This is a genomic window from Cryobacterium sp. TMT2-42-4 (assembly GCF_004402645.1).
Classification (GTDB): domain Bacteria; phylum Actinomycetota; class Actinomycetes; order Actinomycetales; family Microbacteriaceae; genus Cryobacterium; species Cryobacterium sandaracinum.
Window position 1 is genome coordinate 114565 of sequence record NZ_SOFT01000022.1, and the last position, 57671, is coordinate 172235.

Below are 57671 nucleotides of genomic sequence, written 5' to 3' on the forward strand. Positions count from 1 at the left end.
TCGCGCGGCGAAGGGCGACCGGCACGGCAACCTCGTGTTCGAGAAGTCGGCCCGCAATTTCAACCCGGTCGCCGGCATGGCCGGCCGCATCACCATCGCCGAGGTCGACGAGTTGGTCGAGCCGGGGGAGCTCGATCCGGATGCCATCCACCTCGCCGGTATCTACGTGCACCGCATCGTGGCGCTCTCCGGCGCCGAGGCCGCCGACCTGCCGATCGAGAAGACCACCACCCGGCCGCGGCCCGTCGCATCCGTCGCATCCGTCGCATCCGTCGCATCCGTCGCAAAGGACAGCTGATCATGCCGTTGACTCGCAATGAAATGGCCGCGCGCGCCGCGCAGGAGCTCACCCCCGGCAGCTACGTCAACCTTGGGATCGGGCTGCCCACGCTGATCCCCAACTTCCTGCCGGAGGGGGTGAACGTCATCCTTCACTCCGAGAACGGGGTGCTCGGGGTGGGACCGTACCCGTGGGAGGGCGAGGAGGACCCGAAGCTGATCAACGCCGGCAAGGAGACCATCACGGTCAACCCCGGTGCCAGCTACTTCGACTCCGCGCAGAGCTTCGGCATGATCCGCGGCGGAATGATCGATGTGGCCGTGCTTGGCGCGATGCAGGTCTCCGCCACCGGCGACATCGCCAACTGGGCCGTGCCCGGCAAGATGATCAAGGGTATGGGCGGTGCGATGGACCTCGTGCACGGCGCCGACACCGTGATCGTCGTGATGGAGCACACCGCGAAGAACGGCGACTTCAAGATTGTGAACGAGTGCGGCCTGCCGCTGACCGGCAAGCGCGTCGTGACCCGCATCATCACCGACCTGGCCGTGATCGACGTGACGCCGGAGGGTCTTCTGCTGCGCGAGATCGCGCCGGGACTCACCGTGGCCGAGGTACAGGCCGCCACCGAGGTGCCGCTGCTCGTACCGGGGACGCCGACCGTCATCCACACGCTCCTCTCCGCCCCGAACCCGGTGGCCGCGTCGTGAGGGACGTCGTCATCTGCGAACCGTTACGCACCCCGATCGGCCGGTTCGGCGGCGTCTTCAGGGCGGTCGCGCCGGCCGAGCTGGCCGCGGCCGTGATCACGGCGCTGATCGAACGCACCGGAATCGACGGGACCGTGGTCGACGACGTGATCCTCGGCCAGGGCTATCCCACCGCGGAGGCCGCCTCCGTGGCGCGCGTCGCCGCACTGAACGCCGGCCTGCCCGTGACGGTCGGCGGCGTGCAGGTGGACCGGCGATGCGGCTCAGGGCTACAGGCCATCCTCGACGCGGCTATGCAGGTGCAGACCGGTGTCAGCGACGTCGTCGTCGCCGGCGGGGTCGAATCGATGAGCCAGGCACCGTTCTACACCGTCGACTCCCGCTTCGGTGTGGGCGGCGGCGCCGGAATCCTGCTCCGGGACGCGCTCAGCCGCGGCCGCGAAACCGCCGGTGGGCGCCGCTACCCGGTACCCGGCGGCATGCTCGAAACCGCCGAGAACCTGCGCCGCGAGTACGGCATCGGCCGCACCGAACAGGACGACCTGGCTCTCCGGTCGCAGGCGCGGGCATCCGTCGCCGTGGCCGAGGGCCGGTTCGACGACGAGATCGTGACGGTCACGGTCACGGTGCCGGGCCGCACGGGCCCCGTCGTGGTCTCCGCCGACGAGACCCCGCGGGCCGACAGCAGCCTGACGGCTCTGGCCGGCCTCCGCCCGATCCTGTTAGAGACGGACGCCGACGCCACCGTCACCGCCGGAAACGCCAGCGGCCAGAACGACGCCGCGGCCGCGTGCATCGTGACTACCCCGGAACGGGCGGCCGAGCTCGGGCTGACCCCACTGGTGCGGCTGGTCACATGGGCGCGTGCGGGAGTCGAGCCGTCGCGGATGGGAATCGGGCCGGTGCCGGCCACCGCCCGGGCGTTGCGGCGCGCGGGGCTGAGCCTCGCCGACATGCACCTGATCGAGCTCAACGAGGTCTTCGCCGCGCAGGTGCTCGCGGTCAGCCGGGAATGGGAATTCACCGAGGCAGACTGGGCGCGCACCAACGTCAACGGGTCGGGTATCTCGCTCGGGCATCCGGTCGGGGCGACCGGGGCGCGCATCCTCGCCACCGGCGCCCGTCACCTGCACCGCACCGAGGGGCGCTATCTGCTCGAGACCATGTGCATCGGCGGCGGCCAGGGGCTCGCCGCCATCTTCGAGCGGGTGTAGGACGCGTGTCTCGCGCACGGGTTAGGCGCCCGAGCCCCGATGGGGCAAGCTGGTGGAGAGCATTGGGGGATGCCATCATCAAGCCCACCATTCGACGTCGTGCGCTGCTCGCACTCGGCGTCGCCGCAGCCGTCGTGCTGAGCGGCTGCACCGCGGGCCGGAACAGCGTCGACCAGAGCAGCACGCCGTTCGCGGTGGACATCGCCGGGCAGCTGGACGCGGCCGTGGGCGAGGCGATGGCGCTATCGGGTTCCTCCGGCGCTCTGGTCGGGGTCTGGTCCGCCGCCGGCGAATGGACCGTCGCGCACGGCACGACGGAAATCGGCGGGTCCGTCCCGATGAGCAGCGGGATGCACTTCCGCATCGGCACCAACACCACGGCCATGACCTGCACGGTGCTGCTCCGGTTGGTCGACGAGGGAACCGTGACGCTCGACGACCCGGTCTCCACCTACCTGCCCCGCCTCGTCGGCGTGGCGGGCGTGACGCTCGGCCAGCTCTGCCAGGGCACTTCGGGGCTGGGGTCCTACAGTCCCGTTCTGGCCGGGGAGTTCGTGCACAACCCCCTGCGCACCTGGCCGGCGATGGAACTCGTCTCCCAAGGGCTGGCCACGCCCCGAACGGGTGCTCCGGGCAGCGTGTGGGGTCCCTCGAACACCGGAATCGTGCTGCTCGGGATGGCGCTCGAGCGGGCCACGGGCCGGCAGTGGGCGGCGCTCTACGATGAGTACATCTTCCATCCGCTCGGTCTGCACGACACCTCATATCCTCACGCCGGCGATATGGACCTCCCCGCACCACACTCGCACGGCTACGCGGCCGCGGTGGGCGCCGACGGTCCGGTGTGCACGGCCATCACCGACAGAACCCTGCTCTCCAATTCGATGAGCGGCGTGGCGGGCGGTATCGTTTCGACGCTGGCCGACATGAGGACCTGGGCAGGCGCTCTCGCTGCGGGTGGTCTCTTGTCCGAGTCGTCGGCGAGCGCCCAGTGGGACACCGTGAACGAAGATGTGACGACCCCGTCGTGGCAGAGTTACGGCCTCGGCGCGGAGCAGGTCGGGCCCCTCCGCGGGCGCACCGGATCGATCCCCGGATTCATCTCGGCGACCCTGGCGGATCCGGACCAGACCATGACCGTGGTGGTCATGCTGAACAACTCGAGCGCGGGTGACCCGTTCGCCCTGACACTGGCCCGTCAGCTGGCCGCCATCATCGCCGATGCCCCGGCTGGGCGCGGGAACGAACCGTCGGTCGCGCTGCCCTGGACGGTTGCGCAGACCCGAGTCGAACTGGCTGCCGAGGCGGCCTGCCCGACTGTGGCAGAGATCGTCGGTTAGCTGAGTGGGCCGTGACCGTTCGGTGGTGTCGCTCGCCGCGCGCCGCGAAACGGGGATCGACCCTCGGCCTCAGGTTTTTTGGCCCTCGATGCTCCGGGAACAGTGGAGTACGTTTCTCGTTCCGCTTCCGCGCGTACTCTGAATGTGTGAATTCAGCAGGAACGACTGACCGAAGCGGCGTGAATGAGAACGACGCGAACCCTGGCGAGGGTGCCGTCAACCAGGTGGCCACGGCGCCGCTCGACCTGGCCGCGCACGTTGCGGCCGTGTCGACCGGATCCTGCGGGGCCGTCGTGACCTTCATCGGCCAGGTGCGGGACCACGACCCCGACGCCGCCGGGCAGGTGACCGGCCTCGATTACAGCGCGCATCCGGATGCCGGCCGCATCCTGTCCGAGATCGTCGCCCGGTACTCCCGTGAGTACCCGCAGGTGAACCTGTCGGTCAGCCACCGCATCGGCCACCTCGACGTGGGCGACCTGGCCCTGGTCGCGGCCGCGGCCAGCGCCCACCGCGCCGTCGCATTCGAAGCCTGCGAACGCCTGGTGGAGACCGTCAAACTCGAGGTGCCGATCTGGAAGAAGCAGTACGAGGTCGACGGGTCCACCGCCTGGGTGGGCCTGACCTGACCTGGTCCGACGCGATCCGACCTGGTCCGACCTGGTCCGATTCCGGAATAATTAACCGGACGTGTATCCTGTTTATTAGCGGCCGGCTCGGTCGTTCCACCGAGGAGGACTCATCCTATGACCGCCGAACCCATCACCCTGAGCAGCGCGCACACCTGCAACTGCAACCATGACGACGCCGAGACCATCGTGCTCGACGGACGCACCATCCCGCACGCGGTTCGCCACGCGGCCATTTTCGGTGCCCTGGAGGCCATCCAACTCGGCTTCTCGCTCGACCTGATCGCCCCGCACGACCCCCTGCCCCTGCTGGCGCAGCTCGAGAAGGCACGCCCGGGAGCGTTCACCGTGTCGTACGTGGAGCGTGGCCCGGACGCCTGGCGCATCCGCTTCACCCGCGCCGCCTAGTCTCCCGAGATTCGACACCACCGTGCACGGCAACGGGCGATTAGCGTTTCTGCTGCTCGGCGGTCTCTCACTGCTGGCCGGGCTCGACGGTGCGCTGCTCCTGCTGGGTTTCCCGGCGCCGGTGGTGACCGCGCGCCTGGCGGATGTGCACGGACCCCTGATGGTCTTCGGGTTCGTGGGAACCGTCGTCGTGCTCGAGCGTGCCGTCGCCGTGCGCCGGAACTGGGCCTACCTGTCGCCGGGGCTGCTGGGCCTCGGCGGCCTGTCACTCGTGTCGCCGCTTCCCCTGGTGGTCGGCCAGCTTGCCTTCGTGGCCGGGTCGGCCGTGTTGCTGGCCATCTACCGGGCGATCTGGCTCCGGCAGCCGTCGACGTCCGCCGCGGTGCAGGCGCTCGGTGCCCTGCTCGGTCTCACGGCCACCGTGCTGTGGCTCGGCGGCGTGCCCGTGCCTGTCCTGGTGCCCGCGATGACGCTCTACCTGGTGCTCACAATCGCCGGTGAGCGGCTCGAACTCGCGCGCATCTCGCCCTCCGTCGACTACCGCGCCGAAATGCGGATGCTGGCCGCCGGCCTGTTCCTGACCCTCGGCGCGGTCGTCGCTCTCGTCTGGCCCCGGGTGGGCTACCCCGTTCTCGGACTCGGGATGCTCGGTCTCGTCGCCTGGTTGTTCCGGCACGACGTGGCGACCCGACTCATCCGCAGCACCGGTCTGCCACGGTACATGGCCGCGTGCCTGCTGGCCGGCTACGGCTGGCTGCTCTCGGTCGCCGCCAGCTGGATCATCGTCGGCCCGAGCTTCTCCGGCCCCGGCTATGACGCCGTGCTGCACGCCGTCTTCCTCGGGTTCGTGATGTCGATGATCATGGCGCACGCCCCGACCATCCTGCCGGCCGTGCTGCGCCGACCGCTGCCGTACCGGCCGGTGCTCTACCTGCCGGTGCTGCTGCTGCACGTCTCCCTGCTGGTGCGCATCCTGCTCGGTGACGCGCGCGACCTGCCGGCACTGGTGCAGTGGGGTGGCGTGGCCAACATTGTGGCCGTGCTCCTGTTCGTGCTGCTGGCCGTGATCTCGGTGGTGCGCGGCGTGCCGCTGCGCCAGCCAAACACCAAACTGAAAGTCACACCATGAACCGTCGACTGTGGCACCTCATCACCGGGCTCCTGACTCCGACGTGGCTCCTCCTCACTCTCATCGCCGTGCTCATCCACCGGTTCATCCCGGTCGCGCCGTGGCTCATGGTGCACCTCCTGTTCCTGGGCGCCGTGAGCACCGCGATCCTGGTCTGGAGCCAGCACTTCGCCGACACCCTGCTCCGGCATCCGGCCCCCGGCGGCCGCGTCTCGCTCGGGGCTCGGCTCGGCGCGCACACCCTCGGAGCGGTACTCGTGATCACCGGCATCGTCGGCGGCTGGTGGCCGGTCGTGCTGGTTGGCGGCATCCTGGTCGGCACGAATGCCCTCGCCCACGCCCTGCTGCTGTTCCGGCAGTCGCGGGGAGCGCTGCCGGGACGGTTCGCACCGCTCGTGCGCTACTACATCGCGGCCGGAATCGCGCTGGCCATCGGTGTGGTCCTGGGCGTGCTGATGGCCCGGACCGATATCGATGGTGAGTCCGCGGAGCGGATGTACATCGCCCATGTCGGGTTCAATCTGCTCGGCTGGGTCGGCCTGACCGTGATCGGCACGGTGGCCCTGCTCTGGCCGACGGTGCTGCACGCCCGGGTGCAGACGACGCGCGCCTCGGCCCGCGGAACCCTGCCTCTGTTCCTGGCCGGCCTCGCTCTGCTCGGGATCGGCCTGCTGATCGACCAGCGCCTGGTCGCCGCCGCGGGTGTCCTGCTCTACCTGGTCGGCCTCGGCCTGGTGCTGGTGGAGGCCGTGCGCCTGGCCAGGCAGTCCCCGGCCGTCACCTTCGCCGGTTGGAGTCTCGGCGCCGCCCTCACCTGGTTCTTCGCCTGCGTGCTCGGGTTCGGCCTGATCGTGACGTTCGCACCGAGCTGGGTAGCCGCGACCGACCTGCTCGGGCAGCTCGTGCCCGTGTTCGCGGTCGGTTTCGCCGCGCAGATCCTGCTCGGAGCCCTCAGCTACCTGGTGCCGGTCGTGCTCGGCGGCGGACCCTCGGTCTCGAAGGCCACGGCCGCCCTGCTCGATCGTGGCGCCCTGTTCCGGGTCATCGTCGTCAACGTCGGCCTGATCCTCTATCTGCTGCCGGTGCCCAGCCTGGTGAAGGTCACGGTCTCGCTGCTCGTCGTCGGCACGCTCGCCTCCTTCCTGGTCCTGATGCCGCGGGCGCTGCGGCAGAACCGCCGGCTGCGCCGGGCGACGGATGCGACGGCTCCGCCGGCCCGGCCGTCTCCACCGGCCGCCGCGGCGCAGGCCAGCCGCACCGGCGCGACCGTCACGGCCGTCGGCGTTCTGCTCCTGGCCGTGACCCTGGGGATCGCCATGGACCCGGCCGCCGCCGGAATTGCCAGCGGCGGGGCATCCGTCGACAGGGTGTCGACCGGCCACACGACCACGGTCGACGTCGTCATGAAGAACACGCGCTTCAGCCCGGACACCATCGAGGTGCCCGTCGGCGACACCCTGGTGATCAACCTGACCAACGACGACGAGATGGTGCACAACCTCGTGCTCGCCACCGGCGTGGTCTCCGGTTCCATCGCTCCCGGCACCAGCCGACAGGTCGACGCCGGTATCGTGGGCGCCGACGTCGAGGGCTGGTGCTCCATCGCCGGCCACAAGGTCCTGGGCATGGTGCTCACGGTCGTGGCCGTCGGAGCCGAGCCTCAGTCCGGCGACGACTCCCCAGCGATGGACCACGGCTCCGCGTCCGCCGGCGGGGCGTCCAGCGCGGCAGACGATCTCGATTTGATGCGTCAGCCCGACGCCGATTTCGTTGCCCGCGACCCGGCGCTGCGAGCGGCGGAGGCGGAGACCGTGCACACGCTGACCATGCGGGTGGAAGACGTGGAGACCGAGGTGTCTCCCGGCGTCACCCAGACCCTGTGGACGTTCAACGGCACAGCCCCCGGCCCGACCCTGCACGGCAAAGTCGGGGACGTCTTCGACATCACCTTCGTCAACGACGGGTCGATCGAGCATTCCATCGACTTCCACGCGGGTGCCCTCGCACCCGACCGGCCCATGCGCAGCATCAATCCGGGGGAGAGCCTGACCTATCGTTTCACCGCGACCCGCTCGGGGATCTGGCTCTATCACTGCGGCACGATGCCCATGTCGGTGCACATGGCGAACGGCATGTTCGGCGCCGTGATCATTGATCCACCCGGGCTTTCAGCGGTCGACCGGGAATACGTCCTGGTGCAGTCCGAGCTCTACCTCGGTGCGCAGGGCGGGGAGGCCGACGCCGACAAGGTGGCGGCGCAGTTCCCCGACCTGGTGGTCTTCAACGGCATCGCCAACCAGTACGGCGCCCGCCCGCTGACGGCGAAGGTCGGCGAGAAGGTGCGTATCTGGGTGCTGGACGCCGGCCCCAACGTGGGCAGCTCCTTCCACGTCGTGGGCGGCCAGTTCGACACCGTTTTCACGGAGGGCGAGTACCAGTTGCGTGATGGCGGCAGCACCGGCACGGGCGGCTCCCAGGTGCTCGACCTGGCCGTGGCCCAGGGCGGCTTCGTCGAGTTGACCTTCCCCGAGGCCGGCAGTTACCCCTTCGTCAGCCACATCATGTCCGACGCCGAAAAAGGCGCTCGTGGCGTCGTCCTGGTCAGTCCGTGATCTTCGTCTGAGTTTCCCGAAGAATAGTTGTGTGCGGCGTGTCGCCGGTCAGGTGAAAGAAATGGGCGGCCCGTCGTCTCTGCCTGCTGTGTGCGGGTATTACCGCGGTGGACAGGGTTTTTATCGGGGAATATCGTGACAGCGAATCCGGTGAAGTGAATAGAAATGTCACTCATACTTTTAATCCTGTGGTAGCTTTCAACCACCCCGCGTGACCTATCCGGGGGAGGAACCGTGACAGGTGGCAGCACCTGCTTCCGCGCCCTTGAATCACGCAACATGGAAAGGGGCCCACCGTGGTCCGATTGAGAGCCGGTGCAGGAAAACTGCGATCGGAGTTGATGGTTTCCAAAGGATGGTTGCAGGGCGTAGCCCTGGTGATGGTCTTCGGGTTCGCCGTGATGGGCTTCCTGGCCCTCCGAACCTATACGGACTCGATGCCCCAGCCCAAGCAGGTCGTCGACTCGCAGGGTGAGGTTGTCTTCACGACGGCCGACATCACCGCGGGCCAGCAGACCTTCGTGCGGCGCGGCCTTCAGCAGTATGGCTCGATCCTGGGTCACGGCGGCTACCTCGGACCGGACTACACGGCCGACTACCTGCGGCGCTCCTCGACCGAGGTGCTCGAGGCCCTGACCGCGTCCGGTGTGCAGGACCCGCAGGGTGCCCTCGTCGAGATGATGCGGACCAACCGCTACGACAAGGCCACCGGCGACCTCGAATTCACGGATCTGCAGATTGAGGCCTTCGACACGCTCAAGCAGCACTACGCCGATTTCTTCGGTTCCCCGACCACCCAATACGGCCTGATCCCGAATGCCATCACGGACTCGGCGGACATCCACGACCTGACCGCCTTCTTCGCCTGGACGTCCTGGGCAGCCTCTGCTGAGCGGCCCGGTCACAACTACTCGTACACGAACAACTGGCCGGCCGAGCCGCTCGTGGACAACGTTCCGACCGCCGACATCATCGTGTGGAGCGGTCTCTCGCTCGTGGCGCTGATGGTCGCCCTCGGCGCCCTCTTCGGCCTCTACGGCCGGTGGAGCAAGAGGATGGGCTGGCAGCACGGGGAAGAAACCCCCGCACTGTCCTTCCGACAGCCGGGGGAGGTGGCGGTGACACCCGCCCAATCCGCCACGGCCTGGTTCTTCTTCGTGGTGGCTTTGATGTTCCTGGCCCAGGCCTTCCTGGGTGCCGCCATCGAGCACTACCGGGTCGACCTGTCGAGCTTCTTCGGGGTCGACCTGGCTCAGCTGCTGCCGTTCAACCTCGCCCGAACCTGGCATGTGCAGCTCTCGTTGTTGTGGACGGCCACCTCGTTCCTGGCCGCAGGCATCTTCCTCGCCCCGTATATCTCCGGGCGTGAACCCAAGCGTCAGCACTGGTTGGCCTACGGTTTGCTCGGCGCCCTCGCCCTGGTCATCGTCGGATCGTTCGTGGGAGAAGCCTTGAGCATCTTCGGCGTCGAGGCCGCGAAGGGCTCGCCGTTCTGGGACATGCAGTGGGAGTACATCGACCTGCCCAGGGTGTGGCAGGGCATGCTCGTCGTCGGACTCTTCCTGTGGATCGCGATCATCTACCGCGGCATCCGGGCACGTCTGAAGTCTGAGCACCGCTTCAACCTGCCGTGGCTCTTCTTCTACGCCGGTCTCGCGATCCCCGCGTTCTACGCCGTCGGAATGCTCGCCGGCACCGAGGTTCACCTGAGCGTCGCCGAGTTCTGGCGCTTCTGGGTGGTGCACCTCTGGGTTGAGGACTTCCTGGAACTGTTCACGACCGTGATGGTGGCCTACATCTTCGTCATGCTCGGGGTCGTGAACCGCAAGATCGCGATGCAGATCATCCTGCTCGACGTCATCCTGTATTCCGCCGGTGGCATCCTCGGCACCATGCACCACCTGTACTTCTCGGGAACCCCCGTCGAGCACATGGCGCTGGGAGCCTTCTTCTCCGCCCTGGAAGTCATCCCGTTGACCTTCCTGACGATCGAGGCCTGGAGCTTCCTCCAGCTCGGTGCCCGGCAGGAGTCGCGCAGTTCGGCTCCGTTCCCGCACCGCTGGGCCGTGATGTTCCTTGTCGCGGTCGGCTTCTGGAACTTCCTGGGTGCCGGCGTCTTCGGATTCCTGATCAACCTGCCGATCGTCTCGTACTACGAGATCGGTACCGCGCTGACGGCCAACCACGCCCACGCGGCGATGATGGGCGTGTACGGAATGATGGGCGTCGGTCTGTCGCTCTTCGCCCTGCGCTACCTGATCCCGGCCGAGCGCTGGCCGGACAAGCTCGCGAAGATCTCGTTCTGGTGCCTCAACATCGGCCTGGCCTGGATGACGTTCGCCACGCTGCTGCCGCTCGGTGTCATTCAGCTCTGGCACTCCATCAACGACGGCTACTTCGAAGCCCGCAGCCTCAACTTCATCAACGAGCCCGGCAACGCCGTTCTCGAATGGCTGCGGATGCCGGGTGACCTCGTCTTCATCGTCGGCGGCGTGATGCCGTTCGTCTGGATCACCTGGCTCGGGGTGCGCTACCGCATCAAGGCCACCACCCATGACGTGCCGATGGAGGCCTTGTTCGTTGAGGCGGTCCCCGCCGCCGCGACACTCACCGGCGGCGCGGAGCCGACATCCGGATATTCCTCGGACTACCGCTCCACCGGCACAGGCATCGGAGAGGACGGTGGGGACCGCCCGGGCGGCGGCGCGTGATGGCAGCCATCAACCCGGAGGTCTGGTTCGCGCTTGTCTACGGCGGCTTCCTGCTGGCCGTGGCCCACGTGCTGGACCTCCTGGCGCGGCGCACCGGGGCGAAATCCACCGCCATGAGTTCGAGCGGGTTCGAGTACCACGAAAACCACGACGCCTGGAAGTGCCAGGAGGACCAGTGGCTCTGGCCGATCTCCTTCGATCCGGATAACCGGGTGACGCGATACCAGGCCAGCCCCACGGTCTGCAACCCCTGCCCGGTCAAGGACACCTGCACCACCTCGGATGCGGGCCGGCAGCTCGCGCGCAACATCGACCCGTGGCCCAGTTCGGAGGCGGAGCGGTTCCATCGCGGGATCGCCTGCTCCGTCGTCGTGCTCGGGCTCATCTGGCCGCTGGCGTCCATGTTCCAGAACCGCACGGGCGTGGAATTGCTGATCCTGGGGTCAGCCTCGGCCGTCATCGCCGCCGGCAGTTGGCCGTTGTGGTCGCACCTGCGTCGCACACCCGCCCGCTTTCCCGAGCATCTCAAGGTCGTGGGGCTCGACGAAAGCGTCGCGGCCCGCGCCGCCACGGCGGCGATTGAGGCGCAGCGGCGCAGCGGCTACGGCAGCATCAGAAAAACGGGCCCGCGGCCGGTTCGGATCGAACCGTACGCGAGCGCCCGGGCGTCGGAGCACACCGACGCCGATCCGGAAACGATGAAAGGAAACACCGTGAGCGCCTCATTCTCAGCGCGTTGGGCTGAACTGGAGACGGAGGCCGACCCGGGCCGTTCCGGCCCCGCCGTGGGCTGGAGCCGGAGGGGCAACTCGTGATGGCCTGGCAGATCGCGGCCCTGATCGTGGTGCTGCTGCTGCTCATTTGGCTGGCAGCTTCCTTCAAGGTGCTGCAGGAGTACGAGCGGGGCGTGACGTTCCGATTCGGCCGGCTGCGCCCGGTGCGGGAACCGGGTGTGCAGATGGTGTTCCCCGGACTGGACAAGATGGTGCGGGTCGACCTCCGGATCGTGACCCTCACGATCCCGCCGCAGGACGTCATCACCAAGGACAACGTCCCGGCCCGGGTCAACGCCGTCGTCCTGTTCCAGGTCACCGACCCGGTCCGTTCGGTGATGGCGGTCGAGAACCACGCCGTCGCCACCTCCCAGATGTCGCAAACGACACTGCGTTCAGTCGTGGGCCGCGCCGACCTCGACACCCTGCTTGCCCACCGGGCCGACCTGAACGAAGACCTCGCCCGCAACATCAACGCGCAAACCGAACCCTGGGGTGTGCAGGTGAAGGTCGTCGAAATCAAGGACGTCGAGATTCCGCAGGCGATGCAGCGTGCCATGGCCCGTGAAGCCGAAGCCGAGCGGGACCGCCGGGCGAAGATCATCAACGCCCACGGTGAACTGCAGGCGTCGGAGGAACTGGGCCAGGCGGCGGAAATCCTGAGCCGCAATCCCGCGTCGCTTCAGCTGCGCTACCTGCAGACCCTGCTCGAGCTGGGTGCCGATCAGAAATCGACCGTGGTCTTCCCGCTTCCGATGGACATTCTCGGTCCGTTCCTCAACAACAAGGCACTGCCGGACCCGGCGGAGACCGCCGCGGCATTCGCCACCGCCGTCGCAACCGCGGTTGCGGCTGCGACGACACAGACAACGGAGGTTCCTGCCTGATGGCCTACACCGATTCGACCGACCGCACCCTCAGCATCCGTCTGATGCTGATCGGGGCCTTCGTCGGCATTTTCGCACCCATCTTCGGCTTCCTCGGCGGCACGATCGTCGGAGTCGACCAGACGGTCGGCGGCCTCGAGCCGCTCTTCGTCTGGCTCTTCGTGGGCATGGTCGTCGGGATGCTCGGAGTGGCCATCGGGATCCTCGGCGCGCTGCGCTGGGTCAAGGGCAAGCATCACCTGGACTGAGTGCGACCCACGTCCCTCCCGCACGCAGAAGCGCCCGGCCGAATTCTCGGCCGGGCGCTTCTGCGTCTGATGAATTACTGGACTGCGATCACTCAGTCGGTGCTGGGCTGGTAGCCGCAGCTGGGGTCCTCGGCGAGCGGGTCCCCGGTCACCGCGTAGGCGTGCGAGCGGGAGCCGCCGCAGACCGTGCGGAATTCGCAGTGACCACACCGGCCGCCGAAGAGATCCGGGGTGCGCAGCTCCTGGAGCAGCTGCGCCTCCCGGTAGATTTCGGAGAAGGACTGCTTGTGCACCGACCCCACGGACACGGGCAGGAACCCGCTGGGGTAAACGAGACCGACATGGTCGACGAAGGCGAACCCGCGCCCGGAATTGACGTCGAGGGGGGCCCTCGGACGCCGCCGCCTCGGCTCGTCGCCGGTGAGCAACCGCTCCGTGGCCTCCCGCAGCAAGGCTCTCAGCGGGCCGACCGGGAACACGGTGTCAAGGTCCACGCCGTCGCCCACTCCGGCCCGCTGAATCGCGATCCGCCGGTAGTGGGGTGCCTCGGTGGTCTTGACGGCGACCAGATCGGAGACGTCGTGCAGCCAGTGCAGCACCTCCTCCTCCTCGGCCGCGGTCAGGGCGTTCAGGAGCTTGCCGCGGCCGGTGGGCACGAGGAAGAAGACACTCCACAGGGTGGTGCCGAGATCGAGGACGGTTTTCAGGATGCCGGGCAGCTCGTGCACGGTGTCGCGGGTGACGGTCGTGTTGATCTGCAGTCGGTAGCCGACCTCGCGCACCATTCGGGCGGCGATCATGGTGTCGTCGTAGACGCCGTCGACACCGCGGAAGGCGTCGTGGGTGGCCGCTGAGGCGCCGTCCAGCGAGAGCGAGACCGCTTTGGCCCCAGCGTCGTGGAGCTCGACCAGGACCTCACGGGTGAGGCGCGGGGTGACCGAGGGGGAGAGGGCCATGCTCAGGCCGAGGCTGGTGCCGTGGGCGACGAGCTCCGGCAGGTCGGGGCGCTCGAACGGGTCCCCGCCGGTGAGCACGACCAGCGGGCGCGGTGTGCCGAAGGCGGCGAGGTCGTCCAGCAGTTTGCGACCCTGGTCCGTGCTCAGCTCGAACGGATTGCGCGTGCGGATGGCGTCGGCCCGGCAGTGGGTGCAGACCAGTTGACAGGCGCGCGTCACCTCCCAGATGACGATGAAGGGCCGTTCGGCGGTGTCGTGGTGCAGCACCCGGATGGGGCGCACGTGGGTGTCGGTCATGGGGTATGTCCTAGCTCAGCGCCGAATTTCGGCCCTCAGTTGTTTTTACCATAGATATAGGGAAAACTAATCGGGTGCCTATCGAACCTCTTGACGCCCGCACCCACCGCGTGCTTTCCGGAATCAGTCGGGTCGCCATTCTCGAACTCCTGCGCGATGCCGACGCGGAGCTGGATGTGCCGGCCATCGCCCAAGCGGTCGGGCTGCACGCGAACACGGTTCGGTCCCACCTCGACCGGCTGGTCGAGGTGGGCCTGGTCGCCGAGACCGTCGAGGCGCGCGTGCGTCCTGGGCGGCCCCGGCTTTTCTTTCGCGCCACGTCACCCGCCGCCGAGGTCCCCGCCGAGTCCTACCGGCTTCTCGCCGGTCTCCTGGCCGGCGGCCTGGGCAGGGACGTTTCCCCGGGTGCAGGCGCAGGCGCGGCCGCGGAGGCCGGGCGGCGTTGGGGCAGGGAGATGGCCGAGACGGATGCCGGACTCTCCGACGCGCAGTCGGGGGCGGCCCACGGAGCATCGGTCGGGCGTATCGTTCAGATCCTCGACGAGGTCGGCTTCGAGCCGCGCCTCGGAGGCGCCGCCGGCAGCACCCCTGCCCCGGTCGACGTCGTGATCGAGCTGCACCGCTGCCCGTTCCTCGATGTGGCGAAGGACCACAGCGACGTCGTGTGCGCGGTGCACCGCGGCCTGATGGAGGGCGCCCTCGAGCGTCTGCACACACCCGGAGTCGGCGTCACCCTCGAGCCGTTCGCCCGCCCGGGCGTCTGCCTCGCCCACCTCGAGGTCCCGGCGACGAAGCCGTGAGCGTGGCCCGGCGCACACCGCTGCGCAGCACCTGCGCGCGGCCGCATCCGTGCTCCTCCGCCATGCGAAACACCATTCTGGGGCAGATCCCGATCTTCCAGGACCTGTCGGCCGGCGAGCTCTCCGACCTGGCCGAACGGATGCTGTCGCTCGCCTGGGGTCCCGGAGACACGCTGTTCACCGCCGGCGAGCCGTCCGAGCACGTGTTCGTGCTCGCGGCCGGCCAGGCGAAGGTGTTCCGATCGACCCCGACCGGGCAGTCCACGAGCCTCGACTTCCTCGGCCCGGGAGCAGTGCTGGGCAGCCTGACCGCGCTGGACGCGGGCCGGTACCCAGAGACGGCCGTCGCCCTGGTGACCACTTGCGCCCTGCGCCTCGAATCCGGCGCCTTCCGGCAGATGTTGCTCACGCATCCGCTGGTGGCGCTGCGCGTGCTGGACGTCGTCGTCGACCGTCTTCATCGGGCCCGGTCGAGGGAGGCCGAGCAGGCCTCCGTCACCGTCACAACGCGGGTGGCAGCGACCCTGCTGCGCCTCGCCGACACCTTCGGCGTGGCGGGCGACAACGCCGGTACCACCCTGATCCAGCTGCCTCTGACCCGCGCCGACCTGGCCGCCATGACCGGCACGAGCGCCGAGTCGGTGTCCCGCGCCATGAGCGGCCTGCGCCGGGACGGGCTGATCGATTCCGGACGGCGCTGGACCGCTGTGCTCGACCGTTCCGGCCTGATTGCGGCAAAGTGACGGCCGTCATGGTCGCCGCCGCCTCGAGTTCGTAACGTCGCAGTCATGACGATAATCATCCCCACCGAAACACCCACCCCGGCCACCGTCCACACCATCCTGAGGGCCAACGGCTTTTCCTGCCCGTCCTGCGTCGCCAAGATCGAGAAGCAGATCGGCCGCCTCGCCGGAGTCACCGCGGTGACGGTGTTCTTCGCCACCGCCCGGATCGAGATCGACCACGACCCGGCCGTCGTCAGCACGGATGTCCTCATCGCCGCCGTCGGCAAGGCCGGCTACACCGCCCGCCTGGCCGCGTTCTGACCGGCGGACCGGGGGAGTGACATGACCATCGTGCGCCGCCACCTGATTCCCCTCATTTCCGGCGCGTTGATCGGCGCCGCCTGGCTGCTCGGCCTCCTGCCGGTGCCGCCGCTTGTCTCCGACGCGGCGATGGTGGCGGCCGCGGTCGTGGCCGGGTTCCCGATCATGCGGACCGCCGGGCGCGCGCTGCTCGCCCGGGTCGTGGGCATCGACCTGCTCGTCACGGTCGCCTCCGTCGGCGCCATCGTGCTCGGCGAATACTGGGAGGCCGCCGCCGTGACCTTTCTGTTCGCGATCGGGCATGCCCTCGAAACGGCCACCCTCAACCGCACCCGCTCCGCCCTGACCGCGCTCGTGGCCCTGGCCCCGGACGTCGCCCTCGTGCTGCGGAACGGCGAGCAGCTCGAGGTCCTGGCCGGGTTCGTTCGGACCGGGGAGACCGTCCTGGTCAAGAACGGCGCGCGGGTGCCCGTCGACGGCACCGTGCAGCGGGGCACGGGCACGATCGACGAGGCCTCCATCACGGGCGAGTCCCTCCCTGCCGAGAAGCGCGCCGGCGACCGCGTCTTCGCCGGCACGGTCTCGACCGGCGGCTTCCTGCAGGTGCTGGCCACCGAGGTCGGCGCGGCTACCACCCTGGCCCACATCGTGCACCGGGTCGAGGAGGCCCAGGAGGCCACGGCCCCGACCCAGGTCTTTATGGACCGGTTCTCGGCCTGGTACACCCCCGGCATCCTGGTACTCGCGACCATCGTCGGCGTGGTGACCGGCGACGTGTTCCTGGCGCTGACCCTGCTCGTGATCGGGTGTCCCGGCGCCCTGGTCATCTCCATCCCGGTCGCGATCGTTGCCGGGATCGGCCGCGCCGCGCAGCTCGGAATCCTGATCAAGGGCGGCGAGTTCCTCGAGACCGCCGCGAAGATCACGGTCGTCGCGGTCGACAAGACGGGCACCCTCACCCGGGGCCGCCCGGTCCTGACGGATGTCGTGGTGCTGAACCCCGCCCTGACCCGTGCCCAGGTGCTCGACTGGGCTTCACGGGCGGAGGCCGGCTCCGAGCATCCGTTGGCCGGAGCGATCATGCAGGCCGCTGCGCGGGAGGCCGCACGCGAAGCCGCGCAGGGCGCCCAGGTGATCGGCCTGCCGGAACACATCACGTCGGTGCCCGGGCAGGGCATCGTCGCCGCGGTGGCCGGCCACACCGTGCTGATCGGCAATCCGGCACTGCTCCGCACCCACCGGATCGCGGGTACGGATGCCGCCACGACGCTGGCCGAGAGACTCGCCGCCCACGGGAGCACGCCGCTGATCGTCGTGCTCGACGGCGTCGTCGCCGGCGTCCTGGCCGTGGCCGACGAGGTGCGTCCCGACGCCGCCGACATGGTGGACGCGCTGCACGCCGCGGGCATCGTTCGGGTCGTCATGCTCACCGGCGACGGGCCGCTCGTGGCACAGGCCGTGGGTGCCCACGTCGGAATCGACGAGATCCGGTCGTCGCTGCTGCCGGAGGACAAGCTCGACGTCGTCACCGGGCTCCGGCGGGACGGCCACGTCGTGGCGATGGTGGGAGACGGCGTCAACGACGCCCCGGCCCTGGCCATGGCGGACATCGGCATCGCGATGGCGGCGGCCGGTTCGGCCGTCGCGGTCGAGACCGCCGACATCGCGCTGATGGGTGACAACCTGCTGATGCTTCCCGCCGCCATCGACCTGGCCCGCCGCACGGTGCGCGTCATGCACCAGAATGTGGCCCTCGCGCTGGTCACGGCGGCGCTGCTGCTGGCCGGTGTGCTGTTCGGCGGCGTGACGATGTTCGGCGGCATGCTCGTGCATGAGGCATCCGTCCTGATCGTGATCGTGAATGCGATGCGCCTGCTGCGCCGGTCCGGGCCGCGCGCGGAACGCAGGCCACAGCATCGGATTTCATCCGAATCGCCTGTCCAGTCCCCGGAAAAGTCAGAGAAATCAGAAAATAAGGAGATGATTGGGGGGTGACGCCGTTCTCCCCCTCGTCGAGCTACCGCACGCTCGCGTCCTTCAGCAGGATTCAGCTTCTGTACTTCCTGCAGCAGCGCGGAACGATGACGGTGGGCGACCTGGCCGAGGCCACCGGTCTGCACCACAACACGGCCCGGGAGCACCTGCAGCGCCTGATCGGGGACGGTTTCGTCACCTGTCACCCGGAAAACAAAGACTCCAAGGGCCGGCCTCGGATGTTGTACAGCGCCGCCGCCGGCCCGGACCATGTCGACGGCTCCATCCGGGCCGCGAAGGCCGAAGCCGCCGAGCGCCACGGTGACCAGGTGCGACGGATGCTGCGGGTCGAGGCCGTCATCCACTCCCCGCTGCAGCGGCAGCTGGACGCCCTCGACGACCACCTCGACGAGTCCGGCTTCGACGCGCGGCTCGAGATCGACGGTGCCGGCGGCAACCGAGTGCACCTGCACGAATGCCCGTACAGCGAGATGGTCAAAGCGCACCCCGAGGTCTGCCGGGTGCACTTCGGACTGCTGAAAACCCTGCTCGAGGTGACCGAGGGACCCCTGAGCGCCGACGCGCTGCACCCGCTGGTCGCACCCGACACCTGCACCCTCGACCTGCACCGGTCCGACGCCGACCCAGGTGTCGAAACAGGCACCGAACCCACCGCCGAGGAACGGCCCACGCCGGCAATCATTTATCACGGCGTTTCCGGCTTGTAGCGAATTTCGCCACCCCTGAGACTGGACTTCGAGGGTGGTTGCCGACCATGGTGACCCCGGGCAGTGCAAGGGGTACGTTGTGAAATCACTCAAGAATTCGGCCTTCGTCAAGCCGGCTAAGACCCGGCCGGCCAAGCCCGGCGTCGACGGCCCGATCGACGACACGATCCTGAAGCTCGGGCGGTTCCTGCGCCGAGGCACGGCCTCACCCGACCTGCGATCCGTGTTCCTTGCGGGCGGCCGCGACGCCGACTCGTTCTACCGCGACCGTTGGACCCACGACAAAGAGGTGCGGTCCACCCACGGCGTGAACTGCACCGGCTCCTGCTCCTGGAAGGTGTACGTCAAGGACGGCATCATCACCTGGGAGACCCAGCAGACCGACTACCCCTCCGTCGGCCCCGACTCACCCGAATACGAGCCCCGCGGCTGCCCCCGCGGCGCCGCCTTCAGCTGGTACACCTACTCACCGACCCGGGTCAAGTACCCCTACGTGCGCGGCGTGCTGCTCGACCTGTTCCGTGCGGCGAAGGCCCGCACCGGCGACCCGGTGCTCGCCTGGGCCGAGGTCACCGGCGACCCCGAGAGCGCCCGCGCCTACAAGAGCGCCCGCGGCAAGGGCGGCCTGGTGCGCACCAGCTGGGACGAGGCGTCCGAGATCGTCGCCGCCGCCCACGTGCACACCATCAAGAAGTACGGCCCCGACCGCATCGCCGGCTTCTCGCCGATCCCCGCCATGTCGATCGTCTCGCAGGGGGTGGGCAATCGGTTCATCTCCATGCTCGGCGGCACCATGCTCTCGTTCTACGACTGGTACGCCGACCTGCCCGTGGCGTCCCCGCAGGTGTTCGGCGACCAGACCGACGTGCCGGAATCGGCAGACTGGTGGAACTCCTCCTACCTGATCATGTGGGGCTCCAACGTGCCGGTCACCCGCACGCCCGACGCACACTTCATGGTCGAGGCCCGCTACAAGGGCCAGAAGGTCATCACCGTATCGCCCGACTACGCCGACAACTCCAAGTTCGCCGACGAGTGGCTGGCCGTGCACCCCGGCACCGACGGCGCGCTCGCGCTGGCCATGGGCCACGTCGTGCTCAAGGAATTTTTGGTCGACCGCCGCACGCCCCGCTTCGTCGACTACATGAAGCGTTACAGCGACTCCGCCTACCTGATCAGCCTCACCAGGCGCGGCGACGCGTACGTGCCCGGCAAGTTCGTGACCGCGGATGCCCTGCCCGGCCTCGACCCGACGGTCGCCAGCGCCGCGTTCAAGCCCGTGCTCCTCGACCAGAACGGCCAGGTCGTCGTGCCCAACGGTTCGATCGGGCACCGTTTCTCCGAGACCGACGTCGGCAAGTGGAACCTCGACCTCGAGGGTGTCGACCCGCTGCTGTCCATCGCGGACGCCCCCGACTACGACCAGGCATCCGTCGCCATCGACATGCCCCGGTTCGACGTCGCCCCGGAGACCGACGAGATCGGCGAGCAGCACGCGGGAGGTGCGGGCATCATCCGTCGCGGCGTACCGGTGCGGATGGTGGCCGGCCAACTGGTCACCACCGTGTTCGACCTGCTGCTCGCGCAGTACGGCGTCGGCCGGCCCGGCCTGCCCGGAGTCTGGCCCACCGGCTACGACGACGCCACCTCGCCCGGTACCCCGGCCTGGCAGGAGGGCATCACCTCGGTGCCGATGCAGGCCGCCGAACGCATCGGCCGCGAGTTCGCGCAGAACGCCGAAGACTCCGATGGACGCTCGATGATCCTGATGGGTGCCGGAACCAACCACTGGTTCCATTCCGACACCATCTACCGGGCTTTCCTGGCGCTGACCACCATGACCGGCTGCCAGGGCGTCAACGGCGGCGGCTGGGCTCACTACGTCGGCCAGGAGAAGGTGCGCCCGCTCACCGGCTACGGCCAGTATGCGTTCGGCCTGGACTGGGTGCGCCCGCCCCGCCAGATGATCGGCACGGGCTTCTTCTACCTCGCCACCGACCAGTGGCGCTACGACGGCCTCGCCGCCGACACCCTGTCCAGCCCGCTTGGCGCAGGCACCTTCGCCGGCCGCACCACCGCGGACTGCCTGGTCGAGTCGACCAAGCGCGGTTGGATGCCCGGCTACCCCACCTTCAACCGCAACTCGCTCGACCTCGTCGACGACGCGGTCCGGGCGGGCGTCGACCCGGCCCAGTATGTGGTCGAGTCCCTCGGCGACGGCACCCTCGAGTACGCCATCGAGGACCCGGATGCGCCGGAGAACTTTCCGCGCATCCTCGACGTGTGGCGGGCCAATGTGATCGGATCGTCCGGCAAGGGCAACGAGTACTTCCTGAAGCACCTGCTGGGCACCAAGAACGCCGTGCGTGCCCCCGAATCGCCGCCCGAGAAGCGCCCGAAGTCCATGAAGTGGCACGAGACCGCCCCCGAGGGCAAGCTTGACCTGATGGTCACCAGTGACTTCCGCATGACGAGCACCACCATCTTCAGCGACGTGGTGCTGCCGCCGGCCACCTGGTACGAGAAGAACGACCTCTCGACCACCGACATGCACCCCTTCATCCACTCGTTCAACCCGGCGATCGCCCCGCCATGGCAGGCGAAGACCGACTTCGACATCTTCCACATCCTCGCGGAGAAGATCTCCGAGATGAGCGTGGAGCACCTCGGGGTGCGGAAGGACCTGGTCGCCGTTCCGCTGCTGCACGACACCCCGGATGCGATGAGCGCCCCGCACGGCATCGTCGAATACGACCAGGTGCTGGTGCCCGGCGTGACCATGCCCAAACTGGTCGTGGTCGAACGCGACTACCCGGCCTTCGCCGCCCGGCTCGGCGCCCTCGGCCCGCTTACCGAGAAGCTCGGCATGATGACCAAGGGAGTCAAGTTCAACCCCGACGTCGAGGTGGCCTACCTGGCGAAGAAGAACGGGCTCGTTACGAGCGGCCCCGCCGCCGGACGGCCGCAGCTGAAGACCGCCATCCAGGCCTGCGAAATGGTGCTCGCGCTCTCCGGCACCACCAACGGACGGCTCGGTACGCAAGGCTTCCGCAAGATGGAGGAGCGCACCGGCCAGAAGTTGGCGCACCTGGCCAGCGACAACGAGGGTCGTCGTTTCTCCTACCCGGATGTGCAGGGTGCCCCGGTCCCGGTGCTCACCTCCCCGGAGTGGTCCGGCAGCGAGCACGGCGGGCGACGCTACAGCGCGTTCACGATCAACGTGGAGCACCTCAAGCCCTGGCACACCCTCACCGGGAGGCAACACTTCTACCTCGACCACGACTGGATGATCGAGCTGGGGGAGACCCTGCCGATCTTCCGGCCGCCGCTGGACATGCACCGCCTCTTCGACGACTCCATCGTCGGGTCGACCTCCGCCACCGGCGCGACCGGCTCGAAAGGCCGGGCCGAGGTGGCCGTGCGCTACCTCACCCCGCACTCCAAGTGGTCCATCCACTCCGAGTACCAGGACAACCTGATGATGCTGTCGCTGTCCCGCGGCGGACCCACCATCTGGATGTCACCGCAGGACGCCGACAAGATCGGCGTGCGCGACAACGAGTGGATCGAGTCCTACAACCGCAACGGCGTCGTCGTGGCCCGTGCGGTCGTCTCGCACCGGATGCCCGAGGGCACCGTGTACATGTACCACGCGAAGGACCGCACCATCAACGTGCCGATCGCCGAGACGAGCGGCATGCGCGGCGGCACGAACAACTCGCTCACCCGGATCCTGCTGAAACCGAGTCACCTGATCGGTGGCTACGCCCAGCTGTCCTTCGCTTTCAATTACCTCGGCCCGACCGGGAACCAACGCGACGAGGTCACCGTGATCCGTCGACGCAGCCAGGAGGTTGAGTACTAAATGCGCGTAATGGCTCAGATGTCGATGATCATGAATCTCGACAAGTGCATCGGGTGCCACACCTGTTCGGTCACCTGTAAGCAGGTGTGGACCAACCGCACCGGCGTCGAATACGTCTGGTTCAACAACGTGGAGACCAAGCCCGGCGTCGGCTACCCACGCCGCTACGAAGACCAGGACAAGTGGAAGGGCGGCTGGCAGCGCAACAAACGCGGACGCCTGAAACTGCGCTCCGGTGGCCGCATCAAGCGCCTCGCCACCATCTTCAACAACCCCGACCTCCCGGTGATCGACGACTACTACGAGCCGTGGACCTACGACTACGACATGCTGACCAAGGCTCCGCTGAGCACGGAGAGCCCCGTCGCCCGGCCCAAGTCGCTGCTCACCGGCCAGAACATGGACATCAAGTGGTCCGGCAACTGGGACGACGACCTCGGCGGCTCGCAGGAGACCGCGGCCGACGACCCCATCCTCGCCACCATGAGCGAGCACGTGAAGATGGAGTTCGAGAACACCTTCATGTTCTACCTGCCGCGCATCTGCGAGCACTGCCTCAACCCCGCCTGCGTCGCGGCCTGCCCCTCGGGCGCCATGTACAAGCGCGAGGAGGACGGCATCGTCCTCGTCGACGAAGACGGCTGCCGCGGCTGGCGGATGTGCGTCTCCGCCTGCCCGTACAAGAAGGTCTACTTCAACCACAAGACGGGTAAGGCCGAGAAGTGCACGCTCTGCTACCCGTTGATCGAGCAGGGCAAGCCCACGATCTGCTCGGAGACCTGCGTCGGCCGGCTGCGCTACCTCGGCCTGATGCTCTACGACGCCGACGCGGTCCTCGCGCAGGCCTCGGTCGAGAACGAGCATGACCTGCTGGATGCCCAGCGCGCCTGCTTCCTCGACCCGTTCGACCCTGAGGTCATCGCCGCGGCCAAGGCCGAAGGCATGGAGGACGACTGGATCCTCGCAGCCCAGAACAGCCCGATCTACAAGCTCATCTCCGAGTACAAGGTGGCCCTGCCGCTGCATCCGGAGTACCGCACCATGCCCATGGTCTGGTACATCCCCCCGCTGTCCCCGGTGGTCGACGTCATCTCGACCACCAACAATGACGGTGAGGATGCCCGCACCCTGTTCGCCGCCATCGACAAGCTCCGCATCCCGGTGGAATACCTCGCCGGACTGTTCTCGGCCGGGGACGTCGTTCCCGTCGAGTCCTCGCTGCGCAAGCTCGCCGCCATGCGGTCGTACATGCGCGACATCAACCTCGGCCGTGACCGCGACGAGTCGATCCCGGAAGCGGTCGGCATGACCGGTCCCGAGATCGAGGCCATGTACCGCCTGCTGGCCATCGCCAAATACGAGGACCGCTACGTCATCCCCAAGGCGCACGTCGAGACGGCGCGTGAGCTGGAGGAACTGGCCTGCTCGCTCGACACTGACGGCGGCCCCGGTATGGGCGGCCCCACCGCCGCCACGGCGGCCGGCCCGTACGGGAAGACCCCCGGGATGCCGTTGAACGCGACCGTCGACAACTACAACGAGATGGTCGGCACGGGTGGGGAACGCACGAAGCCCACCACCCCCGGCCGGATCAACCTGCTCAACTGGAGCGGCGGCGGCCTGCCGGAGGGCTTGTTCCCGCCCAAGGCCACCGGGAGTCCCGCATGAGGCTGCCGAAGCTCCCGAACCGCAAGATCACGGCGCTGCCTCTGTCCGCGGAGGACGGCCGGATGGCGCACATGGCGGCATCCATCCTGCTGGATTACCCCAACCAGGAGCGACGGGCCCGCTTCGGTGCTGTCGCCACGTCGGTGACGTTGCTGCCGGATCCGCTCCGCCACGCCTTCGAGGCGTTCCTGACGAAAGCGGATGCGATGACTCAGCAGGAGTTGGAAATCCACTTCACGGCCACTTTCGACCTCAAGCGCAAGTGCTGCCCGTACCTGAGCTACTACGCGGCGGGGGACACCCGACGCCGCGGCATGGCGCTCGTGCGCTTCGTCGAGGCTTACCGCGCCGCGGGCTGGGAGGTCGCCGCCGACGAACTGCCCGACTACCTGCCGATGGTGCTCGAATTCTCCGCGCGGAGCGACTCGCCGATCGCCCAGGAACTGCTCGCCGCGCACCGAGACGGTATCGAGGTGCTCCGCATGGCACTCGAGGCCGTGCCGAGCCCCTACGCTCACATTGTGGAGGCGGTCTCCCTGTCTCTGCCGAAGATCGACGAGGAAACGCGTCAGCGCTACCTCAACCTGGTGAACGAGGGTCCGCCGACCGAGACGGTCGGCATGACCTTCCTGGGCAATCTCAAACCGTTCTCGCCGTCGGGCGCGAACAGCGAGGACGTACGGGTATGAATCCGCTCGACATACTGCTCTGGGTGGCGTTCCCCTACGCCGCCGCCGGGGTCTTCATCGTCGGCCACCTGCTGCGCTACCGGTTCGACCAGTTCGGCTGGACCTCACGGTCGAGCCAGACCTACGAGAACAAGTGGCTCCGCTGGGGCTCGCCCATGTTCCATTACGGCATCCTGATGGTCTTCGGCGGTCACATCGTCGGACTCTTCATCCCCAAGCCGTGGCTCGAGTTTTTCGGCGTCACCGAGGAGATCTACCACTTCGGGGCCACCTGGCTGGGCAGCGTCGCCGCGGTGCTGACCATCGCCGGCCTCGCCATCCTGCTGATCCGTCGCCGCCTGGTCGCCCGGGTCAAGCTGGTCACGACCGTGATGGACAAGGTCATGTACCTGTTCCTCGCCGGCACCATCGCCTTCGGCACGACGGCGACCGTGCTCTACCAGGTGCTCGGCGCCGGCTACGACTACCGTGGGTCGATCTCGCCGTGGATCCGCAGCCTGTACGCCTTTCAGCCGGACCCGGCGCTGATGAGCGACGTGCCGTTCTTCTTCCAACTGCACGTACTCTGCGCCACGATGCTCTTCCTGCTGTGGCCCTTCACCCGACTGGTGCATGTATTCTCGGCTCCGCTCGGCTACTTCGTGCGCCCCTACATCGTCTACCGCTCGCGGGACGGCCACCGCGGTGCGGGCGCCCAGAAGGCCCGCCGTGGCTGGGAGAAGAGCGAACTACCGCGGGACACCCGCGACAAGGTGGGCGGCCGCCGCTAGCCGAGGAGCCCAGGGACGTCGACACCGGTGCGCGACCCGCCGCCGCCCCAGGCAGCCGGGGAAGCGCGTCGCGTAGGGGCAACGGATGATGCAGGCCACCGGCACCTGGGCTGCCCGAAGGGCTCGTCCGCGCGCATCGGCCGCCTGCAGGCGATCGAGGGCGTCTTGATCCCGCCGCACTCGGGCTGGTAAGCGAAGCCTGCGCTGTATGGCGGGGTTTCGCTCCGGTGCCTAGCATTGCCAGTGCGGGCCCACATTCGTGCCTGAGGATGCCCCAGAGGGAGACACATGTTCGATGCGCTGCTCGACACCATCTTCGGTTTACCTGTGCACCCCCTCGTGGTGCACGCCACCGCAGTCGTCGTTCCCACGGCCGCCCTCGTCGTCGTCGTCGCGGCCCTCCGGCCCCGGTTTCGCCGGTGGGCGAAGTTCCTGCCGCTGATCCTCGCATTGGCCGCGCTCGTTCTCGTGCCGCTGGCGCGCGAATCCGGGGAGGCGCTGAGAGAGCGGGTCACCGAGACCGCGTTGGTCGAGACCCACTCCGAGCTGGCCGAAGGGCTGCTGCCCTGGGTTGCCGCCCTGGGTTGACGCCCTGGTCGTGGTCGCCGCCGTTCTGCTCTGGTGGAACTACCGGGAGTTCGGCAGCCGGACATCCGTCGCCCGCGCCCCGAAGTGGGTGACCATCGTACTGGCCGGGGCCGCGCTGGTCGCCGCCACGGGAACCACCGTGCAGGCCGTGCTCATCGGTCACAGCGGGGCGACGGCCGTCTGGTCCGAGGTCGGGGGAGCACCGGCGCCCGCCGGGGGAGAAGACGACGACTGAGCCGGCCTGAACTCAGTCGGTCACGGAGCTGGCGGCGCCCGGGTCGGCGGCAACCTCGCGGGCCCACTCGGCGGAGATTCTGGCTCTCCTGACTCTGCCGGCTCTGCCGACTCTTCCGTGGGTTAGGTCCGTTCGCGCGCGCGTGTGTCTCTGTCTCTGTGTGTGTGTGTGTGTGGCCAACTCAGGACATCCGTTGCCGGCATGCACCGGCCGCCACGGATCAGTGCGGAACCAGTGTGGATGTTCGGCCAAACCGGACGGATCTCCTGAGTTGGCCACAGCCCCCGCCGGATGGGCAGCAGCGCTGGTGCGGATCGGGCATCGAGCACTCGCTCCGCTCCGTTCGGGGCTCGGAACCGCCAGTCCGTCCCGTCATCGCCCACGGCTGGCAAAACCCGGGCGACTAGTCGGCGGTGGCGGCCCGTTCCTCGGCGAGCTCCGCGAGCCGCGCGAGGGCGCGGGGCCAATCCGCAGCGAACAGGGCCGTGAATTCCTCGTCGGTGTCGACGGCCACCACGAGTGTGGTCACCCCGTCGGACTCGCTGAAGGAGTAGTCCTCGTGCGCGCCCGCGAACCGCCGCGCGTGAGCACTCGTGGTGTCGTCGATGCCCCGGGACACTGCACCGTGGATTTCCAGGGAGATGAACTCGTCCGGCCGGTTTTCGACGACCGTGGCCACCAGCCCGTTGTGGGCAGCATCTTCGCCGGGGGCGAGGAAGCGGATCGTGCTGCCCTCCGCCCAGCTTCCGACGTAGTGGGAACCCTCGCGGAACGCCCGGGTCCAGTCCCGGTAGGTGGACTCGTCGAGCATCGTGGTCCAGACGGTGTGCACGGGTGCGTCGACTCGAATCGTGAAGTGCAGCTTGTCCATGCGGGTAGCGTACAGCTAGCTGGGGAAGGGAGCACCCTTGCGGGCGTAGTAGAACCAGGCGAGCCAGGTGCAGAACACGCAGAACACGGCGCAGCCGGCGAAGAACGCGGTCGGGCTGATCATGGTGAGCGAGATACCCACGACGAACGGTCCGAAGGCCGCGATCGCGGAGGTCCAGGCGATGGCTCCGCCGGCCTGACGCTTCGGGAAGATCATCGGCATCTGCTTGAACGTTCCGGCGTTCGCCAGCCCGGCGAAGAAGAAGATGATCAGCATGCCGGTGAGGAAGCCCCAGAACTCGTCCACGCTGGTCGGCGTGAGGAAGAAGGCGGTGAGGGCAGTTCCCGCCACCATGCCGAGGCCGCCGATGAACGTGAAGATCGCGCCGCCCCACCTGTCGCAGAACGGGCCGCTCGCCGCCCGCACCAGGGCGCCGAGGACGGGACCGATGAACGCGAAGGCCAGCGGGTTTGGGGCATCCGGGAAGTCGCCGTAGACGTTGAGGATGATCAGGCCCATCTGGGCGGCCAGGCCGCTGTAGGCGCCGAAGCTCATCAGGTAGATGGCGGTCATGATCCAGGTGTGCTTGACCCCGAAGATGTCCATCTGCTGGCGGAAATTCGCCGTGATCGGCACCCGGCGCAGGTACATCACCGCCAGGACGACGGCAAGCAGAGCCCAGGGGATGAGCACCAGCCCGCCGTTGTGCAGCCAGACGAGGTCGCCGTCGGCACTGCTCTGGGGGGTGAGGGCGGCGGTGCCGAGTAGACCGAATCCGACGACCCAGGGCAGGATCAGCTGCATCAGGCCGATGCCGAAGTTGCCGAGGCCTGCCTGCAGGCCCAGAGCCGTTCCGGCGAGGCGTTTGGGGAAGAAGTAGCTGGTCGACGCCATGAAACCGGAGAAGGTTCCGCCGCCGATGCCGGCCGCGAACGCCAGGGAGAGCAGCACCCAGTACGGCGTGGACGTGTCCCGGGCGGCGAGAGTCCAGCCGAGCATCGGGATCACGAGCAGGGCCGACGACATGGCGACGAGGTTGCGGGTGCCCATCATCGGCGGCAGGAACATGAAGACCAGGCGCAGCAGGCCGCCGGCGAGCCCGGGAAGGGCGACGAGCCAGTACAGCTGGCTGGGTGCAAGGGAGTAGCCGATGTCGTTCAGACGCGGGGCGATCGCGCTGACGAGGTACCAGGTTGCGAAGCTCAGAGTCAGGCTGAAGGTGGTGATCCACAGCGTGCGCCAGGCGAGCCCCGGATCCCAGGTCTCGTCATTCTCCGGGTCCCAGTTGGACAGATCCGGTTTGAGTTTCGAGGCGAACTGTAGGGACGTTTCGACTGACATGGACTTCCTCGGCTGGTTGCTGCCGGGCACCAGGCCCGCGTAGCTTCCACCCTCGCGGTGCAGCGGAAATGCGACAACGCGTGAACGCCGTGAAAAATGATTCGGTCGAACTAAACCGAAATCGGTGGGCGTCAGCCGCCGGCGAAGGGCGGCAGCACGTCGACGGTGTCGCTGCCGGAGAGCGGCACCGTGTCATCCGTCGCCCGCGTGCCGTTCACGAGCAGGGAGCACCGGCCGAGGATGCGTTCGAACTCGTCGCCGTAGAGGCTGGTGAGCTGGGCGCGCAAGTCGCCGATGGTGGCGGCATCGACCGCGGCCGCGTCGGCGGCGGCGGATTCGGCTGCCGCGGCGAAGAAACGGATGGTCGCCATCACCGTGTCGCCTCCGGCTGGTCCGGCGACCAGGTGAGGGCGAGCCGGGTGGCCAGCGCACTGGCGGCCTCGATGGCGGCGGGTGTGCCGCCGTTCCGGGCGGCGGCCAGACCGACCAGGAACGTGCTCAGCGGGGCGGCGGGCCGGGCCACGTTGTGGGCCACGTCGCGGGCCACGTCGAGCAGCGTGCCCACGGGGATGTCGGCCGGATCCAGGCCGAGTGCGGCGGCGAGGGCCACGAGCCACTCGTCGAGAGCCTCAGGGGGAAGCGGGGTAGAGGTGCTCATTGGGTATCACTCCTGATCGGATTGCTCCGCGGTCGGATTGCTCCGCGGTGGGGTGCTGGTCAGCAGTGCGGAACTCCTCTCCACATCCTGCCATGTGTCCACGTCGCTCCCCTCGCCGTTCTGGTCGCGGACGCCCCGCAGCTCGAGCGGGGCCAGCAGTCCGCGCATGCTGGCGCCGTGGGCGTCGGCGCCGAGCCGGTGCGCGGCCGCCCGCAGCGGCGCCAGACGATAGATCCCCGCGAGCCACTGCGCGCGGCCGCCCGCGTCGACCAGGTGCAGGCCGTGAACGGATGCCGGCAGCCCCGGGTCGGACGCCGCCGGCACCAGTAGGCGGGCGGCATCCGCTGCCCACGGCAGGTCGCAGGCCAGCAGGAGCACCCAGTCCGCGGCCCCGGACGCGGCCCCGTGCTCGAGCGCCGCGAGGCCCGCCACGATGCCGGCGACCGGGCCGCCGAACGGGGGATCTTCGAGCGTCCAGGTCAGCTCGGCCGTGTCGTCGGCCGGGACGGCCGCACGGGCCGCCTCCGGCCCGACCACGACGACGTTCCGGGCGAGTCCGCGGGCGTCCAGCACCCGGGAGAGCAGCGTGCGCCCGGCCACCTCGACCGCGGGCTTGACCGCGCCGTCGAGGCGCCGGGCGCGCCCGCCCGCAAGCACGATCAGGTCGACGCTCACGGCTGCTCGGGTCATCGCTACTCGTTCGGGCGGTGCCAGTCGCCGGACTTCCCTCCGGTCTTCGTGATGAGGCGCACGTTCTCGATCCAAACGGACTTGTCGAGGCCTTTGACCATATCGACCACGGCGAGGGCGGCGACCGACACGGCGGTTAGCGCCTCCATCTCGACGCCGGTGCGGTCGGCCGTGCGCACGGTGGCCGTGACGCGCACCCCGGTGTCTTCGATGACGAGGTCGACGGCGGCGCCGTGCACCCCGATCACATGCGCGAGGGGGAGCAGGTCGGCGCACTTCTTGGCACCCTGGATGCCGGCGATGCGGGCCACGGCGAGCACATCGCCCTTGGGGGTGCTGCCGTCGCGAAGGGCCGAGATGACCGTCGGGCCGCAGGCCACGAAGCCGGCGGCGGTGGCGCTGCGCACGGTGGGCTGCTTCTCGGTGACGTCGACCATGCGGGCCTGGCCGGAGGAGTCGAGATGCGTGAAGGGATGTGCGGACAGGTCGCGGATGCTCATGTCAACAGCATGACAGTGACGCGGTCACCCTCGACAATCCGCGTCACGTTTTCCGGCACGATGGCCAGCCCGACGGCCTGAGCAAGCCCGGCGACGAGGTGGGATCCCGACCCGCCCGCGGCGGACCGGCGGACCACGCTGCGGATTCCGAGGCCCTCGACGGTCACTGGCATGTACTGGGCACGGCCGGGCGGGGAGTCCCAGCTCTCCCCGGCGGTCGCCGAGATCGTCGGGCGAAAGATGTCGATGTGCCCGCCGAGGCGGCGCAGGGCCGGCCGCACGAACACCTCGAAGGACACGAAGGCGCTGACCGGGTTGCCGGGGAGGGCGAAGATGAGCGGTCCCTCGACTGCATTGTCGTCGGCCGGCCAGCGGCCGAAACCCTGAGGCTTGCCCGGCTGCATCTTGACCGGCCCGAACCGTACGGTGCCGAGCGGGGCGAGCACGGCCTTGACGACGTCGTAGGCGCCGACGCTCACCCCGCCGGAGAGCACGATGGCGTCGACCGTGCCGGCGAGGCCGGCCAGCAGGCCGCGGAGCGTGTTCTCGTCGTCGGGAACCGCGCCGAGCCGGATCGGCACCCCGCCGGCCGCGGCGACGGCCGACGCGAGGAGATAGGAGTTGGAGTCGGGGATCTGGCCGCGCCGGGTGGGTTCGCCGGGGGTGACGAGCTCGCTCCCGGTGGAGATCACGGCGACGCGCGGAGCCGGGTGCGCCCGGAGTGACGAGGTGCCGGCGCTGGCGGCCGCGGCAACCCGGGTCGGCCAGAGCACCGAGCCGCGGGTGAGCACGGTGTCGCCGGCGTGGGCGTCTTCGCCGGCGCGACGGATGTGCGCTGCCGGCTGCGGCGCCCGAACGACGGTGACCGTGTCGATGCCCTGATCGGTGTCTTCGATCGGAACCACGGCATCCGCCCCGTCCGGAAGCGGCGCCCCCGTCATGATCCGGGCCGCCTGGCCGGTCTCCAGGTGCGGGTTCTGGCTGGTTCCGGCCGCCAGGTCGGCGACCACCGGCAGCGTCACCGGGTGCTCGGCGGAGGCCTGCAGCAGGTCGGCGCGCCGGACGGCGTAGCCGTCCATGGCCGAATTGTCGAAGGGAGGTGTGTCCGTGGCGCTCCGGACATCTTCGGCCAGCATCAGGCCCAGCGCCTCGTCAAGCGAGACCAGCACGGGCGGCAGCGGGGCGACCGCGGCAAGTACGAAGGAGAGCTGGTCGGCGACGCTGCGGGCCGAGAACGGTACGGCGCACGCGTCGACGTCGTGCTCGTGGGTGTGCTCGTGCGTGTTCCCCGTCATGGTCAGTTCCCCGCTGTGGTCATCGAATCGCTGGACACGGCGTCGCCGGCCCACTTGCTGCCCCGGCCGGGAGCGGTGCGTGCGGCGACGGCAACGTCCCAGGCGACGATCCCGCCGGCGAGCAGGGTGAGGCCGGTGAAGCCGGCCGCGTCCAGGGCCATCGCGGCGCGTTCGGCCCGCGGCCCCAGGTGGCAGTGCAGCACCAGCGGCACGTCCCGCGGCAGGGTGGCCATCCCGGCCTCGGTGAGCAGGTCGCCGAGAGGCAGCAGGACGGCATCCGGGATGGCGCTCTCGGCGTGCTCGTCGGGCTCGCGCACGTCGACCAGCACGAACGGGTCGGTTCCCTCGGCGCGGGCAGTGAGCCGGGCCACGAGCTCCACCGGGGTGAGCGTCGGCCAGGCCTCAGCGGCGGCGGTCTGCGCGGAGCCGCGGGCGGTGGCGAGGGTCGCTGCCGGGTTCGGGTCGGCGGCGGCGATGCCGGTGCCGATCAGGGGCACCTCGGTGAAACGGCCCGAGAGCGCGTCGATCACGAGCACGCGCCCGATCAGCGGAGTGCCGATACCGGCGATCAGCTTGATCGCCTCGGTGGCCATCAGCGAGCCCACCTGGCCGCAAAGCGCACCGAGCACGCCGGCTTCGGCGCAGTTGGGCACCTCACCCTCTGCGGGCGGGGTCGGGAACAGGTCGCGCAGGTGCACCCCGCTGAGGCCGCTCTCGGCCGGTGGGGTTGCCCAGAACACCGACAGCTGGGCGTCGAAACGGAGAACGGATGCCCAGACCAGTGGCAGGCCCAGGGCCGCGCAGATGTCGTTGACCAGGAAACGGGTGGGGAAGTTGTCGGTGCCGTCGATGACCACGTCGTAACCGCCGATGATCGCGGCGGCGTTGCCGGCGTCGAGCCGTTCGGCGTGCTGCACGACCACGGCCTCCGGCGCGATCTGGGCGATCGATTCGGCGGCGCTGACCACCTTGGAGCGTCCGACATCCGCCTGGCCGTGCACGATCTGGCGTTGCAGGTTGCTGGGTTCGACGTCGTCGCCGTCGACGATGCCGATCGTTCCCACGCCGGCCGCGGCCAGGTAGATGAGCGCGGGGGACCCCAGCCCGCCGGCGCCGAGCACGAGCACCCGGGCGTTGGCGAGGCGGCGCTGGCCGAGCTCGTTGAGCTGGGGCAGACGGCGTTGGCGGGCGGTGCGAACGGATTCGGCGCCGCTCAGGCGGGCGATCGGCTCGACGAGAGGGGGAATGGCCATGCTTCCACGGTAAGCGTTGGCAGCGCCCGGTGGGTACCCAAAACAGTCATCTGAGCACACCCCTTGAATTTCAGGCCGCAATGGAGTCCTCTAGAGGAGAAACAGGCATCAACGAGAAATTTCGATGTAGTCTCGCGCGGCCCGACGGGTCTCGCTGTGAGGGAAGCAAACAGGAACTAGGAAGGTACTTCATGACTGGGAACAGAGCAGTTGCCTACAAGAGCCCGGGTGTCGTCGAGGTCATCGACATCGACTATCCGACCTTCGAGCTGAAAGACGGTCCGGGTGTCAACCCGGCGAACGTCGGCCGCAAGGTGCCGCACGGGGTCATCCTCCGCACGGTCACCACCAACATCTGCGGCTCGGACCAGCACATGGTTCGCGGGCGCACGACCGCGCCGTCGGACCTCGTCCTCGGCCACGAGATCACCGGCGAGGTGGTCGAATGCGGACCCGACGTGGAGTTCATCAAGGTCGGCGACATCGTCTCGGTGCCGTTCAACATCTCCTGCGGCCGGTGTCGCAACTGTAAGGAGCGCAAAACCGGTATCTGTCTCAACGTCAACCCCGACCGCCCGGGCAGCGCCTACGGTTACGTCGACATGGGCGGTTGGGTCGGCGGCCAGGCCGAGTACGTGCTGGTGCCGTACGCGGACTGGAATCTCCTGAAGTTCCCGGACCGGGACCAGGCGCTGGAGAAGATCATGGACCTCACCATGCTCTCGGACATCTTCCCGACCGGCTTCCACGGTGCGTTCAGCGCGGGCGTCGCGGTCGGATCGACCGTGTACATCGCCGGCGCGGGCCCGGTGGGTCTGGCCGCGGCGGCATCCGCTCAGCTGCTCGGGGCCGCCGTCGTCATCGTCGCCGACCTCAATGAGGAGCGGCTGGCGCAGGCCCGCAGCTTCGGCTGCGAAACCATCGACCTGCGAAAGGGCGAACCGCAGGATCAGATCGAGCAGATCCTGGGTGTGCCCGAGGTCGACTGCGGCGTGGACGCGGTCGGCTTCGAGGCCCGCGGCCATGGCAAGGATGCCGGAACGGAGCGTCCGGCCACGGTGCTGAACTCGCTGATGACGGTCACGGCCGCCGGCGGTGGCCTGGGCATCCCTGGCCTCTACGTCACGGGTGACCCGGGCGGGGTCGACGAGGCGGCGAAGGTCGGCTCGTTGTCCATCCGGCTGGGCCTCGGCTGGGCCAAGTCCCTGTCCTTCGCCACCGGTCAGACCCCGGTGATGAAGTACAATCGGTCGCTGATGATGGCGATCCTGCACGACAAGGTGCAGATCGCGAAGGCCGTCAACGCTCAGGCGATCAGCCTGGAGGATGCCCCGCGCGGCTACGCCGAGTTCGACGCCGGCAAGTCGATCAAGTACGTGCTGAACCCGAATCAGTACGTCAAATGAGCGCGTTCGACCAGTAACAGGACACCCGGCCGGCGGTTCGCCCCGGCCGGGTGTCCTGTTCTGCTGCGGGCCGGGCATTTGTCACCGTCCCGAGGGACTGTTGCCGCGGAGGGCGGCGGTTAGTGTGGAGACATGATTGATCAGTTCCAACGCCCGCTGCACGATCTGCGCATCTCGGTCACCGACCGCTGCAATTTCCGCTGCGTGTACTGCATGCCCAAAGAGGTCTTCGGCAAGGACTTCGCTTTCATGGAACGCGACGAACTGCTCTCCTTCGAAGAGATGACCCGGCTGGCGCGGATCAGCGTGGCGCACGGGGTCGAGAAGATCCGCCTCACCGGCGGTGAGCCGCTGCTGCGCAAAGGGATCGAAGAACTGGTGGCGATGCTGGCGGCGCTCCGCACCCCGGACGGCCGCCCGATCGACATCGCGATGACCACCAACGGTTCGGTGCTGGCGCTGAAGGCTCAGGCTCTGAAGGACGCCGGGCTGAAGCGCGTCACGGTGTCGCTGGATTCGCTCGACGACGCCACGTTCCAGGCGATGAACGACGTGAAGTTCCCCGTCGCCAAGGTGCTGAACAGCCTGGACGTGGCCCACTCGGTCGGGCTCGGCCCGATCAAGATCAACATGGTGCTCAAGCGCGGGCAGAACGATCAGGACATCGTTGCCATGGCGCGCCACTTCAAGGGCACCCCGTACATCCTCCGGTTCATCGAGTTCATGGACGTGGGCTCAAGCAACGGCTGGGAGATGGGTGACGTGGTGCCCTCGGCCGAGGTCGTGGCCCGCATCAACGCGCAATTGCCTGTCGACGAGGTGGCCCCCAACAACACCGGTGAGACCAGCCGCCGGTGGCGCTACCGCGACGGCGAGGGGGAGATCGGCGTGATCTCCAGTGTCACCCAGTCGTTCTGCCATTCCTGCTCGCGGGCGCGGGTCTCCACCGACGGCAAGCTGTTCACCTGCCTGTTCGCGACCGAGGGACACGACCTGCGTGCCCTGATGCGCGGCGGTTGCACCGATGAGCAGCTGGCTGAGGTGCTGAAGCAGATCTGGCGAGAGCGCACGGACCGCTATTCGGAGCTGCGCAGCGCCGAGACCGGCCGGCTGCGCGCATCCGGCAAGAAGAGAATCGAAATGTCGTACATCGGTGGGTGAATCCAGATGAGCAGGATCACGGTCAGGCGCAAGGTCGTTCGACTCACGGTGGGCGAGAATCCCACCAGCCGGGAAGACGTGCTGGCGGTCGAAGAGCCACTCGAGATCCGCGTGAACGGCCGCTCCCTCGCTGTCACGATGCGAACCCCCGGCAACGATTTCGACCTCGCCGCCGGGTTCCTGGTGTCGGAGGGCGTCATCACCCGGAACGAGCACTTTTCCACGGCCCGGTACTGCGCCGGCGCCACCGTCGAGGGCGTGAACACCTACAACGTGCTCGACGTGTCGCTCGCGCCCGGGGTCACACCGCCCGACCCGAGCCTGGAGCGGTCGTTCCTGACGACGAGTTCCTGCGGGCTCTGCGGCAAGGCCAGCATCGACGCCGTGCGCACGAAGTCGGCGTTCCCGGTGACGGCTGACCCGCTTCAGGTCGACGCAGAGCTCCTGACGCGCTTCCCCGAGGTCTTGCGCGCCGCCCAGGACGTTTTCGAGAAGACCGGAGGCATCCATGCGGCCGCCCTCTTCGACGGGACCACCGGGCGGATGCTGGTGCTGCGCGAAGACGTCGGCCGCCACAACGCGGTCGACAAGGTCGTCGGCTGGGCGCTGAAGGAAGACCTGCTCCCGCTCACCGGCACGGTGCTGATGGTGTCGAGCCGGGCGAGCTTCGAACTGGCGCAGAAGGCGCTGATGGCCGGGATTCCGGTGCTCGCCGCCGTGTCGGCGCCGTCGTCGCTGGCCGCCGAGTTCGCGGACGAGGTAGGCATGACGGTGGTCGGTTTTCTGCGCGGCGACTCCATGGTGATCTACGCCGGGGCGGAACGCATCACGAGCGGCGAGCGGACGCCGCAGAGCGTTCCCGGCTAGCCGCGCTCCGCGGGTTCGACCACCCGCCCGGTGCGCCAGGTGTCGACCGCGATCACGCAACCCACCACCACCAGGGAGATCGAAACGGAGGCCAGGGCATCCGTGGTCCAGTGGTAGCCGAGGTACAGGCGGCTGAGGGCCGCCAGCACGATGCCGACCACGGCGACGCTGAGGGCGGCGGCGGTGGCCCGCATGCTGAAACGGCGCGAAAGCAGAAGGTAGGCGGTCACCAGCAGGAAGTCGGATGCACCCAGCACGTGACCGGAGGGGAACGAGAACGTGAGGTCCGTGCCGAACAGCATCAGGTCGATCGGCGGCCGCTCGCGGCCGACCGTGCGTCCGATGACTTGGGCCAGCACCACGCCGCTTGCCATGGCACCGGCGAGCAGCAGCGCGCGCCAGGCGTGCCGGGTGAGAAGACCCCAGCCGACGCACACGACCAGCACGATCAGGGGCAGCGCGACCGGCCCGAATACGACCGCCAGCACCACCATCACGGTCGTCAGAACGGGGGAGCGGGCCTCCAGCAGCCACTCCTGCACGGGGAGGTCGATCGCGGTGACGCCTCCGCCGCTCAGCACACTCAGCAGCGTGAGCGTGAAGAAGACGGCGCCGGAACCCAGGCAGGCGATCGCGGTGACCCGGAGCATGCGGCGGGACCGGGCAGTGAGTTCCCACCTCTCGACGACGTACCGGTCGTGGAACGTGCGCCACGGATGCGACGCGCGGCTGCGCCGGCGTTCGCGATCGAGTGTCACGGCCAGGGGAGCCCAGACGGCCACCGCGATCCCGATGCCGAGCAGTGCCGCCCCGACGGTGTCGGTCAGCCAGTGTGCGCCCAGGTAGGTGCGGCTGAGCATCATCAGCGCCGTGTACAGCGCGCCGGCCAGCCACACCCACCAGAACCGGAAGAGCAGCGCCAGGATTATCGCCAGCGTCGCCGCATTGGCGACATGGCCGGAGGGGAACGACCCGAAATCAACCCTGACCAACAGATCTTCGAGTCCGGCCGGGCGGGCCCGGCCGAACAGCCACTTGAGAAGGTGCACGGCGGCACCGGAGATCACGGTTACCGCGAGGGCGAAGCCCGCGGCCCGCGGGCGCTTGAGGAACAGGAGCAGGCCGATGAGCAGGCCGGGCGCGACGACGGAGCCGGTGAGACCGCCGCCCAGGCTGTTCATCACGAGGGCGAGGGAATCCCACACCGGTGCTCGATTGCCGGACACCGCGATCATCCACTCCGTGTCCAGGGCGAACGGCCTGCCGTTCCGGGAGATGACCAGGCCCAGACCCACCGCCAGCGCGACGGCGACCAGCCCGGAGAGCAGCGGCCACCAGTGGGTGACGCGCTGTGCCCCCGCGCCCGGGTTCACGCCCCGGCTCACGTCAGCGGTGCTGACTTCGCTGCCTCGTGGGTGATGAACCGCACGGACATGGCCTTGTAACCGGGGGTGTTCGACTCCCGGGCCACGAGCTCGCGGTGCATCAGGGCGTTCGCCTCGGGGAAATACGCGGCCGCGCAGCCCCGCGGGGTGGGGTAGACCACCAGGCGGAACTCGTTGGCGCGCCGCTCCTCGCCCTGGAAAGTGCTGATCACGTCGACCATGTCGCGGTCCGCAAAGCCCAGCTCGGTGGCGTCGTCCTGGTGGATCAGGATGACCCGGCGGCCGCCGGAGATGCCGCGGTAGCGGTCATCCAGCCCGTAGAACGTGGTGTTGTACTGGTCGTGGCTGCGCATGGTCTGCAGGATCAGGTGGCCGGCCGGTGGGGTGAGGTATTCGAGCGGGCTGACCGTGAACCGGGCCCGGCCGATGTCGGTGGCGAAGCTGCGGGTGTCCCGGGGCGGGTTGGGCAGTACGAAACCGTTCTTCGTCTTGAGGCGCGCGTTGAAATCGGTGAAGCCCGGGAGCACCCGCGAGATGCGATCACGGATGACGTCGTAGTCGTCGGCCATCGCCTTCCAGTCGATCACGTGGTCGTCGCCGAGGGTGGCGCTGGCCATCCGGGCGACGATGACGGGCTCGGCGAGCAAGTGCTCGGAGACCGGGTCGAGACGCCCCTGCGTGGTGCGCACGACCGACATGGAGTCCTCGACCGAGAGCACCTGGCGACCACCCGGGTGCTTGTCGTCGGTGTCGGTGCGCCCCAGCGTCGGCAGGATCAGCGAGGTCGTGCCGTGCATGATGTGCGACCGGTTGGGCTTGGTCGACACGTGCACGGTCAGGCCCACGCGCTGCATTGCCGCCTCGAGGGCCACGGTGTCGGAGCAGGCGAGGGCGAAGTTGCCGCCCATCGACACGAACACGTCGACGTCGTCGTTCTCGAAGGCCGCGACGGTATCCACCGAGTCGAGGCCGTGCGTGCGGGGGGACTCGATGCCGAATTCCTTGTCCAGCGCGGCGAGCATCGGTTCCTTGGGCTTCTCCCAGACGCCCATGGTGCGGTCGCCCTGTACGTTGGAGTGGCCGCGCACCGGGCAGGCACCGGCGCCCGGCTTACCGAAGTTCCCCTGCAGCAGGAGCAGGTTGATGATCTCCTTGAGCGTGTTGACCGAGTGCGGCTGCTGAGTGAGTCCGAGCGCCCAGCAGATGATCGTGGCCGTGGAGTCGATCATCATCTGCGCGACGGTGGAGATCTCCACCGCGGTGAGCCCGGTGGCCTTCTCCGTCTCGGCCCAATCGATGGTCGTGCGGGCGGCCCGGTACTCGTCGAGGCCCTGGGTGTTCGCCGCGACGAACTCCGCGTCGACGACGGAGCCGGGGACGCGCTCCTCCGCTTCGAGCAGCAGGTGGCCGAGGGCCTGGAACAGGGCCAGGTCGCCGCCGACCTTGATCTGCAGGTACTCGTCAGCGAGTGCCGTGCCGTCGCCGATCAGGCCGGAGACCGACTGGGGATCCTTGAAATTGAACAATCCGGCCTCGGGCAGCGGGTTGACGGCGACGACCCGGCCGCCGTTGTCCTTGCACTCCTTGAGGGCCGACAGCATCCGCGGATGGTTGGTGCCCGGGTTCTGGCCGACGACGAGGATCAGCTCGGCCTGGTGGATGTCCTCGAGCGAAACGGTGCCCTTGCCGATGCCGATGGTGGCGTTCATGGCGCTTCCGGAGGACTCGTGGCACATGTTCGAGCAGTCGGGCAGGTTGTTCGTGCCGATCGAGCGGGCGAACAGCTGGTAGAGGAACGCCGCCTCGTTGGCGGTGCGTCCCGAGGTGTAGAAGACCGTGCGGTCGGGAACGGTGGCTCGGATCCGCTCGCCGATGAGCTCGAAGGCTTCGTTCCAGGAGATCTGAGAGTAGTGCGTGTCGCCGGGACGGATGACCACCGGATGCGTGATGCGGCCCTGGTTGCCGAGCCAGTACTCGGTCTTCGTGGCGAGCTCCTCGATCGAGTGCTCGGCCCAGAACGCCGGCGTCACGGTGCGCAGGGTGCTCTCCTCGGCGACGGCCTTGGCGCCGTTCTCACAGAACTCCGCGGTCTTGCGGTGGCCCTGCGACTCCGGCCACGCGCAGCCCGGGCAGTCGGTGCCGTCGCGCTGGTTGAGGCGCAGCAGCGCCTTCGCCGTGCGGGGAACGCCGGCCTGCGCGAACCCGCGATCGAGCGCCACCAGAACCGCTTCCACTCCGGCCGCGGACTTCTTCGGCTTCGTGACGACCAAATTGTCTTCGTTGATGTCTTCGATCGGAGCGCGTCGTGTCATGTGACCATTTTGCTCCATTCCACAGGGCGTTCCGACATCGGCCGCGTGTATGTTCGGATCGGACTGCTTGTTGCAGGAGACAGAGAGGGCACCGTGGGAACTCACACGACGCTGGACACGATGCGGCAGACCCGGTCGATCCTGGACGGCATCCGCTGCGCCGACGACCTGACCATCGCGGCGAGCCGGGACGGCGGCATCCGCGCCGTGCGCCTGCTCGCGCAGGCGGCGACCGACCCGGGGGACCAGCTGACCGCGATTGCGGCCATCCACTCGCTCGGCCAGGTGTTCGACGAGTCCGCGGATGACGTGCTCGTGTCGCTGATCACCCATGACTCCCTCTTCATCCGCGAACACACGGCCTGGGCGTTCGGCGCCCGGCTGCCCCGGTTCGAGGCGATCTCCGGACTGCTGAGCATGGTGGTCGACGGTGGCTTCTCCGGCATGATCGCCCAGCGCACGTTGGAGCAGTGGAGCTCGTCGGTGCCGGTGCATGTGGCGCTCGCCCTCGAGGGCACCCTGATCGGCGTGCACGAGTGCGGCGCCCGCACCCGCCTGGTCGAAACGATGGGTCTCATCGCCGGGCGCATCCCCGAACGGCTGTTGCGCCGGGTCGCCGTCGACTCGTCCGAGCCGAACGCGGTGCGTGCGGCGGCGATCGCGGCCCTCGGCGACCTCGGTCCGAACGAGGCCAACATCCGTATCGTGAGCGACCTGTCGCAGGGCAGCGGCGTGCTTGCCGACGTGGCTCGGCTCGCCCTGATCGACCTGACTGTGCCGGCCTACCCGCGCCCACCGTGGAGCCAGGGGCTGACGGTGGCCCAACTCTTCCTGCACGCCGACATCGACCGCGAACTCAGCCAGGTGGGGGCCGGCGACAATGGCGGTATCGCCACGCTGCTGGTGCGCCTGGGCGACGCGCTCGTCTCCGGGGGTGGCAGCGGTGGCAGCGGCGGCCGTGAGCGCGGCGGCTCCGTGGAACGGGTACTCACCCTCTCCCGCGGCAGCTTCGCCGGCGCACTCACCTCCCTGTCCGAGGTCGGGTCTTCCGTCGCGGAGCACGCCTTCGCGACCGTGCCCTTCCTGGGCGAACCCGTCGCCTCGGTCGATGCCTGGCCGCGGCGGATTGCGACGCAGCGCGGCATCCGTCGCATTCTGCGCGCCGCCGGCACCGTCGACGCGATCCACCTGCGAATGGCCGACATCGGCACGCTGGCCGCCTCCACCGTCGCCCGCGAGCTCGACATTCCGATCGTGTTCACGGTGGCCCCCGACCCGCACAGCGTCATCCACTCCCTCGACGGTTCCGGGGTGCTCACCCGGGCGAACTTCGGCACGGTCGACGAGACCGAGCACTTCTGGTTCCGGGCCCGGCTCGTGCAGCGGCTGGCCGCGGATGCCGCGCACACCGTTCTCTTCCCGAGGCCCGAGCTGCGGCGTGACATGCGCGACCTTGTGGGAATCGATATCCGGCAGCATCCGGAACGCCACTCCGTGATCGCGGAGGGCATCGACGTCGCCGTGATCGAGCGTGCACTGGCGGATGCCCGCCTCACGGCCGACCCAACCACCGCGCACGCAGCCCCCGGCGCGACCGGCGCGACCAGCGCGGCGGGCGCAGCGGGCGCAGCGGCGCTAGCCGAACTGGACGACCTGCTCACCACCCTCCCGCCGAGCCGGCGCGGGCTTCCGCTCGCCGTCACCGTCGGACGCCTGCACCGCGTCAAGGGCATGGCGGCCCTGGTTCAGGCGTGGGCCGCGGATGCCGACCTGCGCGCCCGCTGCAACCTGCTCATCCTCGGTGGGGACCTGAATTCTCCCTCCCTCGACGAGAAAAGCCAGCTGGACCAGATGGCCGCGGTCGTCGACCTCGCCGATGCGGCCGGCCAGGGCCTGCTGCTCGCCGGGCACCGTACAAACGACACCGTGGCGCACTGGCTGGCCGCGGCCCGGTACGGCCGGCCCGGATTGGCGGCCCCCAATGGGGCGTATGTCTGCGCGAGCATGAAGGAGGAATTCGGCATCGCCCTGCTTGAGGCCATGGCGACCGGGCTGACCGTCGTCGCCCCGAATTCCGGCGGCCCGGCCACCTATGTGGAGCACGCAGTGACGGGTTTCCTCGTCGACACCGGCAACCGGACGGCCCTGGCGGGCGGGATCAGCGCCGCACTCGAGTTGGCTGCCGGCCCCCTCGGACCGGAGTACGCGAACCGGGCCGGAGAAATGGTGTCGCGTTCCTTCACGATCCAGGCCATGGCTGAGACGCTGACCCGGGTCTACCGCGACGTGGCCGACACGAACGAGTCGGGCGCGTACCTGGTGGGCGTTTCATGACGCTGCTGATCATCAGCCCGGACTACGCCTCCCACCTGTTCCCGCTGGCCACTCTGGGCACCGCGTGGCTGGAGGCCGGTGAACGCGTCGTGGTGGCCAGCGGTCCGGCCACCGCCGACATCGTGGCCGCGTTCGGATTCGAGCGCGTGCACCTGCGACTGGGCCGCGGCTCGAACCCCGGCACGATCCGCGCCGAGGAACAGCCGACGGGCGAGGACGACGCTCTCCGCGGGTTCTTCGACGCCACCCGGCTCGGTATGGTGGAAACGCTCTGTTTCCAGGCCGAGGCACGCAGCAGCGACCTGCTCTGGAACCCGGTGGAGGTGGCCCGCGCGGTACAGCTCATCGTGGCCGAGGTGCAACCCGACCACGTGATCGTCGATCACCTGGCGTTCAGTGCGCGCCTCGGACTGGTGAGTGCGGGCATCCGTCACGCCGATGTGGTGCTCGGCCACCCGTCGGCGCTGCCCGTGGGCGCGGAGGTCTACGGTTTCCCGCCGGAGTGGCCGCTCGCCTTCGCGCCGGACAGCGGCGACCTCGGCGCACTCCTGGCGACCTGCGAGAGCGTGCGGGATGCGTTCACCACCCAGTGGAACGACGCCCTGCGGGTTCTCGACCCGGACGCGCTGCCGAGCCCGGATGCGTTCAAGGAGTGCGGGGACATCCTGCTGCTCAATTATCCGGTCGAACTGCACGACGCCGCACGTGGCGAGTTGCTGCCGGCGCACGCGTTCCTCGGCTCCGCCGTGCGCAACGAGGCCGCCGACGACGAGGTGAACGCCTGGCTCGCCGCCGACAGTGACCGGCCCATCGTCTATGTCAGTTTCGGCAGCTTCCTGTCGGTGCGCGGGGATGTTCTCGCCCGGGTGGCCGAGGCGCTTGCCCCACTCGACGTGCGGGTGGCCGTCGCCACCGGTGCCACCGATCCCGCGGAGCTCGGGCCGATCCCCGACTCCTGGCTCGTGCGCGCGTTCCTGCCGCAGGTCACCGTGCTGGCGCGCTCGGCGCTGGCGGTGTCGCACGGCGGCAACAACAGTGTCACCGAGGCGATGACCTCGGGGGTGCCACTGCTGCTGCTGCCCTTCTCCACCGACCAGTTCGCCGGGGCAGCCGCGGTCGAGCGGTGCGGATTCGGGCTGTCCCTCGCGCCCAACACGGCTACGGCTGAGGAGCTTCGGGCAGGAATAGCCGAACTGCTCGCGCTCGACGGGGACGCCCGGCAAAGCCTGGACCGGTTGAGTTCCTCGCTGCAGGGTGGGGCCGGGTCCAAACGCGCGTACGCGGCGCTGCTGGCGGTGCCGGTCGAGCTGTAGGTTGCGAGTCTCCGGTGGGTCAGACGTCGACCGCGTAGACCAAGGATTCCTGCACCATACCGAACCAGTCGTAGATGTCGTTCAGGAATGGTGCCTCGTCGGCGCTCCGCCCCGGCACCCCGTCGGGCCCGATCTCGAGGCGTTCGGCAAGGGTGAGGCGCAGGTCGGTGAGCGTGCGCAGCCAGGACTGTACGTCGTCGGCGTCGAGGTCGATGGTCACGGGCGCCTCGGCGGCCGCATGTAGCTCGGCGTCGGTTGATTCGTCGCCGATGTCGGCGTTTGGTTCCTCGGCGAGCGTCGCAAGCAGGCACCGGGCGTTCCGCACTTTGCGCTCGAGCAGGTCGTCGGCGGTGAACCGGCGGAATTCCGCGGCGGCCTCGGGATCATCGGCGTAGGCATCCGGCAGGAGCCGACGCAGGGCCGGGTCACCGGATGTGCCGAGTGCGTGGGTTTCGGCGGCCTCCAGCAGGTCAATCAGCTGGCTCGCGGCCAGGCGCAACAGGCCGATCTCGACGGGTTCGAACCGGGCGGTCACGCTGCCGGCGTTCTCGCTGCCCGACATGAACTGCATCACGCGTCGGCCTTGGCGAGGGTGGCCCACAGCCCGTAGCCGTGCATGGCTTCGACGTGGCGTTCCATGGCTTCCCGGTTGCCGGAAGCGACGACGGCCTTCCCGTCGTTGTGCACCTGCAGCATGAGGCGCTCGGACTCCCGGGCGGAGATGCCGAAGTAGCTGCGGAACACGTAGGAGACGTAGGACATCAGGTTCACCGGGTCGTCCCAGACGATGGTGGTCCAGGGGCGATCGAGGGACACGGCGTCTCGCAGATCGAGTCGTTCGTCAGTCTTCGGCACGGGTTAAGCCTCACACGGAGGGGGGGCAATTCCAACCCGGTGTGGCCGGTGTTCGGGGGCGTGGTGCGGTGCGGTTTCGATGCTCAGTCGCGCGTGTCGACGTCGAGCCCGGTCTCGAGGTCGGCGCAATCGACCAGCCGGGTGTCGTGAGACTGCAGGTAGGGACGTGCGCCGGTGTCGCCGGTGGCGGAGTCGATGAGCGCGCCCCAGTGTGCTCGCCCGATCACCACCGGGTGTCCCGGGCGGGCGTCGAAGCCGGCCTGCCGGAGCGTGAGCGGGCCGACGGGGTTCGCGTCGGCATCCGTATCACCGGGCAGGGTGATTGTGGGCAGGGTGTTTGTGGGCAGGGTGCCGATCAGTCGTGCGACCGTGCCGGGCAGCAGACCCGGGATATCGACCGGGACGATCGCCACGGCGACCGGAGCAGGCAGGAGCTCGGTGGCCTGCAGCTCGGTGGCTTGTCGCAGGCCCGCTCGCAGGGACGCGGAGAGTCCCTCTGCCCAGTCTTCAGCCTGCGTGAGGACGACCGACGGGGTCATGCCGAATTGGTGGAGCAGTGCCCGGACTTCTGCGGTTTCGGCGCCGATCACGACGATCACCGGTGAGCAGCCGGCATCCGTGAGCGTGCGGATCGTGCGCACCAGCCAGGGGATGCCGTCGTTGCCCCGCGCAAGTGCCTTCGGCATGCCGTAGCGGGAGCCGGCGCCGGCTGCGAGCACGAGGCCGGCGATCGGTGCGGAGGAAGTGGCCATGCCTGCCATCGTAGGGCGGTGCGGTGCAGGGGCGGGTGCGGGTGTGGAGGTCGGTCGGGCACGGCCCGCACGACTCTCGGCCTTTTAGTCCATCAACCCCTGACGAATTCGACGGAGATTCTACCGATTTCAGGGTGAAACGGATGTCGGGGGCCGGTTCGGAGCAAAAATCTCCGTCGAATTCGTTCGGCCGGGGCGGGTTCGGAGGGTGGCTCGCCGGTTTCGACGAGCTCAATCACCGGTGTTCGCTCCGCCGTGGTCGTCCGGTTGCAGGCACCCGCGCCCCTCAGGCACCCGCGCCCCTCAGGCACCCGGGCTCCCTAACGAATTCGACGGAGATTCTACCGATTTCGCGCCCAACCGGATGCTCGGGGCCGGTTCTGAACAAAATCTCCGTCGAATTCGTTCGGCCAGGGCGGGATTGAGGGCGGGACTGGAAGGCGGGAGGGCGGCTCAACGGCCAGGCGGCTCAACCGCCGGTCGGGGCGAGCACCCGGCGGCCGCGCACGAAGACGCCGGCGATCGCGGGCTGGCGGAGGGCCAGCAGAAGCGCGAAGAGGGTCTGGTCGGTGGCCATCTCCTCGTCGTCGGCCCGGATGCCGCGCTCGAGCACCGTGGCGAGGGGCTCCCAGCGGTCCGGCTCGATCAGCAGGAAGTCGGCGTCCTTGCCCACGTCGAAGTTACCGAACCGGGCCTCCATGTCGAGTGCGCGCGCGCCGGCCAGGGTTCCGGTGAAGAGCAGGGCGGCCGGGTCCAGCGATAGGCCCGCCTCTCCGGGCTCGGACAGGTGCACTTTGAAACAGTCGTTGAGCACCCGGGAGATGAGCCATTCGTCGCCCGCGCCGACATCCGACCCGATCGCCACATTCACGCCGAACGACGTCGTGCGCAGCCACGGCATGGTGCCCGATCCCAGGAACTGCTGCGACGTGGGGCAGTGCGCCACGCTCGTTCCCGTCTCGGCCAGGCGGGCCAGCTCGCTGTCCTCACAGTGCACGGCGTGGGCGAGGATGCTGCGCCGCCCCAGCAGGCTCGACCCGCCCCGCGCCGACCCCGGCAGGAACCGGCCGTCGTAGGTGTCGAGGTAGGTGTCGACCTGGTAGACCGACTTCACGGCGTCGATCTCACCCGTGCCCGGCCGGTTGTTCTCGTTCAGGTGGCTGTGGAAGTAGACCCCCTGGCCGCGCACCGAGTCGTAGAGCTCGCCGAGCCCCGCCAGGGTCGTGGGGGTGACCGAGAGGCTGAACCGCGGCACCACCGCCACCTGAAGCAGCGCGGTGGCGGGGTCACCGGTGTCGACCGCGTGCCAGCGGGCGATCTCATCCGTCACAAGCTCCAGGGCCCTGGCCTCGCTGGTGAGCAGCGCCTGCGAGGGCTCCGAACCGACCGTCTGGATTCCGCGCCCGCTGACCAGGCGCAGTCCGGCCCGGTGCGATTCCTCGAACAGGGCGTCCTGCGCGGAAGGGAACGCGGAGCCGAAGACCAGGGCGCTGGTCGTGCCCGCGGCGACGCGGCGACGGGTGAAGTCCCGGGCGATCTGCTCGCCGAACCCGGGGTCGGCCAGGCGCGCCTCGGCCGGGAAGACGCAGTTGTCCAGCCACTCGAGCAGCTGGCCGCCGCCATAGGCATCCGTGGAATAGGTCTGCGGGAAGTGCACGTGGGTGTCGACGAAGCCGGGCAGGATGAAACCGCCCCGGTTGTCGGTGACCGCCAAAGTTCCGTAAACGGCAGGGAGGTCGACGAATGAGCCCACCCAGGCGATTCGGCCCGTGTCGGTGGTCACCAGGACGCCGTCGGGGAGGGACACGAGGTGCCGGTGCGCGGCGGCCACGGTGGGGGAGCCGGCAATGTGGAAGATGTGGCCGCGGTAGACCCGGCTGGACGGTGTCACGTGAGAGCCCGTTCTCTGTTCGTCGTTCTCTTCCACTGGACTCGTTTCCACCGGACTCGTTCAGTGTATGGGGGGTCATCCGGCTCGGCCGCCGCGCAATCAAGTAAACGCTTGCAGCAAACGCTTGCATATGCGGTACGCGACGGAGTAGCGTCACTTCTGTTGTTCTCAGCGCCACCGGGCGCGAGACAGGGGGAGTCACTGTTGACGAAACGCACCGCTACACGCCGCCCGGCCATCCGCCGCATCGTGGCCACGATCGGAGCCGGCGCGATCGTTCTCTCCGGTCTCGCCTTCTCCGAGGTGTCCGCGGCCGCCGCCACCCCGACGGTCGCCCTGGTCGGCAGCCTGCAGAGCGAGTTGGGCTGCACGGAGGACTGGCAACCGACCTGCGAGTCCACCGAGCTGGCCCCGACGGGCGTCGACGGGGTCTGGTCCGCCGAGTTCACGGTGCCGGCCGGCAGCTACGACTACAAGGTCGCCCTCAACGACGCGTGGGACGAGACCTACGGGCTGGACGGTGGTGCCGACAACATCCCGCTGACCGTCGCCGGTGAAAGCCGGTTGAGCTTCACCTTCGACCTCAGCAGGAAGCGCGTCGGCCTCGAGGTACTCTCCCTGGCCGGTGCCTACTCCGCGGAGGACGAGGCCGTGGCGGCCGCGCCCATCCGCCAGCCCGGCAGCGACGAGCAGTTCTACTTCGTGATGACCGACCGGTTCAAGGACGCCGACCCGGCCAACAACACCGCCGGCCTCGGCGACGACCCACTGGTGTCCGGCTACGACCCCGCGAACAAGGGCTTCTACAACGGCGGCGACCTCGCCGGGCTCCGTTCCCAGCTCGACTACATCGAGGGTCTCGGCACGAGCGCCCTCTGGCTCACGCCGTCGTTCAAGAACCGGGCCGTGCAGGGCGAGGGCGCGAACGCCTCCGCGGGCTACCACGGCTACTGGATCACCGACTTCACCCAGATCGACCCGCACCTCGGCACCAACGCCGAGCTCAAGGCGCTTATCGACGACGCGCACGCCCGCGGCATCAAGGTGTACTTCGACATCATCACCAACCACACCGCCGACGTCATCGACAACGAGGAGAAGCAGTACTCCTACATCGACAAGGCCACGTCGCCCTACACGACCGCGGCCGGTGAGCCCTTCGACCCGGCCGACTACGCGGGGACCGACGAATTCCCGACCCTCGACGGGACCTCCTTCCCCTACACGCCGTTCGTCGCGGCCGCCGACGCCACGGCCAAGGTGCCGGCCTGGCTGAACGACCCGACGCTGTACCACAACCGGGGAGACTCGACCTTCGAGGGTGAGAGCAACCTCGACGGCGACTTCTCCGGTCTCGACGACCTGATGACCGAGAACCCGGCCGTCGTCAACGGCTTCGTCGACGTGTACACGGACTGGGTCGACCTTGGTATCGACGGCTTCCGTATCGACACGGTCAAGCACGTCAACCTGGAATTCTGGGACACGTGGTCCACGCAAGTGCTCGACTACGCGCACGCCGCCGGCAAGCCCGACTTCTTCATGTTCGGTGAGGTCTACGACGCGGATGCCGCGAAGACGTCCCCGTATGTGCGCAAGACCGACCTCAACTCGGTGCTCGACTTCGGATTCCAGTCGCAGGCGACCAGCTTCGCCGCCGGGAACTCCGCGAAGGGGCTCAGCCAGCTGTTCGCCTCCGACGACCTCTACACGACTCCCGACTCCAACGCCTCCGCGCTGCCGACCTTCCTCGGCAACCACGATATGGGCCGGATCGGCTACTTCCTGAAGAACACCGATGATCCGCTGGCCCGCGACGTGCTCGCCCACGAGCTCATGTTCCTGACCCGCGGCCAGCCGGTGGTCTACTACGGCGACGAGCAGGGTTTCATGGGCGCGGGCGGCGACAAGGACGCCCGTCAGTCGTTGTTCGCCAGCCAGGTGTCCGAGTACGCGAACCAGCCGCTGATCACCGGCGAGACCGCCGGTTCGGTCGACCGGTTCGCGACGGATGCGCCGCTCTACAGTCGGATCGCTGAGCTCTCCGCGCTGCGGAGCGACCACCCGGCCCTCGCGACGGGCGCCCAGATCGAGCGTTATGCCGACACCGGGGCCGGCGTCTACGCGTTCAGCCGGGTCGACCGCACGGAGAAGATCGAACACCTCGTCGCCGTCAACAACTCGGCCGCGGCGAAAACCGTGACGATCCCCACCCTCACCACGGACGCGTCCTACTCGGTGCTGTTCGGCGACACCGCGGCCGCAGTATCCGGCGACACCGGCGACCTGGCCGTCACCGTGCCGGCCCGCGGCTCGGTGGTGCTCGTGGCCGACCGACCCGTCAGCGCTCCGGCCGCGGCCGCCGCGATCACGGTCGCCGCCCCGGCAGCCGGAGCCGGCGTCACCGGCGTCTCACCCGTCGGGGCCACCGTCGACGACGGGACCTGGCAGGAGACCGGCTTCGCCTGGCGGGTCGTGGGGGACACGAAGTGGACCAGCCTCGGCACCGCCGAAGACACCACTCCGCGGGTCTTCCACGACACCGCCGGCCTCACCACGGGCACCCTGGTCGAATACCGCGCCGTCTCCACGGATGCCGCCGGCCAGCGGGCCGCCGCGTCCAGCTTCGCCTCCGTGGGCAACACGGTGTCGCTCGCCGATACCGGCACGCCCGACGCCGCGATCGACCTGGTCACGGTGGCCGGTAGTCACAACTCCGAGATGGGTTGTGCCGGGGACTGGCAGCCCGGCTGTGAGGCCGCGAAACTGACCCTCCGAGCCGACGGCATCTACGCCGGCACATTCGACCTTCCGGCCGGCGACTACGAGTACAAGATCGCCGTCAACGGCTCCTGGGACCTCAACTACGGTTCCGGCGGAGTTCCCGGCGGCGACAACGTGAGCTACACGACCGCCGGCGGCCCGGTCACGTTCTACTTCGACCCGCGCAACAACTTCTTCCAGGGCACGGCCGAGGGCGATATCGTCGTCGCGGCCGGTTCCTTCCAGGAGGAGGCCGGTTGCCCCGGAGACTGGAAACCGGACTGCCTTGCAACCTGGTTGCAGGACGTGAACGGCGACGGCATCCTCACCCTGAGTTCGAACACCCTGCCGACCGGCTCGTACGAGGCGAAGGTCGCGCACAACCTCGGCTGGGACGAGAACTATGGCGCCGACGGCGTGCCGAACGGCGCGAACCTGTCGTTCACGGCCACCGAGGGCAAGGAAACCCTGTTCAGTTACGACCTCGCCGCCCACGTGCTCACGATCACGGTGACCGACCCGCCGCTGGCCGGCACGGGAGCGCAGCGCGCGCACTGGGTGAGCGAGAAGACTCTCGCCTGGCCGCGTGACCTGCTGCCCGTGAATGCCGACCCGGCCGCGCTCGGCTTCGCGTTGCACTCCTCGCCGGCCGCCGACCTGGCGGTCGTCGACGGAGCGGTGACCGGCGGTGACACGGTCGCCCTCGAGTACGACCCGGCAGGCCTCTCCGACGCGGAGAAAGCGCGTTTCCCGGCCCTCGTCGGGTCCGTGGCCCTGCGCCCGGTCGGTGTGGACCGGTCGGAGGTGGAACGGCTGCTCACCACCCAGCTGGCGGTGGCCCAGTCCGGCACCGGCACCGACGACACCACAGGCATCCTCACCGCGTTCACGGGCGTGCAACTGCCCGGCGTGCTCGACGACCTCTACGCGGATGCCGCAGCGGACCGGACGCTCGGCGTCACCTGGTCGAAGAAGCGGCCCACGATCGCGGTCTGGGCTCCCACGGCGCAGAACGTCGACGCGCTCGTCTGGACGGCGAGCGACACGGCCGACCCGGAGCGCATCGCGTTGACGCGTCAGGGTGACGGCACGTGGACCGCGACCGGCGCCAAGAACTGGACCGGCGCATCCTTCGTCTTCGAGGTCACGGTGTTCGCACCGACGACGGGCAAGATCGAGTCGAACCAGGTCACCGACCCGTACTCGGTCGCCCTGACGCAGAACTCCACCCGGTCGGTGCTCATCGACCTGGCCGATAAGGCCTACCGCCCCACGGCGTGGGAGAAAGCGAAGTCGCCGCTGATCGAGAAGGCCGTGGACCGGTCGATCTACGAACTGCACGTGCGCGACTTCTCGATCTCCGACGACACCGTGCCGGAAGAGCTCCGCGGCACCTACGGCGCGTTCGGGGTCGACAGCGCGGGAACCCGGCATCTGTCCGAGCTGGCGGCTGCCGGGCTCAACACCGTGCACCTGCTGCCGACCTTCGACATCGCCACGATCCAGGAAGACCGCGCCCTCCAGGCCGTGCCCGCCTGCGACCTGGCCTCCTTCGGACCGGCCTCGCCGGACCAGCAGGCGTGCATCCAGGCGATCAGGGACCAGGACGGCTTCAACTGGGGTTACGACCCGTTCCACTTCTCGGCGCCGGAGGGGTCCTACGCGGTGAACGCCGACGGCGGCGCCCGGGTAGCCGAGTTCCGCGGCATGGTGGGGGCCCTGCACGAGGACGGCCTGCAGGTCGTGCTCGACGAGGTGTTCAACCACACCGCGCAGAGCGGCCAGGGGGAGAAATCGGTGCTCGACCAGGTCGTGCCCGGTTACTACCACCGTCTCAACCCGCAAGGCGCCGTCGAGACCTCCACCTGCTGCCAGAACATCGCCACCGAGCACGAACTGGCCCAGAAGCTCATGGTCGACTCCGTCGTGCTCTGGGCGAAGGAGTACCGCGTGGACGGGTTCCGGTTCGACCTGATGGGCCACCACTCGAAGGCCAACCTGCTGGCCGTGCGGGATGCCCTCGACGCACTCACCCTGAAGAAGCACGGCGTGGACGGCCAGGCGATCTACCTCTACGGTGAGGGCTGGAACTTCGGCGAGGTCGCGAACAACGCCCTGTTCGAGCAGTCGACGCAGGGCCAGCTGGGCGGAACCGGCATCGGCACGTTCAACGACCGGCTGCGCGACGCGGTGCACGGCGGCAGCCCCGTCGACGGCAGCACCGTGCAGCAGCAGGGCTTCGGCACCGGGCTCGGCACCGATCCCAACGGCGTGGCGATCAACGGCACCCCCGAGCAGGCGCTCGCCCGGCTCGGGCAGGCCAGCGACCTGGTGCGGCTCGGCCTGGCCGCGAACCTGCGCGACTTCAGCTTCGTCACCAGCGACGGCACGGTGAAGCGCGGCGACGAACTCGACTACAACGGGTCGCCGGCCGGGTATGCGGACCAGCCGGACGAGGTGATCAACTACGTCGACGCGCACGACAACGAGACGCTCTACGACCTGCTCGCCCTCAAGCTGCCGGCCGACACCGGGATGAGCGACCGGGTGCGCATGAACACCTTGTCCCTGGCCACCGCGACCCTGTCGCAGGCACCGTCGCTCTGGCACGCCGGAACCGACCTGCTGCGCTCGAAGTCGCTCGATCGCGACAGCTACAACTCGGGCGACTGGTTCAACCGCATCGACTGGACCGGCCAGACCAGCAACTTCGGCGTCGGTCTGCCGTCAGCGGCCGCCAACGAGGACAAGTGGGACATCATGCGCCCGCTGCTCGAGGACCCGGCCCTCAAGCCGACGCCGGACGACATCTCGTTCGCGTCTGCCCAGGCCCAGGACCTGCTGCGCCTCAAGCAGTCGACCGAGCTGTTCCGGCTCGGCGATGCGAAGCTGATCAACCAGAAGCTGACCTTCCCGGCCGGCGGACCGGACGCCACCCCCGGCGTCATCACGATGAGCGTCGACGACACGGTAGGTTTCGACGTCGACAGGAAACTGGACGGCCTGCTGGTGCTCTTCAACGCCAGCCCCGAACCTCAGACGGTTCTGCTCAGCGAGTTGGCCGGGCGCGGCTACGCCCTCAGCGGCATCCAGGCCGCCGGTGCGGATGCGCTCGTCAAGTCGACGACCTGGGACACGGCGACCGGCACGGTCACCGTTCCCGCCCGAACGGTCGCGGTGCTCGTCGACGCGCAGGAGCGGACGGCGAAGAAGCGGTAGCCCGCGGCCGCACCCCGTCGCTGCGCCCCGTTCAGGAGCGAACGGGGTGCAGTAGCCGCCAGATCCGGTCGCGCGACATCGGCAGTTCGGTGGGACGGATGCCGATGGCGTCGCGCACCGCGTTCGCCAGCGCGGGCGCCACCGGGTTGTAGGGCGACTCGCTCATCGACTTCGCCCCGAACGGGCCGAGCACGTCGCTCGTGTCCGCGAAGTACACCTCGGTCACGGGCAGGTCGGCGAGCTGCGGGATGTGGTAATTCCGCAGCACGCTCGTGGTCACGGTGCCCGCCCCGTCGAGGATGACCTCCTCGTAGAGTGCGGTGCCGATCGCCTGCGCGACCCCACCCTCGATCTGGCCGCGGCACTGCTCCGGGTTCATCACGACCCCGGCATCCGCCGCCTGGATCGACTGCAGAATGCGCACCTCGCCGGTTTGCGTGTTCACGGCCACCCGGAACGCGTGCACGTTGAACGCCACCGAGCGACGGGCGCCGTCTTCGGCGCCGACACCGCGGAGAGCGGGTGCCCCGGGCACGGATGCCCCGGTTGCGGATGCCTGCCCGGCCAGTTCGGCCAGCGACACGAACACCTCACCGCTGCGCAGCCCGTCGGGTTCCAGGGTCCAGGCGGCGGCGGGGATCTCCGGGTGCATCTCCGTGGCGGCCGACCGCAGCGTGTCGGCCAGGTCGTTCGCCGCCGCGAGTACGGCCTTGCCGGCGATGACGACGCCCGCGGAGCCGAACGCGCCGGTGTCGTAGCCGATGGCATCCGTGTCGGACTGCAGGATCTCGATTCGGTCGGGAGTCGTGTGCAGGGCCGTGGCGGCGAGCTGCGCGTGCACGGTGGTGGTGCCGTTGCCGAACTCGACGGTGCCGACGCGGACGGTGTAGCGGGTGGGGGATTCGAGGACCGCGTTTTCGAGGGTGACGGAGGCCTGCGCGTAGTGCCCGCGCGGCGGGGTGGTCGCGATCATGGCGGTGGCCATGCCCTCGCCGGTCTTCCAGTGCTCGCCGGGCGGCACGGTGGCTCCGTTGCCGCGGGCCAGGGCCGTCTGGGCCAGGTCGAAGCACTGGTCGAGTCCGTAGCTGCCGAAGATGAGGTCCTCGCCCTCCACGTGGGTGACCACGAGCGGGTCGTTCGGGCCGACCGAGTTTCGCCGGCGCAGGTCGAACGGGTTGATGCCGACGGTGCGGGCGAGCTCGTCGAGCGCGGACTCGACGCCGAAGATCACCTGGCCGAGGCCGTAGCCGCGGAAGGCGCCCGACGGGAGGTTGTTCGTGTAGACGCTTCGGGCATCCACCCGCTTGTTGGGCACCCGGTAGAGGCTGACCGACTCGGAGCTGCCGTGGAACATCACCCCGGGGCCGTGGTTGCCATAGGCGCCGGTGTCCGCGAGCACACCCAGCTTCAGTGCGGTGAGGCGGCCAGCGTCGTCGGCGCCGAGGGTGACGTCGATGCGCATGGGGTGACGGGCCGGGGAGAGGGTGAACTCGTCGGTACGGCTGAACTCGTATTGCACGGGGCGCCCGGTCTTCAGCACCGCGAGCGCGACGATGTCCTCGGTCAGGATCTCCTGCTTGCCGCCGAAGCCGCCGCCGACCCGGGCCGTGAACACGCGCAGCCGCTCCGGGTCGAGGGCGAATAGGCGGCAGATCTCGCGGTGCACCAGGAACGGCACCTGGGAACTGGTGCGCAGGATGAGCCGGTCATCCTCCAGCCAGCCGATGGTGGCGTGCGTCTCCAAATGGGTATGCGCCACCCGTTGGGTCTGCCAGGTTCCGCTCACGCTGTGGGCGGAGCCGGCCAGGCCGGCCGCGATGTCGCCGTATTCGCCGTGCAGCTCGGCCACCAGGTTGCGGGTCGGGTCGGCCAGCCGGCTCGCGGCGGCATCCTTGTCGCCGTGAACCAGGGGTGCGCCGGGCAGGAGAGCGGCGTACGGGTCGAAGACCGCCGGCAGCGTCTCGTAGTCGATCTCGATCAGGCGGCAGGCGGCCTCTGCGATGGCGAGCGTGTCGGCGACGACGGCCGCGACGCGCTGGCCGCGGAACCGCACGACCGAATCGAGCACGAGGGTGTCGTCGGGGTCGTCGAGGCGGTCCTCGTGCCGGGCGGTGGAGAACAGGATGGCCGGGGAGTCGGCGTGGGTGAGCACGGCGTGCACCCCGGGTAGGGCCGCGGCTGCGTCGGTCTGGATCGAACGGATGCGCGCGTGCGCAATCGTGCTCTGCAGCACGCTGAGGTGCAGGAGGCCGGGCAGCGTGACGTCGAGGGTGTACGGCTCCTGCCCACTGACCACGCGTTCGCTGGCCGGGGCCGCCAGGGAGGTGCCGACCGTGCCGGGGCGCGGTCCGGTCTGGACGACCGGGCCCAGGCCGGTGCGTGCCGGTGCGTCGGCGCGACAGGAGCCGTCTGTCCTGGCTGAGCTGTTGACGGGGGTGTGGGTGCCGCGGATGGCGTCCTCGATGGCGCGGTAGCCGGTGCAGCGGCACAGGTTGCCCTTGAGCAGGCGGGGGAGGTCGTCAAGGTCGGTCTCGGTCAGGGCGGACGCGGTCACGATCATGCCGGCGGTGCAGAACCCGCATTGGAACCCGGCGGCGTCGACGAAGCGCTGCTGGACCTTGGCCAGATCGCCGGGCAGGCCGAGCCCGGCCACGGTCGTGACCTCTGTGCCCTCGGCCCGGAACGCCGGGTAGATGCAGGAGTGCACCGGAGTGCCGTCGACCAGCACGGAGCAGGCGCCGCAGTCGCCGGTGTCGCAGCCCTTCTTGACTTCGAAGTGCTCCTGGTCGCGGATGAAGGAGCGCAGGCACTGCCCGGGGGCAGGGGAGGCATCGACGGGTTCGCCGTTGATCTGGAATCTCATGAGCGGTCTCCGCTCCGGGGCGCCGCCTGGTCTCGCGCGGCCGGTTCGGGTTCCTGTCTCGGTTCGGGCTGCTGTTCCAGCTCGGCTCGGATCTCCTCGCCGAGCACGCCGCTCACGGCGCGGCGCCAGTCGGCGGCGCCGTGGGCATCCGTGAACCAGCAGTCGATGGCGGCGATGTCCTGGGCGAGTGTGCCCGCGTCGGGCACGGAGTCGTAGCGCAGCTGCACCGGACGCACGGTGCCGGCGGTGACGGTGAGTACGAAGCGGCCGGTGCCGGCGCTGTCGTCGCGGGCGGCCGTGTCGTCGCTGTCGGAGGGGTCGGCGCGGTCGAGCCGGCCGATCAGCACGGCGCCGGAGCGGCCGAGTGGGGAGAGGGCGATCTTGCGGTACGCGGTGCGGGCCGCCAGCGAGGAGGTCGGCACGTGGATGGACCGCAGCACATCGCCGGTGCGGAGCGCGTTGGTGGTGTTGCCGGTGACGAAGGACGCTGCGGGCAACCGTTCGTCGCTGCCGTCACGGCGCCAGATCAGCACCTCCGCGTCGAGGGCGGCAGCCAGGCTGGTCATCGGGCCGGCCGGCAGGGAGGCGCAGAGGTTGCCGCCGACGGTGGCGACGTTCCAGATCTTGAATGAGCCGTAGAGGGCAGTGCAGCACTGGAAGATCAGGGGATGCGCGGTCCAGCCGGGTGCGGCCGCCAGACGGGAGAGTTCGGCGATGGTGCAGGTGGCGGCGATGGTGAGGCCGGGGGTGGTGCCGGTGGTGGTGCCGGTGGCGCGCTCGCCGGTGTGGGCATCCGTGCCGGTGACGGCGCCTGGGCCGGTGTCCGGGGTGCCGGTATCCGTCGTCAGGGTCAGAGCGGGCCAGCCCAGGGTCTGCAGGTCGACCAGCCCGGTGAGGTGCGTCTGCGGGTCGGCGAACAGGTCGGAGCCGCCCGCGAGCGGGGCCACCTGGGCGTCGAGGAGCGCGAGATCGTCACGGTGACGGGCGGGGGTGATCGTGAGCACGGTGTTGAGGTCCATCGTTTCCCTCACTCGACCGCTCGGGTGCAGGTCGACACCCTGAATTATCCGCTCGCCCGAGTCGCCCCGCGAGTCGACGCGCGTGCTCGCGGCATCCTCACGGCGAGCCACCCTGTTTTCGCGCAGGGCACGGGTACGCGGAAGGGCGGGAGCCAGCGGAGCTCGTGGGGCCAGTGGGGCCCGTTCAGCTAGTGGTCCACACCGTGGAGCTGGTCGAGGATGTGGTCGAGCACGTCGGCGAGGAGACCCAGCCCATCCTTCACGCCGTTGGGGGAGCCGGGGAGGTTGATCACCAGGGTGCGCCCGCGGGCGATCCCGGCGTGACCGCGCGAGATGACGGCCAGAGGGGTGGATGCGGCGCCGCGG

47 protein-coding genes (2 of these 47 only partly in view) are annotated in these 57671 nt (G+C 69.0%); 29 read left to right on the forward strand and 18 right to left on the reverse strand.

The genetic code is table 11. From position 1 onward, the window contains the following. The 12 genes from E3O18_RS07070 to E3O18_RS07125 form a co-directional block, all read left to right on the forward strand. On the forward strand, positions 1–298 hold the final stretch of the coding sequence (locus E3O18_RS07070; RefSeq protein WP_134417795.1) for a CoA transferase subunit A. The gene continues 530 nt to the left of window position 1, outside the view; 298 of the gene's 828 nt are visible here — the last part of the coding sequence; the start codon falls outside the window, past its left edge; it ends in the stop codon at positions 296–298. A gap of 2 nt (positions 299–300) precedes the next feature. After that, on the forward strand, positions 301–990 hold the full coding sequence (locus E3O18_RS07075; protein ID WP_134394499.1) for a CoA transferase subunit B: 690 nt from the start codon (positions 301–303) through the stop codon (positions 988–990). After that, positions 987–2204: an acetyl-CoA C-acetyltransferase gene (locus tag E3O18_RS07080; protein ID WP_134417796.1), complete on the forward strand. Its 1218-nt coding sequence runs from the start codon at positions 987–989 to the stop codon at positions 2202–2204. Before E3O18_RS07075 ends, E3O18_RS07080 begins: the two co-directional genes overlap by 4 nt. Positions 2205–2266: 62 nt before the next feature. Then, positions 2267–3544: a serine hydrolase domain-containing protein gene (locus E3O18_RS07085; protein ID WP_134394497.1), complete on the forward strand. Its 1278-nt coding sequence runs from the start codon at positions 2267–2269 to the stop codon at positions 3542–3544. Positions 3545–3723: 179 nt separating this feature from the next. Beyond that, complete coding sequence (locus E3O18_RS07090; RefSeq protein WP_104101383.1) at positions 3724–4173, forward strand: molybdenum cofactor biosynthesis protein MoaE; 450 nt, start codon at positions 3724–3726, stop codon at positions 4171–4173. Between the two features lie 117 nt (positions 4174–4290). Next, entirely contained in the window at positions 4291–4581 is a 291-nt protein-coding gene (locus tag E3O18_RS07095; protein ID WP_134394496.1) for a DUF2249 domain-containing protein, read from the forward strand. 22 nt (positions 4582–4603) lie between these two features. Continuing rightward, positions 4604–5710: a hypothetical protein gene (locus E3O18_RS07100; protein ID WP_134394495.1), complete on the forward strand. Its 1107-nt coding sequence runs from the start codon at positions 4604–4606 to the stop codon at positions 5708–5710. Further along, positions 5707–8322, forward strand: coding sequence for a multicopper oxidase domain-containing protein (locus E3O18_RS07105; RefSeq protein WP_134394494.1), 2616 nt, complete (start codon positions 5707–5709; stop codon positions 8320–8322). The genes E3O18_RS07100 and E3O18_RS07105 overlap by 4 nt, the downstream gene beginning before the upstream one ends. A 341-nt stretch (positions 8323–8663) precedes the next feature. Beyond that, positions 8664–11033, forward strand: coding sequence for a cbb3-type cytochrome c oxidase subunit I (locus tag E3O18_RS07110; protein WP_134394493.1), 2370 nt, complete (start codon positions 8664–8666; stop codon positions 11031–11033). After that, positions 11033–11848, forward strand: coding sequence for a hypothetical protein (locus E3O18_RS07115; protein WP_174722068.1), 816 nt, complete (start codon positions 11033–11035; stop codon positions 11846–11848). Before E3O18_RS07110 ends, E3O18_RS07115 begins: the two co-directional genes overlap by 1 nt. Next, a complete protein-coding gene (locus E3O18_RS07120; RefSeq protein WP_134394568.1) occupies positions 11848–12693 on the forward strand; it encodes a slipin family protein in 846 nt (281 codons plus the stop codon). The genes E3O18_RS07115 and E3O18_RS07120 overlap by 1 nt, the downstream gene beginning before the upstream one ends. Further along, entirely contained in the window at positions 12693–12941 is a 249-nt protein-coding gene (locus E3O18_RS07125) for a hypothetical protein (RefSeq protein ID WP_134394492.1), read from the forward strand. Before E3O18_RS07120 ends, E3O18_RS07125 begins: the two co-directional genes overlap by 1 nt. A gap of 92 nt (positions 12942–13033) precedes the next feature. On the opposite strand, the gene E3O18_RS07130 is transcribed toward E3O18_RS07125, so the two are convergent. Then, positions 13034–14194, reverse strand: a complete 1161-nt coding sequence (locus E3O18_RS07130) for a TIGR04053 family radical SAM/SPASM domain-containing protein (protein WP_134394491.1) — start codon at positions 14192–14194, stop codon at positions 13034–13036. 74 nt (positions 14195–14268) lie between these two features. On the opposite strand from E3O18_RS07130, the gene E3O18_RS07135 reads away from it, so the two are divergent. The 11 genes from E3O18_RS07135 (at position 14269) to E3O18_RS07185 (ending at position 26557) form a co-directional block, all read left to right on the forward strand. Further along, positions 14269–14994, forward strand: coding sequence for a helix-turn-helix domain-containing protein (locus E3O18_RS07135; protein ID WP_134394490.1), 726 nt, complete (start codon positions 14269–14271; stop codon positions 14992–14994). Between the two features lie 62 nt (positions 14995–15056). Beyond that, positions 15057–15737, forward strand: a complete 681-nt coding sequence (locus E3O18_RS07140) for a Crp/Fnr family transcriptional regulator (RefSeq protein ID WP_134394489.1) — start codon at positions 15057–15059, stop codon at positions 15735–15737. Positions 15738–15782: 45 nt separating this feature from the next. Further along, positions 15783–16040 (forward strand): heavy metal-associated domain-containing protein, encoded by a 258-nt coding sequence (locus E3O18_RS07145; RefSeq protein ID WP_134394488.1) that lies wholly within the window; start codon positions 15783–15785, stop codon positions 16038–16040. A gap of 21 nt (positions 16041–16061) precedes the next feature. Beyond that, on the forward strand, positions 16062–18035 hold the full coding sequence (locus E3O18_RS07150) for a cation-translocating P-type ATPase (RefSeq protein ID WP_134417798.1): 1974 nt from the start codon (positions 16062–16064) through the stop codon (positions 18033–18035). Next, complete coding sequence (locus E3O18_RS07155) at positions 18032–18742, forward strand: helix-turn-helix domain-containing protein (protein ID WP_134394486.1); 711 nt, start codon at positions 18032–18034, stop codon at positions 18740–18742. The genes E3O18_RS07150 and E3O18_RS07155 overlap by 4 nt, the downstream gene beginning before the upstream one ends. Before the next feature lie 154 nt (positions 18743–18896). Beyond that, positions 18897–22607 (forward strand): nitrate reductase subunit alpha, encoded by a 3711-nt coding sequence (locus E3O18_RS07160; RefSeq protein ID WP_241973396.1) that lies wholly within the window; start codon positions 18897–18899, stop codon positions 22605–22607. Beyond that, on the forward strand, positions 22608–24275 hold the full coding sequence (narH, locus tag E3O18_RS07165; RefSeq protein WP_134394484.1) for a nitrate reductase subunit beta: 1668 nt from the start codon (positions 22608–22610) through the stop codon (positions 24273–24275). Next, complete coding sequence (narJ, locus tag E3O18_RS07170) at positions 24272–24964, forward strand: nitrate reductase molybdenum cofactor assembly chaperone (RefSeq protein ID WP_134394483.1); 693 nt, start codon at positions 24272–24274, stop codon at positions 24962–24964. Before narH ends, narJ begins: the two co-directional genes overlap by 4 nt. Further along, entirely contained in the window at positions 24961–25734 is a 774-nt protein-coding gene (gene narI, locus E3O18_RS07175) for a respiratory nitrate reductase subunit gamma (RefSeq protein WP_134394482.1), read from the forward strand. The genes narJ and narI overlap by 4 nt, the downstream gene beginning before the upstream one ends. A 288-nt stretch (positions 25735–26022) precedes the next feature. Next, positions 26023–26322, forward strand: a complete 300-nt coding sequence (locus E3O18_RS07180; RefSeq protein WP_134394481.1) for a DUF2231 domain-containing protein — start codon at positions 26023–26025, stop codon at positions 26320–26322. Further along, on the forward strand, positions 26306–26557 hold the full coding sequence (locus E3O18_RS07185; protein ID WP_134394480.1) for a hypothetical protein: 252 nt from the start codon (positions 26306–26308) through the stop codon (positions 26555–26557). The genes E3O18_RS07180 and E3O18_RS07185 overlap by 17 nt, the downstream gene beginning before the upstream one ends. 403 nt (positions 26558–26960) lie before the next feature. Here the strand turns inward: E3O18_RS07185 and E3O18_RS07190 are convergent, their stop codons facing one another. The 8 genes from E3O18_RS07190 to E3O18_RS07225 form a co-directional block, all read right to left on the reverse strand. Next, positions 26961–27428 (reverse strand): SRPBCC domain-containing protein, encoded by a 468-nt coding sequence (locus E3O18_RS07190; RefSeq protein ID WP_134394479.1) that lies wholly within the window; start codon positions 27426–27428, stop codon positions 26961–26963. A 15-nt stretch (positions 27429–27443) separates the two neighbouring features. Next, the gene (locus tag E3O18_RS07195; protein WP_134394478.1) at positions 27444–28769 is read right to left on the reverse strand and encodes an MFS transporter; all 1326 of its coding nucleotides are present in this window, start codon (positions 28767–28769) and stop codon (positions 27444–27446) included. A gap of 131 nt (positions 28770–28900) precedes the next feature. Continuing rightward, on the reverse strand, positions 28901–29140 hold the full coding sequence (locus E3O18_RS07200) for a MoaD/ThiS family protein (protein ID WP_104170174.1): 240 nt from the start codon (positions 29138–29140) through the stop codon (positions 28901–28903). Beyond that, the gene (locus E3O18_RS07205; protein WP_134394477.1) at positions 29140–29427 is read right to left on the reverse strand and encodes a DUF6457 domain-containing protein; all 288 of its coding nucleotides are present in this window, start codon (positions 29425–29427) and stop codon (positions 29140–29142) included. Before E3O18_RS07205 ends, E3O18_RS07200 begins: the two co-directional genes overlap by 1 nt. A 6-nt stretch (positions 29428–29433) precedes the next feature. After that, the gene (locus E3O18_RS07210) at positions 29434–30117 is read right to left on the reverse strand and encodes an NTP transferase domain-containing protein (RefSeq protein ID WP_241976664.1); all 684 of its coding nucleotides are present in this window, start codon (positions 30115–30117) and stop codon (positions 29434–29436) included. 2 nt (positions 30118–30119) lie between these two features. Beyond that, positions 30120–30617 carry a cyclic pyranopterin monophosphate synthase MoaC gene (moaC, locus tag E3O18_RS07215; protein WP_134394476.1) on the reverse strand — a complete coding sequence of 166 codons (498 nt, stop codon included), beginning with the start codon at positions 30615–30617 and terminating at the stop codon, positions 30120–30122. Continuing rightward, positions 30614–31912, reverse strand: coding sequence for a gephyrin-like molybdotransferase Glp (gene glp / locus E3O18_RS07220; RefSeq protein ID WP_134394475.1), 1299 nt, complete (start codon positions 31910–31912; stop codon positions 30614–30616). Before glp ends, moaC begins: the two co-directional genes overlap by 4 nt. Before the next feature lie 2 nt (positions 31913–31914). Further along, positions 31915–33165, reverse strand: coding sequence for a ThiF family adenylyltransferase (locus tag E3O18_RS07225; protein WP_134394474.1), 1251 nt, complete (start codon positions 33163–33165; stop codon positions 31915–31917). 191 nt (positions 33166–33356) lie between these two features. Between E3O18_RS07225 and fdhA the strand changes: the two genes are divergently transcribed. The 3 genes from fdhA to fdhD all read left to right on the forward strand — a co-directional run bounded on the left by fdhA (position 33357) and on the right by fdhD (position 36599). Further along, entirely contained in the window at positions 33357–34571 is a 1215-nt protein-coding gene (gene fdhA / locus E3O18_RS07230; protein ID WP_134394473.1) for a formaldehyde dehydrogenase, glutathione-independent, read from the forward strand. Between the two features lie 132 nt (positions 34572–34703). Continuing rightward, positions 34704–35732, forward strand: coding sequence for a GTP 3',8-cyclase MoaA (gene moaA, locus E3O18_RS07235; RefSeq protein ID WP_134394472.1), 1029 nt, complete (start codon positions 34704–34706; stop codon positions 35730–35732). A gap of 6 nt (positions 35733–35738) precedes the next feature. Then, positions 35739–36599, forward strand: a complete 861-nt coding sequence (gene fdhD, locus E3O18_RS07240) for a formate dehydrogenase accessory sulfurtransferase FdhD (protein ID WP_134394471.1) — start codon at positions 35739–35741, stop codon at positions 36597–36599. On the opposite strand, the gene E3O18_RS07245 is transcribed toward fdhD, so the two are convergent. Further along, complete coding sequence (locus E3O18_RS07245; protein ID WP_174722067.1) at positions 36596–37984, reverse strand: phosphatase PAP2 family protein; 1389 nt, start codon at positions 37982–37984, stop codon at positions 36596–36598. The two genes, fdhD and E3O18_RS07245, sit on opposite strands and share 4 nt — an antisense overlap. Continuing rightward, positions 37981–40296 carry an FdhF/YdeP family oxidoreductase gene (locus E3O18_RS07250; RefSeq protein ID WP_134417799.1) on the reverse strand — a complete coding sequence of 772 codons (2316 nt, stop codon included), beginning with the start codon at positions 40294–40296 and terminating at the stop codon, positions 37981–37983. Before E3O18_RS07250 ends, E3O18_RS07245 begins: the two co-directional genes overlap by 4 nt. A 93-nt stretch (positions 40297–40389) precedes the next feature. On the opposite strand from E3O18_RS07250, the gene E3O18_RS07255 reads away from it, so the two are divergent. Together E3O18_RS07255 and E3O18_RS07260 are read left to right on the forward strand one after the other, a co-directional pair. After that, positions 40390–42630, forward strand: coding sequence for a glycosyltransferase (locus E3O18_RS07255; protein WP_134394469.1), 2241 nt, complete (start codon positions 40390–40392; stop codon positions 42628–42630). Then, complete coding sequence (locus tag E3O18_RS07260) at positions 42627–43943, forward strand: glycosyltransferase (protein ID WP_134417800.1); 1317 nt, start codon at positions 42627–42629, stop codon at positions 43941–43943. Before E3O18_RS07255 ends, E3O18_RS07260 begins: the two co-directional genes overlap by 4 nt. Before the next feature lie 19 nt (positions 43944–43962). Here E3O18_RS07260 and E3O18_RS07265 read toward each other — a convergent pair whose 3' ends face one another. The 4 genes from E3O18_RS07265 to E3O18_RS07280 form a co-directional block, all read right to left on the reverse strand. After that, positions 43963–44514 (reverse strand): DUF2017 family protein, encoded by a 552-nt coding sequence (locus E3O18_RS07265; protein WP_241976673.1) that lies wholly within the window; start codon positions 44512–44514, stop codon positions 43963–43965. Continuing rightward, the gene (gene clpS / locus E3O18_RS07270; protein ID WP_241978138.1) at positions 44514–44798 is read right to left on the reverse strand and encodes an ATP-dependent Clp protease adapter ClpS; all 285 of its coding nucleotides are present in this window, start codon (positions 44796–44798) and stop codon (positions 44514–44516) included. Before clpS ends, E3O18_RS07265 begins: the two co-directional genes overlap by 1 nt. An 83-nt stretch (positions 44799–44881) precedes the next feature. Further along, entirely contained in the window at positions 44882–45550 is a 669-nt protein-coding gene (locus E3O18_RS07275; RefSeq protein ID WP_134394466.1) for a nucleotidyltransferase family protein, read from the reverse strand. A gap of 469 nt (positions 45551–46019) precedes the next feature. Next, the gene (locus E3O18_RS07280) at positions 46020–47441 is read right to left on the reverse strand and encodes an amidohydrolase family protein (RefSeq protein WP_134417801.1); all 1422 of its coding nucleotides are present in this window, start codon (positions 47439–47441) and stop codon (positions 46020–46022) included. A 204-nt stretch (positions 47442–47645) separates the two neighbouring features. Here E3O18_RS07280 and pulA point away from each other — a divergent pair, with 204 nt between their 5' ends. Then, positions 47646–53423, forward strand: a complete 5778-nt coding sequence (gene pulA / locus E3O18_RS07285) for a pullulanase-type alpha-1,6-glucosidase (RefSeq protein ID WP_134417802.1) — start codon at positions 47646–47648, stop codon at positions 53421–53423. A gap of 31 nt (positions 53424–53454) precedes the next feature. Here pulA and E3O18_RS07290 read toward each other — a convergent pair whose 3' ends face one another. The 3 genes from E3O18_RS07290 to E3O18_RS07300 form a co-directional block, all read right to left on the reverse strand. Next, a complete protein-coding gene (locus tag E3O18_RS07290) occupies positions 53455–56286 on the reverse strand; it encodes a molybdopterin-dependent oxidoreductase (RefSeq protein WP_134417803.1) in 2832 nt (943 codons plus the stop codon). Continuing rightward, positions 56283–57305 (reverse strand): FAD binding domain-containing protein, encoded by a 1023-nt coding sequence (locus tag E3O18_RS16775; RefSeq protein ID WP_134417805.1) that lies wholly within the window; start codon positions 57303–57305, stop codon positions 56283–56285. Before E3O18_RS16775 ends, E3O18_RS07290 begins: the two co-directional genes overlap by 4 nt. Before the next feature lie 188 nt (positions 57306–57493). After that, on the reverse strand, positions 57494–57671 hold the 3' end of the coding sequence (locus tag E3O18_RS07300; RefSeq protein ID WP_241976662.1) for a MogA/MoaB family molybdenum cofactor biosynthesis protein. The gene runs 362 nt beyond the window's last position; 178 of the gene's 540 nt are visible here — the last part of the coding sequence; its start codon lies beyond the right edge, outside the window — the gene reads right to left on this strand; the stop codon is at positions 57494–57496.

What these genes read in the sequence shown, in the direction of transcription:
- narH (WP_134394484.1), top strand. Translation starts at nt 22,608, where the DNA reads ATGCGCGTAATGGCTCAGATGTCGATGATCATGAATCTCGACAAGTGC.
- E3O18_RS07290 (WP_134417803.1), bottom strand. Translation starts at nt 56,286, where the DNA reads ATGAGATTCCAGATCAACGGCGAACCCGTCGATGCCTCCCCTGCCCCC.
- fdhA (WP_134394473.1), top strand. Translation starts at nt 33,357, where the DNA reads ATGACTGGGAACAGAGCAGTTGCCTACAAGAGCCCGGGTGTCGTCGAG.
- E3O18_RS07140 (WP_134394489.1), top strand. Translation starts at nt 15,057, where the DNA reads ATGCGAAACACCATTCTGGGGCAGATCCCGATCTTCCAGGACCTGTCG.
- narJ (WP_134394483.1), top strand. Translation starts at nt 24,272, where the DNA reads ATGAGGCTGCCGAAGCTCCCGAACCGCAAGATCACGGCGCTGCCTCTG.
- E3O18_RS16775 (WP_134417805.1), bottom strand. Translation starts at nt 57,305, where the DNA reads ATGGACCTCAACACCGTGCTCACGATCACCCCCGCCCGTCACCGTGAC.
- E3O18_RS07075 (WP_134394499.1), top strand. Translation starts at nt 301, where the DNA reads ATGCCGTTGACTCGCAATGAAATGGCCGCGCGCGCCGCGCAGGAGCTC.
- E3O18_RS07105 (WP_134394494.1), top strand. Translation starts at nt 5,707, where the DNA reads ATGAACCGTCGACTGTGGCACCTCATCACCGGGCTCCTGACTCCGACG.
- E3O18_RS07125 (WP_134394492.1), top strand. Translation starts at nt 12,693, where the DNA reads ATGGCCTACACCGATTCGACCGACCGCACCCTCAGCATCCGTCTGATG.
- E3O18_RS07110 (WP_134394493.1), top strand. Translation starts at nt 8,664, where the DNA reads ATGGTTTCCAAAGGATGGTTGCAGGGCGTAGCCCTGGTGATGGTCTTC.
- glp (WP_134394475.1), bottom strand. Translation starts at nt 31,912, where the DNA reads ATGACGGGGAACACGCACGAGCACACCCACGAGCACGACGTCGACGCG.
- E3O18_RS07250 (WP_134417799.1), bottom strand. Translation starts at nt 40,296, where the DNA reads ATGACACGACGCGCTCCGATCGAAGACATCAACGAAGACAATTTGGTC.
- moaA (WP_134394472.1), top strand. Translation starts at nt 34,704, where the DNA reads ATGATTGATCAGTTCCAACGCCCGCTGCACGATCTGCGCATCTCGGTC.
- fdhD (WP_134394471.1), top strand. Translation starts at nt 35,739, where the DNA reads ATGAGCAGGATCACGGTCAGGCGCAAGGTCGTTCGACTCACGGTGGGC.
- E3O18_RS07120 (WP_134394568.1), top strand. Translation starts at nt 11,848, where the DNA reads ATGGCCTGGCAGATCGCGGCCCTGATCGTGGTGCTGCTGCTGCTCATT.
- E3O18_RS07095 (WP_134394496.1), top strand. Translation starts at nt 4,291, where the DNA reads ATGACCGCCGAACCCATCACCCTGAGCAGCGCGCACACCTGCAACTGC.
- E3O18_RS07195 (WP_134394478.1), bottom strand. Translation starts at nt 28,769, where the DNA reads ATGTCAGTCGAAACGTCCCTACAGTTCGCCTCGAAACTCAAACCGGAT.
- E3O18_RS07190 (WP_134394479.1), bottom strand. Translation starts at nt 27,428, where the DNA reads ATGGACAAGCTGCACTTCACGATTCGAGTCGACGCACCCGTGCACACC.
- E3O18_RS07275 (WP_134394466.1), bottom strand. Translation starts at nt 45,550, where the DNA reads ATGGCCACTTCCTCCGCACCGATCGCCGGCCTCGTGCTCGCAGCCGGC.
- E3O18_RS07225 (WP_134394474.1), bottom strand. Translation starts at nt 33,165, where the DNA reads ATGGCCATTCCCCCTCTCGTCGAGCCGATCGCCCGCCTGAGCGGCGCC.
- E3O18_RS07200 (WP_104170174.1), bottom strand. Translation starts at nt 29,140, where the DNA reads ATGGCGACCATCCGTTTCTTCGCCGCGGCAGCCGAATCCGCCGCCGCC.
- E3O18_RS07265 (WP_241976673.1), bottom strand. Translation starts at nt 44,514, where the DNA reads ATGCAGTTCATGTCGGGCAGCGAGAACGCCGGCAGCGTGACCGCCCGG.
- E3O18_RS07260 (WP_134417800.1), top strand. Translation starts at nt 42,627, where the DNA reads ATGACGCTGCTGATCATCAGCCCGGACTACGCCTCCCACCTGTTCCCG.
- E3O18_RS07205 (WP_134394477.1), bottom strand. Translation starts at nt 29,427, where the DNA reads ATGAGCACCTCTACCCCGCTTCCCCCTGAGGCTCTCGACGAGTGGCTC.
- narI (WP_134394482.1), top strand. Translation starts at nt 24,961, where the DNA reads ATGAATCCGCTCGACATACTGCTCTGGGTGGCGTTCCCCTACGCCGCC.
- E3O18_RS07180 (WP_134394481.1), top strand. Translation starts at nt 26,023, where the DNA reads ATGTTCGATGCGCTGCTCGACACCATCTTCGGTTTACCTGTGCACCCC.
- moaC (WP_134394476.1), bottom strand. Translation starts at nt 30,617, where the DNA reads ATGAGCATCCGCGACCTGTCCGCACATCCCTTCACGCATCTCGACTCC.
- E3O18_RS07115 (WP_174722068.1), top strand. Translation starts at nt 11,033, where the DNA reads ATGGCAGCCATCAACCCGGAGGTCTGGTTCGCGCTTGTCTACGGCGGC.
- E3O18_RS07150 (WP_134417798.1), top strand. Translation starts at nt 16,062, where the DNA reads ATGACCATCGTGCGCCGCCACCTGATTCCCCTCATTTCCGGCGCGTTG.
- E3O18_RS07130 (WP_134394491.1), bottom strand. Translation starts at nt 14,194, where the DNA reads ATGACCGACACCCACGTGCGCCCCATCCGGGTGCTGCACCACGACACC.
- E3O18_RS07210 (WP_241976664.1), bottom strand. Translation starts at nt 30,117, where the DNA reads ATGACCCGAGCAGCCGTGAGCGTCGACCTGATCGTGCTTGCGGGCGGG.
- E3O18_RS07145 (WP_134394488.1), top strand. Translation starts at nt 15,783, where the DNA reads ATGACGATAATCATCCCCACCGAAACACCCACCCCGGCCACCGTCCAC.